Raw genomic sequence first — 57,671 nt, 5'->3', positions numbered from 1 at the left:
AGGTGGTTGTAGATCATCCAGTCAACACCCGCCTTTTCGCACTCATTAAGTAACTCAGTCGCCCGGTCCAGATTCTTAGCCATCATGGTATTCTCTACCCCGATCAGCCACTGTTTACCCTCTTTTTTACCGTCAGCCAGCAATTTAATACCGGCCATGGTTTTGTTGTAGGTGCCTTTACCCCGGATCGAGTCATGGATGTCTTTTGGGCCATCGATGGAAATCAAAAAGGCCAGCTGATCGTGATACTTACTCAATACCTCAAAGTGGCGCTTAATCATCAGGCCATTGGTACAGATATAAATAAAGCATCCGGCTTCAGCCAGACGGCTGAGAAACTTTGGAAAGTCAGGGTGTAAAGTGGGCTCTCCCCCGGTCAGTATGATGTCGCAGCGCTGACGCTCGACAAAATCAAATAAATGACCACTTTGCTCATAAGGGATGGCCGTGGGATCCAGGCCATGGTGAAAGCCTGTTTCACGCCACTGAAAACACTGCTCACAGCGCAAATTACAGCTGCTGGTCATTTTAATGACCAGCTTACAGATATTATCTGCTTCGATTTTTCCGCTCGCGGCATAGCGTCTGAGGGCGTTAGCCACTCGCTCGGTGCTGGCCTGATGATGGGCGGTAAACCCTGGGTTTCTGGCCATAAAATTCTGATGTGCCTGCGGTAATTCGCTGACCGCCAGTTGCGTGGCTTTCTTAGTCCACATAATCGACTCCTACAATATTATTTGCTACTTGCGAGTAAATGATGACAAATCTGGTTTGATGCATTGGCGTTCACTAAAGTGGCAGCCTTCATGATGGTTTGGCTGCGCAGTGATGCCGATGTCTGTATTTGGTTGAGCAAGTCACTGAGCTGCTGATCATTGCGCGCGTTCAGTGCTGCGCCCTGAGCGACAAACACCGCTCGATTGTGTTGCTCTTGCCCGGGTAAAGCGCCATGAATGATCAGACAAGTATTGGCCAGGGCCGCTTCGGTCAGAGTCAGGCCGCCTGCTTTCGTAATTATGATGTCCGCCTGGGCATAGTAGGGCTGCATATCCGACACGAACCCGGCCAGTTGCAACTGATGTTGGGCAACTTCTTGTCTAAAACGTGCTCCTAGCAGCTGGTGTAAAGCCTCATTCTGGCCGCAAATGACCGTCACCGAACCAGAGGGGTTCTGAGCCAATAACAAAGCCACTGTTGAAGCCGAAATGCCCAACCCCCAGCCACCGCCGCAGAGTAAAATGTTCAGAGCAGCCTCTTTCTTCTTCGCGGTGTTTTGGTCTGTCACCGTTAAGTCTGAGGCTACCTCAGTCGGGATACCCAGGGGCAATATGTCGGTCCCTCTGGCGCGATGCCAGTCCAACACAGGATGACTGTACTGATGAGAAACAAACAACTGAGTTAACGGCGTCCGCCAGCCATTAGAGATTTGATAATCACCCAGCACGCCACTGACTTCGACCTTGTGCCCAGCCAGTCTGGCAAAATAACGGGCGAAAAATGCACCGTAATAACTACAGGCAACCACCTGGTTATGGCGACGGATCACCGCTTTCGCTTCTTCCAGCTTTTCATTGCCTTTAAGCGCCAGCCACAGCGGTAATAGTCGGTAGAGAAACGGATAAAACCAGCGGCTTGCATATAACTTACTGTGATGTTGTTTGCCCGACATGCACCACTGATAATACTGACCAAACAGCAAGTCGGAGAGCCACTGTGGCAACAGATCAGACACTGACAACAGCTCAACGGTTTTGCCTTGTTTGCGAAAACCGCTCGCCAGAGCCTCTGCCAGTGCTCGTGACCCCGCGCCAGACTCCACATATAACAGGAGCATGCTACTGAACCCGCTCAAGTGGACGCGTGGTGTTGAGCCATAAGGCTCTTACTTCAGCCAACTCCAGTTTCATCACCACCATATCCTGTTGCGGACCATAGAAGCTTTCGAAACGACCCAAAGAGGTAAACTGCAAAGAATGATAGATATTGAGAATATTGGACTGCGTGGTGTCGGCAAACACCTCAATGTACAGCTCCTCATAGTTGGTTTCTTCCAACAAGACCTTTAGGGTATCCAGCAACATTGCCATTTTGACCAGAGGTGAGACATGCTGATCGGCTACAAACCAGCCTCCCCAGACAATGCTTTTTGGGTCCCATAAGCGATAATGATAACCGGACATGCCAACCAGCTGTTCGCCTTGTTTAAAGCACCAGTAGTGACGACCATTGTCTATCCCCGCCGCCAGACAACTGCGATGAAATTCAATGGTGCGTATGGTGTCTTCGTTCAGTCCATCTACCATTGCATGCTCGATAAACTCAAGCTGCTCACCACCAAATGACACCGCTGTCTTTTCGAGCTGCTGATGGCGCATAAAGCGCTCGGTACGGCGCATTTTTTGTACCAAAAGTTCTGCTCTGCGATCTTTAAATTGCTGTTCCATATCCGGCCACCCATTTTGTTGCTTTGCTTTGATGGGCTGCAAGTTATTATAAGTATTGGATAAAATCGCTTATGGAAAAGTGATGAATGGTTACGAGAGCCCAATGAAGGCTGAGCAATGGTTATTCTAACTGATGATAAAACAGCCCATTTCAAAGCCATTAACATGGTCTTTTTTGCTTAACAACAGTCTCTAAATCCCACCTTATTTCCGAGCTGGAAAAGCACGTTTTTCTGTGTCATCTTAACCGGAACTTGTGCAACAAAAGAGGCCAATCATGCCGATAATCAAGCCACGATTTTACCTGCTGATACCACTCATTTTGTCTTTAATGGCATGTGTATCCCCCCCGTCAAAGGTCGTTGAATGGCCAGGAGGCAGATTGACGTTATCAGAAGAGGCGACCACATTCAGTGGCGAAGTTGGACAGAGAACATTTCAGGCGACTATCTCTGCACTGTGGCACGAAGGCGCACACTGGTATGTCATTTATGCCTGCAGCGCTTATGAACAAAACACGGACGCAGAGCGTTTTTCTGTCGGCGAGATAACATCTGAATCAGCGCCCATCGACACACCTATCACGCTTGATTGTGGCTTAGGGGTTACTTTGACTGTGCGACCGTGACTTTTTGGGACAACTATCGTGCAATAGTGGAGGGAGGAAGGGCGAAGGTGAGACCACGCAATACATCATCAACGGAGTCGCCTGAAACAAGATCCCGTATCGAGCACGGGATAACGGATGAAAAGGGTTGGAGTTGTATTCGATAGTAAGACATTTTAAAAGGCTGAGAGCGTACACACTGCGGTCATACCTGCTCTGAGCCGAAACCTGCTTAACACAACCACACTGTGCCTTTTATTTTTTTCTGTGCGAATCACCTTTTTTACCGCGTTTAATCTCTTGCTCGATCTGCGCTTTAATGTCTTTAGCTTGTTGGCTTCCCGGATCCAGCTCCAGTGCTCTCTCTATCGTGTTTAGCGCATCTTGGTATTTTTCTTGTGCAAACAATAACTCTGACTTCGTCTCAACGAATACAGGGTCCTCAGGCGATAAATCCAATGCTCTGTGTAGAAGTAACTCAGCCTCTTCAAGCCGCTTCTGATTAAGCAACAAACAAATATAATTATTCATTGCCTTAGAATACTCGGGGTCAAACTCCAGTGCTTTTTTGTAGTACACTTCTGCAGTTGCAGCGTCATCTAAATCCTCCAACAGCAAAGCGTAATTATTCAAAGCAAATGTATAGACTGAATTTAACTTTAATGCCTGTTTATAGTGTAATTCTGCTTCTTCTTTTTCCCCTAAAGACTCCAATACCAAAGCACAGTTGTTATATATCTCATAATCTTCAGGATCTAGAATAATTGCTTCCTTATAGTGTCTTACTGCCTCTTCCTTTTGTTTAGTCTCTGACAACCAGTTGGCATAGTTGAAATGCAATTCAGGTGATTCAGGTAGAGCCTCAACAGCCCGCTGATAGTGCTCAAGCTTTTCTTCCAAGGTCGACTTATTCTCAGCCTCTAGCGTCCAATCCAACCAGCTTTTATCCTGCTCTTGCTTAGGCTTAGGCAGTAGTTTTGCTTTGATGTCTTCTCCGCCCTCACGAGAGGTATTCAGTACCTGCTCCTGAAGCGTTTGCTTCATATCTTTGGTGTAACGCTCCAGGTCTTTTAACTGATCATCATGCTTATAACCCCAGAGGTTGCCGATATCCAGCATCAGCTGATCCCAGTCTGGCGTTGGCACCAGCACGCCGTTGTGCTTTTGCATCAGCGCAGCGATGTCGCCGTTTGGTTGTCCACCAGGTTCGTAATAGCACCAAAACGGTCTGCCACTGATGTCCCTTGGTGATAAATCAGATAGAAAGTTCATCAGACTGCCGTCGTTACCGCCATAGCCAATAAAAATGGGGGTATAGAATTTGAAGATATTCTTCAGGGCATCTTCCCAGGGCTTTTTCAGCTGCCCGGTGCCATCTGGATCATTGATGGGGTCGGTAAACAAGTCACGGTGAATTTTGGCCACCATAGGGCGTCGTGCCAGTGGCTTCAGATACCCAGCTAGGGTTTCGTGACCAATCACATGAGGAGAGCGACGACCGTAAATATACAAAGAGTCGGCGACCAGATTATCGAAATTGGTGGTGATCACCATGTTGTGGCTGGTTTTGGTCATTATCCAGGCCAGTACGGCATAACCAAAGCTCGGACTACCAGCTTCAATGGCCTTTTCCAGTTCTGCGAAGCCGGCCTCATGATCGCCAGAAAAACAACGAGCAAATATCTCGGGATAATGACCAGCCAGGTTATCAGGCTGCCAGTTATCGATTTCCAGCGGGTTCAGCTTAAGCCAGCTGTCAAAGTCAGTCTCGGGCGATACCACCCGATGAAACAGCATTTGCATCCACTCCCTTGCCAGGGGGGCTGCGCCTTTAACACCAGACTGGATCGACGCACCAGCGCCCAGTATAAACACAAAACGCCGATCTTCCATGGTGTCGTTAATACGCTTTAATTCGTCAAGGAAGCCTTTTAAGGCCCATACTTGCACTGTTGATGTTTCTCTGTCCATGTTAATTTTTATAAATATTTTTATAACTGGACAAATTGTAACGCGAAAGTGCGACCCCTGAAAGTGATCTGGATCAGTCTCATAGAGGCATTGTCTAATCAGATGCGAGACAAAAACAAACTTCTTCTCAGATAAACAAGATTCAGTCAGTATCTGACAACACTATCGCTTAGGACACACTACCTTTTCAGCTTTCAGGTGATACATTTCAATGTCCGGATGACTGAAAAACCCCACTTCCCAGGGGTTTTTAGAGATAAACAATTCTCTCACCTCATTGAACAAGGCGCTGTCACTTGCTATCTGATGCACCTTTCCTGCGATTATGGAGTAATTCCACTCTACATAGTTTTCAAAGGTAAAACTGGCACGATTGTCGATGGCAAAATAGCACTGATTATCACGCTTCATCAGGCTGGATTTAAAGGTTTGTGGCAAAGTGATAAAAAAGACATCATCATCGGTGCTGGATAAAAACGCCATCACTGTGGTGTGTGGTTGTGATTGCGCCTTAGTGATCAACACCCCGACTTTGTTGTCGTGTTCCTCATCATCCATTACAGGCGTTGCCGTTAACGGCGTGCATGGCAATGGCGTTTGCACACGCGGATCGTCAGGGAATTCATACTCCGGCGCTCGATATTCCAGTTCCACCGAAATCCCATAATAAACCTGATACTCAATTGGAGAAACGGTTATCTCTGTCTCATTGAGTGCAGTTACCCGGCCTTTATAAGATAAACGATAAACACTCAACTCAGCGTCATATTCGCTAACACCGGTGCGATTATCCAGATGTACCGTGACCAAATCTCCAACCTGCAATGCATGAGTTTCCCTGAGCTGGAGCAGGAGTTGATTGTCATCGTCTATTTGCGCAAAACAGATAAATACATCAATATCGCCAAGGTGTGTTTGGTAGGCCGACGCAACGGCAATCACAGGCGATGGAATAAACTGATTTAATGACGACATAACACTTCCTGAAAATGGGTTAACAGATTGCATTTGGCTGTATAACTCTAGCATATGGGCTTAAAAGCGCGCGCTTTGCAATACTACGCAACCATTCTTTTTTACAGAATGGTAGGTGCGATATTCGCACATTTTGTTCTCCATGATAGAGCAGTAAAGTAGGGATATCACAGTTTAGGAGCATCACTGCTATGCCATTAATTCGTCGCGGCTCAGAGCGGGGCCTGGTTAATCTGGGCTGGTTGCAAAGCCAGCATACCTTTTCATTTGGTCATTACTACGACCCTAAACATATGGGATTTTCCGTACTACGCGTTATCAATGACGATACAGTGGCGCCGGGTAAGGGATTCGATACCCATGGGCACCGGGATATGGAGATCATTTCTTACGTTATTCAAGGTGCGCTGGAACACAAAGACAGTAAAGGCAATCATCACATTATTCCAGCCGGAGATATTCAGCTGATGAGCGCTGGTACCGGGATCACACATTCCGAGTACAACTATTTTGCGACTGAGCCAACCCGCTTTTTACAGATCTGGATCAGGCCTAACAAAAAGGGGCTCAATCCCAGTTATACACAAGCTACGATTCACCAAAAAGGTCCTCTTACGCCACTTGTGACCCAGGATGGACAGCGCGACTCATTGGTCATCCATCAGGATGCCAGGCTTTATCGTTTGCAGTTATCTTCTGGCGAGACTGTGACCCTGAACGCACCAGGAAGCTGGGGTTATCTGCACCTCATAAAGGGCGCAGCTCAATCCACGCAAACGCACCTTAATGCAGGCGATGCAGTAGGCCTCACAGAAGAAGAGTCTATTGAGCTAACCGCAACGACCCTACTCGAAGCACTGTGGTTTGAATTACCACCAGATTGAGTTGCGCTCTTGGGCATGATCCCTTAGGGTAGGAAGCCTGCACCTAAAGTACCAACAAGATAATGTGAGTACTTACTGACAGCATTGTGCTTTTATCTTGAGGGAATATGGCATGCCATTACATGTGCAATACAATCAATCACAACAACTACAGCATCTGAGTCATTCTTTTAGAGACTACACCGGGCCCGCTCGTTTGCTGCACAGCCAGCTCACCGACAACACAACCTTTGCCGCACTGGGTGGCCATGCCATTGCAAGTAGCGCACTGACTGCAACGCTACTGGATCACCCGGTGCATTATCGTACATCAATGAGTCAGTCGCTCCCTAAAAATACGCAACCTTCGACCCAAACCGGCGCTGAGCCCCGGACCTGCTGGCTCCATTATGAAATATCAGCATCACTTGGCGGCACCACAACGCAGCTCCGCCAGCAAGCAAATCACATATCGGCCAATACGCAGATACAGCTGGCAGCTTGCCTGAGCGCCCGCTCCGGCGACATCATCGCAGATACCCTCGCTGCGCAATTGACCGCTATACCCTGCATTTATTCCCACGAGGACGTCAAATCGCTCAACCCCGGTGAGTCTCTCGCGCTTGATACTCAGGGTACATTAACAGTCCACACTTCAATAAAATGGAGTGAGTTGCTGTGTCGAAACTTTCATCTGTTCAGCCGCTGGCTAGCACAAGGAGAGCTGCTGGATCTGTCGTTCAATGCCAGTCTGAACGCCAACCTTGAGGTCTCCATCGAGGGAGGTTATCAGGTGATATTTGTCCGACCTGTCGACACACCTCATATACTGCGCCTTAGCTATGTCAAATCGACCGCAAACAATACACAAAATACTGTCAATGCCTGTATCACTGCAAAACTGAGTAACCCAAAAGCGTTTCAGGTCGCATACACGGCTATGGTGCAGGCTATCTTTCAACGCTCTACGGAAGAGGTTGATGCACTGACAGCACACTTACCTCCAAATACATTACCAAATCAACTGCTCCCCGTTGCGACAGCGCTCTTGAAACGACTGGGGCTGGACAAACTCGAAGAACTAAAACCGCGTATCAAAGAAATTCAGCAGAGCCTGGAAACCTCTATCTGCACAGCCGCTCAATCAGGTGTTGAGCTAAGCTTCTACTACCATTACCATCGCGTGCAGGCGCATCAGGCACTTTTACAACTGACAGTGCGCGACGACGCACTCACACCGGCACTGCATGAAGCAGCAGTCACCGGCAGACTGATGGGTCAGCTGAACAAGCACCTGAAGCGAGTTAATGTAGAGCAATTTTTCAATCAGCGCGTAACACAGCAACATTACACTTGGGGTTTCCACTTCAACGTCTTTTCCTGGCACGCGATGAGCCGCGAAGATGCCAAGTTTCATGTTGTCACTCAAGAAAATGTTTATGGTGATGTCAAGCTGGCTGGTCAAGGCCAGCGATGTTATCAGGACCAGGTGGGCGAAGAGAAACGCCAGTTTTATCTCGACTTTGAAGCGGCTATGCCGACCTTTAAAGCCCCGGCTCTGGTGTCAATGCAAGACTTTGATCTAACGCTGACCCTGGCACATAGCACACATCAGGACAGCCTGAGTGAACAAGCTGCTTGTCAGCTTGCTGATGAGTTAGCGGTCTGGGGACTTATTCCACCCGGTGAAGTCGATACCCTTGCCGGGCAACTCTATCGCAAGCTCAAAGCGCAGCAAGACATTCAGATCACACTAACACTCACCCTACCTTGTGATGCGTTTCGTGACTTACTGCCAACACTGGCAGACGCGAACCCAGCCCGGTTGTCAGAAGCACTGGCAGCGGCTTTGCCCCGTCATCTTCAGATGCCTAACTGCCGGGCCAACCCATTATTAAGGAGCGCTTTTTATGCACCAGCCTTTGCGCACTATCTCAGTGCCGACGAGTCAGACGCCGATACCCTGATTGAGCTTGCAGTCACACGTTTGAGACAACTCAGACAATATGAAAGCGCACATAAAGAACGAAACTGGCGCAGAAAACCGGGCCCGACACTTGCCAGAGTGATACACATGCACCCGGATTTAAAGGCAGACCTGGACAATCTGATAACAGGTATGCACAAGCTCAGTGGGCACGACAAGCTCAACGGTGACCCTGATGTACTAACAGCCATTTACCATTTATTCGATGATATGGGGGCACAACACTTTTATATGCGCTTTTTCGCATACTATCTGCAGCTAAGCGTGACTGAGCTGGGTTACCAGCACACTGCGCTGCAAGCCACGGGGTTGATTGAATTTGGCCCATCAACCACAAGACAAGCCTGGTTGCTGTCAGGTGTTGCGCCAATGCCTCATTCTCTGTGACCGGCACATTGACGAAATCAGCAATGTATCTCAACCAAGCATACGATTATTTTGTAGGCAGTGCCCGGTATCCGGGTAATTGCTCAAAGCGCGCCAACCAGTCAAGTACGCGCGGAAAATCACGCAGGCTTGGCTCAAGTCTGGCAATCAGCGCAGTATAACTGTACAAGGCAATGTCAGCCAAAGTCGGGGTTCCCCCGGCAAGCCAGGGGCTTTGCTCAAGCTGGGTGCTTAAAAGTGAAAATAACCTTAACGTCTGCTGCATCGCGTGCGCCTCATTGCCGGGCTTCCCAAGCACCCGGATCCCACGCAGCGCCACGGGACCGGTACACAACTCACCGGCAGACAGGGCAAACCATCGCTGGATCTCAACCTGAGTAGTCAGGTCAGTTGGATACCAGACTCTTGCAGGATCATATTGCCGGGCAAGATAAAACAAAATGGCATGAGAGTCGGTGATAACCGTGTCCCCATCCACCAACACAGGTATCTTGGCAGCCGGGTTGAATTGTACAAACGACTCAGACAGGTGTTCACCGGATTTTATATCAACGGTCACAGTCTCTATGCTCAGACCCAGCATTGACGCAAGTGTGAGCACTTTATGGCTGTGCCCGGACAGTGGAAAATAGTAAAGCTGAAGATGACTCATAATAGCAACCAAATGCTCCTTATCGTGGTATTGGTCAATCATTAAACACCAAATGTCCAACAGAATAAAATGAAGAATATTGCTGACTGACTGTGGGAGGTTGCTTCAATGGCTGTTTGTTCGCTCAGCGTTTAAAGGGCACGCTTACAATGCTCACTCATCAAATCAATAAAACATCGGATCTTAGCCGGGACATATCCACCGGGCCGATAAACAGCATGCACAGGAAACCCCTCCAGCTGATAATCCGGTAACAAGGCCACCAACTTGCCACTGTTCAGCGCCTCTTTGAATGCCCATCTTGGCCCCAGGTGCACCCCTTTACCAGCAAGTACCAGCTGCCTGACAGCAGATACACTGTTCACTGTAAACCCCCCTGACACTTTGACTTGGATGGCTTTTGTGCCTTTTAGCACTCTCACCTGCGCGTTACCCTGAGCGCGGGAATAAAACACAAACTGACACCGCTCAAGCATCGACGGCTCATTAATTTCTCCCACCCGCACAAGATAATCCGGACTGGCAACCAACACCCGCTCGGCCATGCCCAGACCTCGGCAGATCAGGGCCGAATCCGACAACACACCAATACGGACCGCCACGTCGATGCCATTTGCAGTCAGGTCTTCAAAATGGCTCCCTAGCAGTAACTCGACCTTAAGATTGTCGTAAGTCGTCTGCATCTGACTGAGTACAGGCACGACAAATTGATGACCAAAATCGACCGGTGCAGCAATAGTCAGAGTCCCACTGGGCTGATCCTGCAACCCCCGCAGACGATTTTCTAATTCTATCTGCTGCTCCGAAATATGTTTTAGCCCCTGAAAATACACTAATCCGGCTTCAGTCGGCTGGGATCGCACCGTAGAGCGGTTAATCAGTTTAATACCCAAGTGCTGCTCTAATGCCGCCACCTTGCGACTCACCGAAGAAGGATCTGTGTTGAGTTGCTCGGCAGCACCTTTCAAACTGCCAGCTTCTATGACCTTGAGGAATGTCAGCTCATTTGTGTTCATTACTTTTTGCATTTTTCGCAATTAATAAATGAAAATTTATGGGATACCTGAGATAAACGCAAGCGACTAAGCTTACTTTCGTCAACTAATCCAACAGGAGTAAGCATTATGTCCACCTCAAGCACACTTTTAGATTTGACCGACAAAGTCGCTATTGTCACTGGCTCAGCGCGTAATATGGGCCGAGCCTTTGCCATTTCACTGGCCGAACGAGGCGCGAATGTTGTGGTGCATTATCATAGTGATGCATCGCTGAGTGACGCACAGCAGACCGCAGCCGAGATCACTCAGATTGGCAGGCAGGCACTTGTGGTTCAGGGCGATCTGAGCCAGGAAAGCCAGGTTCTTGCGCTCTACAGCCAAACATTGGAAACCTTCGGCCGAGTAGACATTGTGATCAACAACGCCGGTAAAGTGCTGAAAAAAGCCATCGCGGATATCTCAGAGCAAGATTACGACCAGCTGTTTGCCATTAACACCAAGGCCCCATTCCTCATGATGAAGCACGCAGCCCGACATATTCAGGATCAGGGTCGTATTATCAATATGGGCACCTCTTTACTCGGCGCGTTTACCGGCCTGTACGGCGCTTATGCCGGTGCCAAAGCGCCGTTGGAAGACTTTACCCGGGCACTGGCAAAGGAAATTGGTAGCCGCGGCGTCACTGTCAACGTCGTAGCACCAGGCCCAATAGATACCGCATTTTTTCATGGCGAGGAAAATGCGCAATCAGTGGCCTATCTAAGCGCAGCCAGTGTCCTGAATCGCCTGGGTAACGTCGACGATGTAGTGCCCATGATTGACTTTCTGGTCAGTGAAGAAGCACGCTGGATAACTGGCCAGACTTTATTTGTCAACGGGGGGTTCGTTACCCGCTAAAATCGATATGACCAGCTCAGGCGCAGATTGCGCGGCGCCTGAATATACTTTACAGGAGACACGCCCCGGGCATTGCCATGGTAATAGGTCTTGTCGAATAAATTTTCGACATACAACCCCAGGGTGCTCTCCCCTTGTGTATAAGTCAGGTTCATATTGAGAGTTGTCCAGGCTGGTATTGTAACGACTTCAGTGCCGCTTTGTTGAAAACGGTTGGCTTCGGTCAGGACTTTATCCCAGTGATCAACAAAAGCTGAGACCTGCCAGTGCTGATCCAGGGTGTAACCCAGCCCCAGCTTGACCTTATAGCTAGGTACATCCAATCTGACCGATTGCGTCGCCGCCTGGGTTTTATCCGGCGAAATATAACGCAGCGCCAGTTGTCCGTGCCAGCGCGATGCCTGCCAACGCAATTGGTTTTCCCAACCTGAGACTCTGTGTTCTCCTGCCACTATAGTGCGCCAAATCTGGGTATTGGGGTCCTGTACTTTTTGATAAAAATTCTTCGCCTGCATACTATACAGAGCTGAAATATTGGCGAATTCAATCTCACGCCAGCGAAATTTTTGGCTCCAGTTAAGCTCGTACATCTGCATACTTTGAGACTCAATTTCATCATCAACCACCAGGTCAAATTCAAAAATCGTTGGTGGTCGAAACGCTTTACCGTAAGTCAATTTGATTGCCTGATCGACATTGGGCTGATAAACCATGCTGATCCGGGGTAGCCAGCTGGCATTGGTGTAATCCTGGCGATGGTATCTGAGCCCGGCATTGACCTTAAGTGTGCGTTCGCCAAAGTGCCATAGCCTGGAATATTGCCCAAACACAGCATGCTTATCCGAGCGTTCCTTGTCCGTTGGCCAGGAGTCTGGGGTGACCAATTTAACGCCGTCTTCAGTTTGCCTGTATTTGATTTTACGGCCAATTTTGGTGCGCCAGCCATCATACCCCAGTATCCAGTCCTGATCAGAGCTTGCCTGATAGGCCCATTGGGTATTGAGCCGAATTCTGTCCGACGGGCCGATATCTTCGCGCTCTGTATATAACACCAACGCTTCGTAGCGGCTTGCCTGAGCAGCGTTATCAACGCTCAAGCGGTATTTCTCTTTGTATTCCCGAAAATAGCTTAGCTCCACATTACCCGACCAGTTTGCCGACGGTTGCATGTGCTTACCCAGATAGTAGCTACTATAACCGCGATAAGTATCATCGCCGGTAATATAATCGAAAGCCACCGCTTCTATACCACTTACGTTGGTTGTGCGGGTGAGGTTATTGCCAAAGTAAAACCAGGGAGTGCTGAGTCGGCTGTCCAGCGTGATATTTTTCTCACGATTGCGAAAATCATTCGGGTCATGGTTTCTTAACCCATCTTTGCTGTTTCGACTAAACGCTTCATCATCGACGATAAATTCTCGTATTTCACGATAATCCAGATCGCTTTCAAAATAACTGGCCGATACCGCCAGCTCGATCTCGCCTTGTTGAAAATGAAGCAAGCCGTGTCCGTGGCGTGTACCCACCTCACCAACCACTAGAGAGACTTCATTGACCTCACTTTCCAAACGAGTGATCACATTAATCACCCCTTGAGTTGCATTACCGCCGTACAAGGTGGAGTTTGGCCCTTGCAAAATTTCAACACGCTCAATTCTGGCGCTGGGAAAGTTATTCATAATAAAGGCTTCGTTAGCCAGCAGATTTTGTACTTCCCGCCCATCAATAAGCATCAAAGTCCCCGACATATTGCCGGTAAAACCTCTCTGCCCGCCTGGCAACCAGGCCCATTGATAGAAATAATCCATATTGGGTACTGAGGTGAGGATCTCTTTTAAGTCGCGCCAGCCATAACGTTCTATATCCGAACGACTGATCACATACACTGTGCCGGAAGACGCCAGCCAGGTTTCGCTTTTACGTGCCGCAACGGTCACATCCTGACTGAGCAGCTCTTCAAACGACATTGCAAATACCGATCCCTCTTGCTCCTGTCCTACAGCCAGCGAACAGGGCAATATCGTGAAGAAAAACAAAGAAATAACTAATCGAGTCATATACTACTTACTGAACAAAGCGCCTTTGCCAAGTATAGCTAAGCATTTTGACTTTTGAGTGAAACCTAACAGAGCACAATGAACCTTATATAAATCATATTTTACGTATGACTTTTGCAACCGACGCAACACAAGTTATATCGATTTCAGAAATCCAGCTCGTTATTTAAACCATCAACGTTGGATTTCCGAGCAAGATAAAAGCAATTTAGGAGCAAGTTCAACTTATACCGAGAAATCAATATTCCAATAAATTTCATAGACATAAAACCGATTCAATGACAAAACCAATACCATTTACAAAATGTCAACCTTGATATTAATCTTTGTTCACCTTAAAATTTATTTTTATTGAACGATCAATTAATAAAAATATGCCCAAAGTCGGAATGGAACCTGTGCGTCGCCAGCAGCTGATTGAGGCGACTTTGCAGTCAGTAGCAGAGCTTGGATTACAGGCCACCACAATCAACAGTATCAGTAAGAAGGCAGGCATGTCTTCGGGGATCATTAGCCACTATTTTGGTGGTAAACAAGGTCTCATAGAAGCCACAGTGCGCTATCTGCTGAGCAGTCTGCAACGCAGCTTATTGCAACGCACAGCTCAGGGATGCAAGCCTGAGCAACGCCTGATGTTTATTGTCGAAGCCAACTTTGCCGTGGTGCAACAACAGCGAGACACCACCCGCACCTGGTTGAGCTTTTGGGCGCATTCCATGCACGATGCTGAATTACATCGCTTACAACGCGTCAATGCTCGCCGACTTTACAGCAATTTGTTGTACTCGTTTAAACAGTTAATGGCCCCAGCCAAAGCGCGCGAAGCCGCAGAGCTGAGTGCCGCCATGATCGACGGCCTGTGGCTCAGAGCCGTTCTCAATAAAGCCGATGATGCGCAGTTTGATAGCGCGCAGGATCTGGCCAAGCGTTATATCCAATCCCTCATCCAACAATTTGGAGTCTAATATGTCCACACCTGTCTACCAGAACTTTATTCACGGCCGCTATCTTGCCAACCAGACCGGCGAGCGGTTTGCGGTAAAAAACCCCGCGACCAACGAAGTCATTTATCACGTTGAAGTGGCCGATGCGCACATTCAAAAAGCGGCCATCGACAGTGCCAAAGCCGGGTTTGCGCAGTGGTCTGCCATGGCACCCATTGAGCGCAGCAGAATTCTGAATAAAGCAGTGGCACTATTACGTGAACGTAATGATGAACTGGCTAAAATTGAGGTGCTGGATACAGGTAAACCCTGGCAAGAAGCCGAGTGCGTTGACATTCAAACCGGTGCTGACGTAATCGAGTATTTTGCTGGGCTGGCGCCTGCGCAGGTTGGCCAGCAACAGATGGTCGGCAATGATTTTTACTACACCCGCAAAGAGCCGTTAGGAATTTGCGCGGGTATCGGTGCCTGGAACTACCCACTGCAAATTGCTTGCTGGAAATCCGGCCCAGCACTGGCGGCAGGTAATGCCTTGATCTTTAAACCGTCTGAAGAAACCCCGCTGGGTGCACTGAAGCTGGCCGAGATTTTTATCGAGGCCGGTATGCCAGCAGGTGTCTTTAACGTTGTACAAGGCGCTGCTGAAGTTGGGCAATGGCTCACGCTGCATCCGGAAATTGAAAAAGTGTCATTCACCGGTGAAGTGGGCACAGGTAAAAAAGTCATGCAAAGTGCGGCTTCTAACCTTAAAAACGTGACTATGGAACTGGGCGGTAAGTCGCCGTTACTGGTGTTTGATGATGCCGATATCGAGCAGGCAGTCAGTGCCGCTATGCTAGGCAACTTCTACACTCAGGGCGAGATCTGCACCAACTGCACCCGTGTTTATGTACAGCGCGGGGTGTATGCGCAGTTCCTTGAGCAACTAAAAACCCGTACAGAGCAAAATATCATCGCCGGCGATCCACTTAATCCCGAAGTAAACCTGGGCGCTTTGATCTCGAAAAAACATCAGCAGCTGGTGCTGGATTACATTGAGCAGGGCAAACAGGAAGGCGCAACTGTGCTGACCGGTGGCCATGCTCTGAGCCCGGCTTCGGCGCCTAACGGCTACTTTGTTGCTCCCACTATATTCATCGACTGTCACGAAGACATGACCATAGTCCGTGAAGAAATATTTGGTCCGGTCATGTGCGTCATGGTGTTCGATGACGAACAAGAAGCGATTGAACGCGCTAACAACACCCATTTAGGCCTCGCTGCTGGCGTGTTTAGCCGTGATATTCAACGTGCACACCGGGTTATCCACCAACTGCAAGCCGGTATTACCTGGATCAATGCCTATGGTAATTCTCCTGCCGAAATGCCAGTTGGGGGATATAAACAATCCGGTATTGGCCGCGAAAATGGTATCGAAACACTGGATCACTACACCCAGACCAAGTCTGTTTACGTCGGTATGAGCCAAATCGAAAGCCCATTTTAAGCAAAGGAGCCAGACTATGAAAAAAGTATTCGACTACATCATTGTCGGAGCTGGCTCAGCAGGCTGTGTACTGGCAAATAGACTGTCTGCCAATCCACAACACCGGGTTTTACTACTAGAAACCGGTGGCAGTGACAAAAGCATCTTTATTCAGATGCCCACGGCATTGTCAATTCCGATGAACACCGACAAATACGCCTGGCAGTTTCATACTGAGCCCGAGCCTTATCTGGACAACCGGGTAATGCATTGCCCACGCGGCAAGGTACTGGGCGGCTCATCATCAATTAACGGCATGGTGTATGTGCGTGGCCACGCCAAAGATTTTGATGAATGGCAGCAACATGGTGCGCAGGGGTGGGATTATCAGGCCTGCCTGCCATACTTTAAGCGTGCCGAAAGCTGGTATCTGGGCGACGACCCGTACCGGGGCAGTGAGGGTCCGCTTGGCACCAACAATGGTAATGAGATGGCCAACCCGCTGTACCGCGCGTTTATTGAAGCCGGTGCACAAGCTGGATATGCCACCACACAAGATTACAATGGCGAGCAGCAAGAAGGCTTTGGCCCGATGCACATGACAGTGAAAGATGGCCGCCGATGCTCCGCCAGCCGTGCCTACCTTGACCCTGTAAAGGGGCGTGACAATCTGACAATCGTAACTGGCGCTCTGGTACATAAAGTACTGCTGGCAGGTAAACGCGCAGTCGGTGTTGAGTACCAATGTAAAGGTAAAATCCACAGCGCCAGCGCCGAGCGTCGCGTCATCTTAAGTGCCGGCCCAATTGGCTCGCCTCACTTGCTGCAGTTGTCGGGCATCGGCGATCAGGCAACTTTGCAGGCAGCCGGTGTTGAAGTTCAGCACCACCTGCCAGGTGTCGGTAAGAACTTGCAGGATCATCTGGAGTTTTATTTCCAGTATAAATGTAAGCAGCCGATCACACTGAATGGCAAACTGGACTGGTTTTCCAAAGGCTTAATCGGCGCTCGCTGGCTCCTTAATAAATCAGGTCTTGGCGCCACCAATCATTTTGAGTCCTGTGCTTTTATCCGCTCTAAAGCAGGCGTAGAGTGGCCGGATATGCAGTATCACTTTTTACCCGCTGCCATTCGTTATGACGGCAAAAGTGCATTTGACGGACACGGTTTTCAGGTGCATATCGGCCATAACAAACCAAAAAGCCGCGGTGAAGTCACCCTTAAATCAGCCGACCCCACACAGGCGCCTAAGATCCAATTTAACTACCTGGCCCATCAGGATGATATTGAAGGCTTCCGGGCGTGTGTCCGACTCACTCGTGAGATCATTGAACAACCTGCGTTTGATGCTTATCGCGATGGTGAAATTCAGCCAGGAAAAGGCGTGCAGAGCGACGCAGAAATCGATGCCTTTGTACGCCAGGCAGTCGAAAGCGCCTATCACCCGTCCTGCTCATGCAAAATGGGTGAAGATGACATGGCCGTGGTGGATTCAAACACCCAGGTACATGGTATTGATGGCCTGAATGTGGTGGATTCATCTATCTTCCCGACAATCCCGAACGGCAACCTCAACGCGCCAACCATTATGGTCGCAGAGAAAGCCGCAGACATTATTCTGGGCCAGCCAGCCCTTAAAGCAAACAACGCTCAGGTTGCCATTGCGAGACAATGGCAGACAGTACAACGCAGCACGGAGATTTAACAAAGCCACCTGTGGCCCAACCGGGCCGCGGGATCTGCAGTGGTGCGCGATACAAATTGGTTGTATCGGGTTAATGCGGAAACATAAAAAAACGGAGAGACAATGAGTTATTTTTACTTATTTTGGGAGGGTGACAATGACAGTATGGCTTAGTGCAGGCATTGTGTTTACCCTGGTTGCTATCGCTTTTATTCTATTAAAATGGGGGAACCTACGCTGTGTCGGTGTGACACCGGTTAAAACCTTTACCTTTATTGCTATTTTATTTACGTCCGGCCTGGATGTTGGACTTATCATGTTTCCGCTGACGGAGTTTGCGGGTTACGCAGACATAAAAGCAAGCCCAGAATATGCGTTTGCCAATCCACTCGCCATTGAATTTGGCTTTTGGGGCTTCCTGATCTGGGGATTTTATTTTCTGACGTGTTTTTATTTCTGCGTAATAGAACCTAAGGTGAAGTTCTTCGAAATTCCCTGGGTTAAATTTATCAATAATGTTGTTATTATTGGTACTTGCGCCTTTACGGCCTATCTGTTGCTGACTAACCTTCCTTGGTATATGCCAAGTGTGGGCGATGGCGAGTCCATTATTCCAACCTTTTATCTCATCGTGTTCGCCGCCATTTGTTTTGCGGTGTATTCAAGCACCAGCCTGAAGTATGTACGCATTCTGAGTATCTCTACGACCTGGATGTTTATCGCCCTGATCGCCTTTATGTGGGCCTCTGCGTTCGTATTTGGTGACAGTGAAATGAGCACCTTTACGAATAACATTGCACTACTGGGTGACTACTTTAGCAATATCAACGAGTTTGTGTTGCCGCTCAATGATTACCACGAATTTTATCTGTTCTGGTGGTTTGCGTGGAGCATCATGATAGGTCAGTTTACTTCACGTTTTGTCGGTGGTCTGAAAACCTATCAGGTGCTAGCTGCGATGCTGGTGTTCCCGTCTATTCCCATCGCTGTCTGGTTTAGTGTCTTGTATCACTATCATGAAGCGGGGATCGACACTGCGGGTATCAAGAACCTTGCCATGGTGGTTGTTGGCGTGATCTTTGTGATCAACTCTCTGGACTCATTAGTTCGACTGTATACCGACAACCTGGGGTTGACGGTTAAAAAACTCGGGAAACGCAACTATATTTTGTTTAATATTGCCGCCCTGTCATTGCTGACGCTGCTATTTAAACTAAACTTTTTGCAGATACAATGGGTTGGTGCACTGGTTATTGCGCTCTTTTTTGGCTGTTTTGGCTATATTTGCTACAGCAAATTCAAAACAGTCGCCAACATTACCCGTTCACCGAAAGAGAATACCATCGACTTCAGCCGTATCGAGACCGTAAACTAAGGTTCAAAAGAAATGAAAATAAATTTAAAAACAACACTCTGCGCACTCCCTTTGGCTATGCTATCTAATCTCGCTGTGGCAGGTTTGTCGACCACCATTACTGCTACGTCTGATTATACCTTTAATGGTGTTTCACAAACGCAAGGCGATGCGACTATCCAGGGCAGCCTGGACTATGCCGATGATGCAGGTTGGTATGTGGGTACTTGGGGATCAGGGGTAGATTTTGGTGACGACACCAGCCATGAGCTCGACTTTTACATTGGTAACACCACTGACCTTTCAAGTGCCTGGTCACTGGACTATGGTATAGCTTATTACAGCTACCATGGCTTCACCGACGCCAGTAGCTTTAACTACCCTGAAATCTATTCCAAGTTTGCCTATGCCAGCAGCCTCGGGACAACGGATATTAACCTATGGTACAGCTGGGATTACGCCGGTAAAGATGTAGGCCATACCATTGTGATGCTGTCGCATACCTTTGATATTGCTGACAACCACTCTATTACCCTGAGCGGTGATGTATCTAACTCATTCGATGCTGATAAACATGCCTGGGATGAACTCGGACTCGACAGCTCCTATACGCACTATTATATCTCTTATTCCACTACCCAGTTTGATTTCGACCTTACCTTTACACTGGAAGACACCACGATTGATGGCGAACATTCCGACGACCGGTTTGTATTCGCGATTTCAAGAACATTTGACTTGTAATCTCTCAAACAACCAGGCACTTAGCACATAAGTGCCTGGTGTCATGTTTTATCACCAGTGACGACCCTAACACCTCAAGAGCCACAGCGAAAGGCACTTGGTACAGCCCCTGTCCAACGTTTAAATGCGCGGCGAAAGCTATGCACATCGGCAAACGCCATGGTGCTGGCAAGCTGACTGTTATTCCATTGATTGAGATCCATCAGGTGCAACGCTTCCTGTCCCCTCACTTCGTCAACCAACAATTTGAAATTGGTGCCGTCCTGTTTGAGACGACGCTTGAGTGTGGCCGGGCTCATGCCCAGATAATTAGCGGTATATTCCAGCGACCAGGCCTGTCCAAGGTTCTTTCGAAACAAGCGACGTAAATGTGCCTGAAGTAATTGCGGTGGGTGCGATACCTGACTAGCACTGCGTTTTGCCTGAGCAAAGCGCAGTGCACTGGCCTCTTTGAAAGGCTGATACATCACCTCGTCAGACAGCACAATCGCGCAACGCGGTGCATTAAACCGCACATGCTCACCCAGATAGACCGGATAATGAAAATCCTGCCCGGGTTGCGACCAGGGCAGCTCTATCTGTATCCAGGTCTGTGCACCTAGCTGCTCTTTCAGCAACAAGCGACAAGCCGACAGGACAATCTCAAACACCATTCGCTGTTGAGTGCTCAACGACGCTGATTCAGTCAGCCTGATATACAGCTTGCCCTGATGTCGCTCAACATTAAACTGGATCAACGTCTCAAACCCTTTTTGTACTCTTGCCCAGGCCGTCAGTGCGCTGTGCAGGTCAGGGGCATACCGCCACAAGTCAAACAAAACATGACCATGTCCGGTCGCGATTCTTTGTCCCAGCTCCATCGCCAATTGCGGCTGCTCAGCAAGCTCTCGTTTGAGCTTTTTCAGAATAATAAGTACGTTGATTGGGGCAACCTGAGCCCCCGGATAGGCCAAATCTTCAAGAAACAACTGAGACCCACGGATCAGGTGCTGTGGTTTTATCTGATAGTGTTCAGCCAGCTCTAATATGGTAATCAGGAAGTGTGCCGGCATGCGCTTATCATGCAAATAGGCAAATTTCAAAGACATCACACATCCTCCCCGTCCATGGCCACGGAGCTCGTGCGTTTCGCTCCCGCCAGCTGCTGATTCAGTCGTTCGAACAGCGCCTGCTCTGATTCCCCGGCAATTCGGGTGGCCTGTACTGTGGTCACCGTCAACGTCCCCTTTAGCGCTGAGTTACAACACGCCTGGATCAACTGAGAGAATACTCTGGCCTCATCCGGTGGTGTTTCGGGCAGTAAAATCGCAAACCGATCACTGGTATAACGGCACGCCAGATCCGTTTCTCGCAGCGCAATTTCCAGCGCAGAGGCTACCTCATTGAGAGACTCGTCGCCTTTTTGCACACCATGTACCCGGTTGTATTGAGCAAAACCCTTTATATCAACCATCACCAACGAAAGTGGCTGGTTGCGTTTATCGTGCAATACCGCTTCACGGTTAAGCTGGATCAACAAATAGCGCAGGCTGTAAAGCTGAGTCACAGGGTCGATCAGGCTATGTTCACGATGAAAATGCTCTCTTTGTTTCAGCTGACGATTGACCGCTTGCTGTTCGCGATACCAGGTGACTAGCCCCCAGGTTAGCAAGGTCATACTGACTGGGGCAGGCAGCGACTCAAGCCAGGTAAACAGGTGGCTCTGTAGCGGGTAAGCAATGAACTCATCCAATAGATCCAGCCAGGTTGTGAGCCAGTAAGTTGCGGAACCTAGCAGCAATACCGTGGTAACCCGGCCTCTTGGACGACACAACATCAGGAGAATAAACCAAATAGCTGCCATCATCGACGTAGTGGCCTCGCCCGCGGCGTCAACCCAATCGATGTCATTCACTGATTTCAGGTCACCGATGAAAAGCGCCAACACTGTCAGCAAGATACTGACACAGAGAGTTAAACATAAGCTACTGACATTATTCATCTTTTTAGCCAATTACGCATTCATCCGGGTATCCTAGCTCGGATATATGACACTTTTAAGGCAAGCTCAATAATGGTCTGAGCTAATTGGACCCGGCCAGAATAGCTCACTTAACTTGTCCCGGTTTATACAGCCCACTGAATCAAACCGAATATCACCATGATTTTATTGCGTTTTATATCAAATAAAGACGATACGATTAAGACAAAGCAGCTCACCATGACAACTATATTGTTCTATCTGCATCGTTTTAGGTCCATCGACTGCTAAGCCCAGCTCAGGGTGAAACAGAACTGTCACATTACCTGCTTAAGGTAGCGCTCACTTTACACCCGTTGATGGTTTGGCGGCCTGAACACAACACCGGTTATAGGCTCGCTTCTGTCAGTTCTCTGTGATGTCGGAGCAAAAATATGAACATACAAACCTTATCTAAAACCATGCTTACCTTAGGTCTACTGGGCGCATTAAGCGCCTGCCAAAGCCAGCAGCCACAACAAGTAGTTACGCAAACACTACCAACCAAAATACAAGGCTCTGTCGAGGCGATTGTTGACAGCTGGCACTTACCCGGAACAGATCAGGTATTAACGGCATCAGAACACCATGGACTCAGTCTACTTCAGGGGAATGTACACAAAGCGCAACTCCCGGGCACATTCAAACAACTCCGCCTCAGTGCGATAAGCGACAACCAGTGGCTATATGCCGCGCTTGAAGGCAGCAAAGACAGTGTATTTGTGGGCACGCTGGATGCTACTGATGCACAACTGCAACCACGCTTTGAACTCACGCAAACCGGACTCCTGGTTGACAACTTCTGCTTATTTGCAGATCCGGCAGATCAGACTCTGTCTATCTTTGTTTCCGATGGTCGTGGCAGGGCGGAACAATGGCTGCTTCGCCAGCAACAACGTTGGCTGCAGGCCCCTTTGCTACTGCGTTCATTATCTTTGCCCTACGATGCCGATTCCTGTGCCGTGGACCCTGGCAATGGCTACCTCTACATCAGTGAACCACTGGGGATCTGGCGCTATTCAGCACGCATTGAAGACAATCCACAGTATTATCCGGTCTCTCTGGTTACCCCTTACGGCGAGCAACAAGCACCCGCAATAAGCCTGGCAACCAGTCACTCTGGCGAACTCTTTGCGTTACTGGAAAATGGCCAGGAGATCCTGTACTGGGATACACCAGACGCCGCAGACAGCTGGATACCCGCTGACACGTTAGTGCTCAAAAATTACGAAGCCACAATGATGAACCTCAGCCAGTCATCGGGGCAACAAACTGCCGAGCTGAGCTTTGCCAATGAACAACAAGGCAGTTACGCCAGTGTGAATATTGCACTTAAACCAGCCCCAACGGCGAAGACGCTGCCAATAGTTCGGCCTAAGTCACAGAGCCAACCTGCTGAGCAGTTTGGCGATGCGATGGATGACCCGGCCATCTGGGTGCACCCGAGTAATCCCGCAGCTTCTCTGGTACTGGGTACACACAAAAAGCAAGGTCTGGAAGTCTATGACCTCAAGGGTAACCTGTTACAACAGTTCAAAGATGGTCGACTCAATAATGTCGACCTGCGCGATGGTTTCAGCTGGCAGGGTCGCACCATCAGTATTGTAGCAGCAAGTAAACGCAATGATGATAGCCTGGCATTTTATGGTATTGAAGCTGACGGCACAGTGTTTAGGCTGGGAACAGTACCTGCCGGGCTCAATGAAATTTATGGTCTCTGTATGGCCGCTTTTGAGGGCAACCATTATGTATTTGCCAATAACAAAGCTGGTCTGACAATTCAGTACACACTGGAGGCTGACAAAGGCAAAATTGCCGCCTTGAAGGCGCGCGAAATAGCATTGCGCTCGCAACCGGAAGGCTGTGTGGCAGATGATGAGCGCGGCCGCTTGTTTATTGGCGAAGAAGATGTTGGGATCTGGGCCACTAGCCTGAACCCAACGGATAACAGCCAGCCTGTGTCAGTGGCAAAAGTGGGTGAGCACCTGGTTGATGACGTCGAAGGCCTTGCCTTATCGTTTGGCAAGTCACCTGTTCTGGTCGTTTCCAGCCAGGGCAACAACAGCTATCAACTATATGAAGCAACGCCCCCATACCGACACCTGGCAGGGTTCCGCGTTGGAGTGGATGGCTTTAGAGGCATCGATGGTACATCAGAAACAGATGGCCTTGCCCTGTCGACTCGCCTGCGCACTCCAGACTACCCAGAAGGCTTACTGGTGATTCAGGACGGTCGTAACCGCTTCCCCGATCAACCTCAGAACTTTAAATATGTAAGTTGGCAGGATGTATTAACAGCTACAGGGCTGAACAAACTTTCTCACTAATCTGCGAAAATTTATACTGAGGCCTTATAGGCCTCCTACAATGGGTTAATAAAATTGCTTTTCCACAATACAAACATATAACGGCATGACTCATATTCAATAAAAATCGTATTTATTTGCAAATACGGTCTCCACACATCAAGTTAACATTAAAAAAACAACCTTACCCAACCAGTTAATTTAACTTAATAAAAACCGATATTGATATATTATAACATATTAAAAATATGATTTTATATCTGGATTTAAAATCACAAACAAAATGATTAAATAACACACACAATCAAATAAAAGACCAACAATCAAATGAAAATCCACCACAACATTTAACATTATTTGACATAAAACCTTTGTACCCGAAAAGATATAGTATAGAATCCGCCCCTTTTATAATATGGATATACTAGGATGAAAAAATCCCTTATCTTGGCACTGTTATTCAGTGCCAATGCTGCCGCATTTAAAATAGATACCCATGTCTGGGTTGGCCAACAAGTAATAGAAGATTTACAAGATGGTAAACTCGACTTTAAGGTCGACGGTAAAACTATTTCGGTACCAGTCAATAACAACACCAAAGACCTGATACTGAATAACCAAAGCTATTATCGTTCGGGTAATATAGGTCCTGATATGTCACCTGACGTGATTGTTGGGCAATCTCAGATCCATACCGAAGATCAATTCGACAGCTCAATGTGGAATACCAATCAGTGGTTGAACTTTCTGGACTCGGTTGCAGAGCGAGATTCGGAGCGAGCCTTTGTACTCGGCTTCAAAGCGCATGCTGCGGCTGATATTTTCGCCCATACGTATGTCAACCGCTATGCGGGCGGTGCGTTTGACCTGGCAGACGGAGAGATAGATGTTGAACTGCGCCATATTCTGATCGAATCCCTGATTTCAAAACACACACCTAAAGGCGCCTACAGCAGTCAACTTAGTGTGCCCGTTGGATTTATTCGCGATAAAATCGTCTACAACCCAGACACCCAGTCGCAATGGAACTCCCCTTCTGGTAGCCATCTCTACGCCATCAACACACTCAGAAAAAACGTTGAAGACCTTGCCCACTCAAATATTTTTAAAGAATTAAAGGTTGCAGCGGTCAAGGCAGTAGCCAAAGCACAAGCAGGCATCCAGCTCAACGATCAAACAGCCGAAAAAATCGTTGAGCTTGGAGAGGACATAAACAAAGTCAGTAACTGGAACATAGACAAAGCACAACAAATTCGCGATGCCACGGCTCGTTTCAAAAAAGACCTGACCAATGGTCATCAAAAGCTCATCAGTGCACAACTTGATACGATTAACAATGCTGCAAATGCTGTGGTTAAAGCACACGGCGAGCTATCGAATGCCCGGCTCAAATTGGCAAAGCTCGCCAATGAGTTGAACTCAATCCCGATGAACCTCACCAAGAAAGTGACGGAAAAAGTATGTAAAAACGTCAAGTATGGTGGCATATTTGGCGGTTGGGCAACCAAAAAGGTCTGTGAATCCAAAATTGTTGATAAAATAATTGGCCTGAACCCGGCGTACAAACTGCAACAAGAGCTAATCGAGGCAGAAAAGCGCCTGGTTGAAAAACTGGGCTCATCTATCAATAAGGAAGTGAGTAAGTTAAAGAAAGCGTCTAAAGAGGCGCATGAGATCCTAAAATCAACCATTGATCTGGAAAACCAGCTGGCACAAAACCTGATTGACACACTGCAACAGTTCAACTCAGCCTCAATCAGTCCGGTTGAAGCATTCCTGAAGGCTTGGCTACAAAACATTGACCTTGCAACCACTCAGTACATTCACAATATCAACCATGCGGTGATTTACTCGGTAACCGATAAAGATCGCTCACAAAAAATGATTAATGACTGGGTAACCTGCTATTCATCTGGATTAATGGGTATGCCTGTCACCCTGACTTCATCAAGATGTACTGTCGAGGATTATTTACAGGAAACCCTGGATAAACTCTCAGAAATTATGCACGTTGTCAGCCCTGCTTATAAAGTCTATGAAGAGATCCAGAGAATTAAATCCAAGGTTGCAAATAAAGCAGTCGAAAAACTGATTAAAGAACTTACCAGTGATGAACTTTATCAGTTATTAAAACACCTCAGATCTGACATGAGTGAAGTGGCTTTGCAGCGCCAGTTTAGCAAAGATAACTCAGGTAAAGGGCTACTTGTCACCAATGACATCGTTACCCGTATCAAAGCGGATATGCATGTCACCGGCAATAGTCAATTTAATCCAAGTAAGTTTGCAGCCGCCCACAATGCCGTTGTTCTGGCAAAGCTGAGCATTCTAAACTACCGTGAGCTTAACCATCTGATTGCACAGTTCGGACTATCCAGTAGCCAGCATTATGGCAGTAGCTTTTACTATGCTGGTGAGAACATTCTATCTTCTGCAGTTCGATCATTGGATGGTAATCACCAATGGCAGGAAGTGGCTCCGCAGTATGTCAGACGCACAGGATTCAGTGGTGTGAGCACGCAACAGCGTAAATTTGGCTATGCACATAATAACGGCACACAGGGATTCAAGCTATGGCAAGATCCTAATGCACAAAGTAGAATCTTCAAGCAGTTGTTCATAGGCCCACTGGTACCTGGTATCGATGCTCCATCGGAAGTAGGTTTATCCCCACTTTCGGGTATTCAGTACACTCTGGACAGTTGTAGCTTTGCGCCATTCCCTCAGGATGAGCAAGACCGCACCTGTACCGTGATTAAAATGCTCCCTGCACTAACCATGTTAAATTAATACCAATTTGCTTAATATTTGCTCCTTCAGATTGAACAGATATTAAGTGAAATTGGTATGAGACATAAAAAAGCCGAGCTCACTAGCTCGGCTTTCTTCATCCTGCGCCCGATAAAGGCGCATTAAATCATCTACTCAGACAATTAGTTTTTCACAATGGCGTTGTGATACACGTTTTGTACGTCGTCACAGTCTTCCAGCATATTGATAAACTTCTCAAAGTTTGCCAGATCGTCTTCACCTGTGATCTCAACGTGTGTTTGTGGTACCCAGGTAATTTCATCTACTTCGAAAGTGATGCCATCAAATGCTTCAATCAGCGCTGTTTTCGCTTTGAAGTACTCAGTGTGTGGTGCAAACACAGAAACCTGACCGTCTTCGACCTCAACGTCAGTCACGTCTACATCCGCCATCATCAGCGCTTCCAGTACGGCTTCATCATCATCACCGGCGAAGCCAAGGATTGCAAAGTGATCAAACATGTGTGCAACACAGCCCGGACTACCAATTTTTGAGTCTGTCTTAGTGAACGGCAGACGTACATCCTTGATAGTACGGTTTGGGTTGTCTGTCAGACAGTCCACAATCACCATACAGTTACCAGGGCCGTAACCTTCATAACGTGCTGGTGAGTAATCTTCACCTGCACCACCGGCTGCTTTTTCAATCGCTTTTTCAATAACGTGCGCCGGAACCTGGTCTTTCTTAGCTTTATCGATCAAACGACGAAGGGAGAGGTTGGTGTCGGGATCAGCGCCACCATTCTTTGCGACTACATAGATCTCTTTACCATATTTTGAGTTTACTTTGGTCTTTGCCGCTGCCGTTTTTGCCATGGCGTTTTTGCGGACTTCAAATGCTCTACCCATCTTAATTCTCGTTTGTGCAAATTAAATTGGACAAGATTCTAACAAGACATTGCATTTTGGGCTATACCCAGACGAGAATTGCCCGGTATTGCGGCATTTCCTCCGGTTTTTTAAGCAAACTGATCGGTTCGAGCCCGGTGATGCAGGCCAAGTGCCGCAGGTAGGTCAATAAACCGCTCTATGATAATATCAGCTTGCGGAGCGTATTCTGGCAGACCAACGGGCGCAAACAAACAGGCATGCATACTGGCACGCTGTGCCGCCTCAATATCGTATTTGTAATCTCCCACATAGACACAGTGTTGATAAGGTAAAGACCAGCTATCAGCGACCATATGCAGTGCCTGAGGATCGGGTTTAGGTAACGCATCTTCACGTGTCAGCATATAGTCCAGGCCCAGACGGCACCGCTCAAGTTTTAGCTGCGCAGCCTTAGAGTAGTTACGTGTGACGATGGCCATAGGTATACCGATGGATTTTAAAAACGACACAGTGTCTAACACTCCGGGGATCGGCTCCGCATGCTGTGCATCCTGCATCTCATGTTGATGGATGAGCGACATGGCTTCTTCACGCATGTAAGGAGAAGGCAAAGACTCTACAAAATCAAGCAAGTCTGCATCACGATCACAGCCTATCTGTGCTTTGATTAACGCAAAATCGAGTGAGGAGGTTACCAGGGTACCATCCAGATCAAAAATCACACCTTTTACCATTAATTCAGCCATTCATATTTCCTTATCACCAAGGCTTCAACCAAACTAAACATAGGGTAAGCCGAAACACCTTGCAAAGATATTAAAAATAAAATTATCGAGGCCCTACCTGCTGGTCACATCGCAGCAATGGGACCTGTAAAGCATACGCACATAACCATTGTACGGATCATTTGAAACCGAAGTAGGAACATGCCAAGGTAAAGATAAACAACTCAACAAGGAGTCGTGATGGATAACCCTATCGAACAGTTCTTATCCTGGTGGCAACAAGCCAAAGCTCAGCCTAATCTCAAGCAATGCAGCGCCGTCTGCATTTCTACCATAGATGAACAGGGCTTCCCGAGTGGTCGTTTTGTCGATCTTAAAGCGGTGAGTGATGCCGGCTTTACTTTTTGCACTCACCTGGGTTCGCAAAAAGGACAGGACCTGCGACGTGACCCCAAAGTGGCTATGACAGCCTGGTGGGACGCCCTGGGCTATCAGGTTCGTGTTAAAGGACTGGCAACCGAGATCAGCCGTGCCGATGCACTGCGTTACTGGCAAAGCCGCAGCCACGACGCTCAGCTCACCACCTTAGCCTGTCAACAGAGCCAACCTATGTCGTCCTTGAGCGATGTTACTAACGAACTCTGTACGCTAAGCGCAGAGTATCAGTCGAAAGCTGTGCCACTCCCCGACGATTGGGGAGGCTTTGTTGTACACCCGCTCAGTATCGAGTTTCTCACCTTCAAAGAGAGCAGGCTCCATATGCGCGAACTCTACCAGCATGAAAATAATGCCTGGTCCAAAACCTTGTTGCAGCCTTAACGCATGTAAAGGCCCTTGCCAAATACCTCAACTTGCCCAATTCAGTTGTGCAGCCAAAATGAGTCTGTTAATGGAGCACGAATGACATCTGTCATGCCAATGTCATGACAGATCACACACGCCATCACACCCGCCATTTCGTAAAGTTATCCCAACAACAAAATAACTCATCAAAGGATAACTCACATGACTAAACATCTGACTCGCACCACCGCCCTTGCTTGCATGCTTGCCGCACTTTCAACCAGCGCAATGGCACAAGATCTGACGATCACATTCAGTGGTTTGGCATACCAATCTGGAACACTCAAGCTCGTCGCCTATGATTCCCCGGCCGCATTTACACAACAACAAGCATGGCGGGTTGCACAACAACACGTATCAGGCACCCAGCCTGAGCTCATATTACGCGACGTAGAACCCGGACAATACAGCTTTATGGTTTATCAGGACCTCAACAACGACGGCAGGCTGAATCGCAATCGCTTTGGTATGCCAACTGAACCTTATGGTTTTAGCAATAATGCAATGCTCACTGGCGCACCCCAGTTTCCGCAACTGGCGGTACAAATTACGCAACAAAGTCAAAATTTAAAAATACGACTTCGTTGACTAAAAAAGTGTCACAGCAAGCCTTTTGTCTGTGGCACTTATCCCTCAAACCATCCATAAAACCCACTTCATTAACATACCTGTAAGAGAAACAGCGTGTACCCACAACAGAATCATAGTATTTTTTTCTTATTAAATGTTATGAAGTTACTGGATCAATAACGAAACTTTATGCAATAGTGTGTTCGCAAAGTGATCCAAAATTGTCACTTCGCACTATATTTAAACAGCTATTTACGCTTAAAACCCAAGAAGTGAGTCGTGCATGCTCAAAACAATAGCTAAAACCATATCCAGCCATCTTACCCTTGTTGTTTTGCTTCCGTGTTTATTGTTGGGCGGCGTCATTTTTTATGATGTGTCGGTTTCAGCAAAACGCATGAATGACGCCTATGACGCCGAATATAACGCCTTTTTGAGCCATGCAGTGCTCGCTCTGGTACACGAAACGCAAAAAGAGCGGGGGGCTTCTGCAGGTTTCATCGGTTCACAAGGCCAAAAATTTCAAAGCAACCTGACACAGCAACGTCGTCTTACCGAAAGCCAGCTCGCTAAGCTTAAAAGTGAAGTGATACACTGGGATTTGTCGGAAGAGATGACGCGCGAGCTCAACATATTGCTGCAAAAGTTCGACCAGCTCGACAGTGTAAGGCGCAAAGTCAGCTCGCTCTCTATGAGCCTGCCTGAAGCATTAAAATACTACACCGACATTAACAACCAGGGCCTGCATATTGTTATCACAGCAGCGCGCCTGAGCCGGGATTACATCGTTGCCACTGAGTTGATGGCGATATACAACTTCTCCAGCGCCAAGGAGTCTGCAGGCATAGAGCGTGCGGTGCTGAGCAATGTGTTTGCACAAGATAAATTTACCCCGGCACTTCGCACCCGCTATACCCAGCTTCACACCAAACAACAAGTCTATCTGGCTGAAGCACTCGAAGCATCTCCCCCAGAGATGAAAGCCATGTTTACTGAGGCATTAAATAGCAGAGCCATGAAAAACGTTGACGCCTTCAGAGCCACCGTCGCAGATCGGGATTCGGGGTTTGGACAAGATCCCGAAGCCTGGTTCTCAGCGGCCACTCAACGGATTAATGCGCTCAAAGAGGCTGAAGAAAAAGCGCTGGCACTGGTCGACAAAACGGCCATCAAAATTCAGGAATCAGCGGTTACGGTTCTGGTCGTTGAATTGATTATTCTGGTAATAGGCTTATTGATAACAGCAGCGCTGTTTATCTCAATCCGCCTTCGTCATCAGCAGTCTGCCAAGATTGCAGAAGGCATCATCATCGCGATGAATCAACGCAACCTGGCGCATGAAATCGGCATTCTTAGCTCTGATGAGCTTGGTAAATCGGCAACCGACATTAACAGCCTGACTCGACAATTCGCTGAAGATCTGATCGAGTTTGGTCGAGCGTCGCAAAAGATCACCACATCGACTCACGAAACCGCCTGTGCCATCAGCCAGAGCCAGACTAATTTGGTTGAGCAGCAATCCGGTGTGCAAACCATTGCCTCCGCAGCTGAGCAAATGAGTGCCAATATTCAGGTCATCGCCAACTCTATGATAGAAAACGCGGCTGCAGCAAAGTCCGTGTCGCAGGAATCAGTCAATGGTCAAAAGGTAGTGACAGACGCAGTGCAAGTGATCCAGCAGGCCTCCTTTGATATGGAAAAGTCTGCTACTTCTGTCGATGCGCTGAACGAGCGCGTGGGCAGCATTTCGGGCATGGTTGATATGATCCAGAGCATTGCCGAGCAAACCAACCTGCTGGCACTGAACGCAGCAATTGAGGCCGCCCGGGCTGGCGAGCAGGGCCGAGGCTTTGCCGTGGTTGCCGACGAAGTCCGCAGTCTGGCCAGTCGCACTCAGCAGTCTACAGAAGAAATTTCTGCACTGGTGAACGAACTACAAACCAGCGCAAAATCTGCCTCGGACGTTATCACCCAGGGCAAAGAAAATGCCATGCAGGCCGCCGAGCGTGCCGAGCTCATTAAAGAAGCGCTGGGCAAAATAGTCGAACAGGCGAAGCAGGTGGAATCTGTGACAGATTCGGTGTCAGTGAATACCCAGCAGCAAAGCAATGCCATTGACGAAGTCAGCCGGCATATAGTAGAAATATTTGCTAAAGCCACCGAAACAGTAACCGGGGCCGAGCAAATTGCCGTGGCGGCCTCTAATATCGCAGAGGCCGCAATGGATATGGATGAATTAATTGACCGGTATAAAGTACAGGAACAGACAGACTAAATGACCTCACACCCTTTCGATACGCTGCGCCTTGGTAATGGCGCAGCTTTGTTATTTACCCCTTGCCCGGGCACTAAAGGCACCACATTGGATGACTCAGTACGACAATTGCGTGACGCCGGAGCACAGGCGATTGTAACACTCATGTACCCTTCGGAGTTAGAAAGTAATGAGGCAACCGCATTACCTCAGGTGTGCGAAGACCTTGGCATGTCTTGGTTTCAGTTACCCATTGCAGATGATGCCCCGCCCAATGAAGACTTTGCGCAGGCATTTGTGAAGAGCTGGCCGCAGCTCAAGGCCATCCTGTCTGAACAGGGGACCGTTGCAGTGCACTGTAAAGGCGGCTCTGGACGCACAGGGCTGGCCATTGGTTTGATCATGCATCAATTAGGGCTGGATAAAGCGGACATCATCCCTCAGGTGCAGGCACTGCGTCCAAAAGCGTTAAACCACCCGGCTCAGCTTGGGTTTTTCAATCAATTTTCCCGCTTCGAGTAATCATATGCGATTAATTGCCACTGTCATCGCACAGTGGCAATTGTATTACGCAAACCCGTATTGCTGACGAAAATGCTCTAAGACTTTGAGTAGCTCTGTTACTTTTTGCTCATCATATGCGTCATCATGTGCCCGCGCAAAGCGGCCATGGTCGTTATCAAAATATTGGCCAGACGCCCCGGTGAATTCCTCGGACAACGCCGCCCGCACCAATATATCCGCGCCTTCCTGAACGCTGCCCCCGGCGACCCCATAGGCCTGCTCAACCATTTTTGAACCCAGAAAAGACTTCGGATTCACCGCGACAATCGTCGAGTGTGAATCATCAGAAGCGGCACCCAATTGCATCGACCACATGGTCAGGGCCAGTTTGCTTTTGGCATATGCCGCATTATCCGACAAATTGCTGGATGCAATTATCTCTTGTGGCATCAGGGATGCTTGCGCAGCCGATGATAAGTTGATCACTCTGGCACCTTGCCTCATATCAGGCAGCAAAGCTCTCGTCAGCAGATAAGGGGCAATAGTATTCACCATAAAGCGTACATCAATGCCCTCTGGCGTGGTTCGCTCTGGTATTACAAACACGCCAGCATTGTTGATCAGCACATCCAGCTCAGTGCCTGCTCGTTTTAGCTCATTGATCAGCCGTTTAATATCACTGATCACACTCAGATCTGCGGTGTAAGTCGCAACACGCTCCGGCTCGATATGCGCCGAAAGTTCAGCTTTGAGCGTCGATAGCTTTTCTGCATTTCTGCCGTGTAAGATCACGCGGTGGCCCAGTGCAAGGAGTGTTCTCGCCGTAGCCAGACCGATCCCATCGGTCGCACCGGTAATTAATATGGTTTTTGTCATTACTGTATCGCTCACTGAAGTTAATTGGGTCGAGTGAAAAGAACCGGAGCACACTCACGGTACAGATACAGCTTAGATTATTTAATAAAAGTTTATTATCTCACTTATTAAACAATCAGTATTCTTATTATATTGATAATAAGATTCGATGTTCAGTGGTCAGCGTCAGAAAAACAGCTGCTCTGCGCAGATAAAACAAAGCAGCCATAACCACGAATTACCCTTGCTTTCTGGCGGCCTGATAAGCCTCGCGACTTTGTACCTGGTTGAGATAGCGCTGTATCTGTGGTTTATCGTCCAGCAGTTTGAGATTAGCGGCAAACTCCAGCGTGATGGTCATCATAATGTCTGCTGCACTAAATTGTGGACCGGCAAAAAACGTTTGTTTCGACAACGTTGCTTCAATATAGCCCAGATCCAGTGCCAGCTCTTTGGCAATGTATCCATCCATTGGCGCACTTCCCTCTCGCTGCTCCATACCCAGCAACAAAGTCGTGATCACTGGCAGTGCCAGCGACCCTTCGGCGAAATGTAACCATTCAAGATACTGATAATAATGGGTATCGCTTTTTGCAGGGCGCAGCGCTGTCGGCTCAGCCTGATCAAGTAAATACTCCATGATGGCCCCCGACTCACACAGCACCAGCCCGTTGTGTTCTATGGCCGGCGCTTTATTTAGCGGATGAACCTCGCCCAGACTTGCTGGTGCCAGGCGGGTATGCGGATCGCGCTCGTGGTGTACCACTTCGTAAGGCAGCTTAAGCTCTTCAAGCAGCCACAGTACGCGAGTTGAACGTGACTGATTAAGATGGTGTACTTTAATCATGAATACATGGATCCCTTGTCTGAGAAAAGTCGGCCGTACACTTATCAAAAACGACCGACGAGAATAACGATGATTACTGTGTAAGATGTCTAGCCAGTGCTACACCCACAGCATGTGCGCTGGCCGGATTCTGACCCGTTATCAGGCGTTCATCTTCGACCACCAGCTCCTGCCAGGGCTGCGCTTTTCGGTATTGCGCCGCTTTACGGGCAATGGCTTCTTCAAGCAAGAACGGAATATCGCTGATGGTGCCAAAATCAATTTCCTCTTCGCGGGTAAAGCAAGTGACTGACTTATTCGCAATGAGCGGCTCCCCGTTGCTCAGGGTGATCGGTAATAAGGCCGCAGGTCCATGGCACACTGCCGCTATCACCCCACCCGCTTCATAATGACTTGCCGCCAAAGCAGCAAACTGGTCGTCGCTTGCCAGATCGCTGAGCAGACCAAAGCCACCCGGGTAAAAAATCGCATCATAATCGCTCACATTAAGCTCTGAGACTTTCAACGTATTAGCGATTTTTTCTTGCAGTTCAGGATCTTCAAGCATCTGACGGTTCACATCATCGTCTTCTATTTCCGTGCCATATAACGGCACCTGACCACCCGCAATAGATGCAAGTTCAAAGGCAATTCCCTGTGCTTTTAATACATGAACGACATGTGTCAGCTCAGGAGCATAGGTACCATTTGCCTGATCTGTTTCGCCTAAGGTTGCGTGGTTAGTGACCGGAATTAGAACTTTTCTCATCCTACTTTATCCTCCTGAGTTACGTAATATTTGCGCAGTACTGGCGCATTTCGTGGCCAACGCGTTGTGTGTATTCACTGTAGATTATTTCTCAAAAAATGATAATGGATATAACTGGCAAACACTTTTGCCACACTGCAAAGATAAAATACGAGATAAAAACCGGGAATTCGTGCGTTTCACTCTGCGCCAATAGCCTAAAAACCACTGTGCAGGAGCCTGGTTGCTTTACTTTACCTTCCCACACAGCTATTTTTGTAGAGCTCTGTGATCAGAACCGGGCAATTTAAAATTATCTCCCAAAACAAAGGGTAAAACGCGTCCCCTCATTTGGTTTAGAGTCCACTTGTAGAGTTCCTCCCAACCCCGATACTGTCAGGTTATACACAATATTTAAACCAAGCCCAATACGTTCAGTACCGCGTTTCGTTGTAAAGAAAGGAACAAAGATCAATTCCTTTGTTTCCTCATCCATGCCAATACCATTGTCAGCAAAGCACACTTCTATCGTTCTGTCTTTTGTTGCCACATGAATATCGAGGCATTTTGAGATGCTCTCTTGCTGTTGCCAGAGCTCACCATCAAAGGCGTGGTTGATGGCATTTTTTATTAGATTACTCATAATTTGGCTCAAGATCCCCGGATCAATAGAGACATCTGGGTTATCTCCCGTGATGTTGTACACAACCTCACTTTCCGCCATGAAACCCGAAAAAGCACTAAGTACGTCTTCAAGATAGGTTTTTAGCTGCACCTCACGCTTGCCAGAATCAAACTGATCTGCAGAGATATTTTTAAAATCCTGTACCAGCTTGGCACAACGGTTCAACGAACTTTGCATGAGTTTGTCAGCTTCAATACTGAACTCAACAAACGACTCTATGTCAGACTTACGGACTTGGTTATCTGCCAGTTTTTGTTTTAGTTGTTCAGCCTGACCGCCCAGGCTACTGATGGTTGTTAAGGCAATACCCACGGGCGTATTGATCTCATGAGCGACACCTGAAACCAGATACCCCAGCGAAGCCTGTTTACCTGATTCGATTAACATTTCCTGCGCATTAATCAAATAGGTATGAGCACGAGCATTTTCCAGCGCAATAGCCGCATAGGCGCTAATAGTTCTAAGCATATTGATGGTGTTTTCAGGATAAGCATACTGCTGTGTGCTTTGCACACTCAGGCAACCTATGACTTCATCATTGATAACCAGTGGCAAATAAATAATCGACTCCGTTTTAACGCCAACAACGGGTTCTACTAATTCACCTAAGCACTCCGATAAATGCGCTTGCGTGTGTGCAATGATTTCCTTACGATTTGCTACACACCAGGGGCCAGGGCGATTTAGTTCGTTGAGCTTAAAATAGGCATTTTCTATACACTCGTCACCTTCATACCAGGCTACCATATCCAGCGTCTGCGCTTTGGTGTTTACAACCCCAACCATAAATACGAAGCTATCCAGTAACGCTGTAATTCGGGAATGAATGATTTTAAGCACCAGCTCTAAATCAAGTGACGAGGTAATGTTCTGTCCCATTTCACCCAATTCAATTAAGTACCGAGTACGTTCATCCACCAAACTTTGTAACCTGGCTTTTTGTTGCTCGAGGGCGGCTGTCCTTAGTTTCAATGCGCCATACATCAACATCAGCAACAGCGCCATACATAGCGCATAGAACCAATAAGTTTGATACCAGGCAGGTAGTTGAATGATGGGCAATAATGTCACTTTCTCTGACCATCGACCATCACTGTTCGTGCTTTTTAACTTCAGCTGATAACGGCCCGGCGACAAGTTAGTATAGGTAATGTGTGATTCTCTGGTGTAGTGCCACTGCTCATCATATCCAGACAGTTGATAGGCATATTGAATTTTTTCCGGGGCAAGGTAATCCGTCGCAGCATAGTCCACTCGAATACTTTTAGTATTGGCTGACAAGTGAAGCGAACCTACCCCTTTATTATACTGCATATTATTCACCTCCAGACGCGTTATAATCACGCGAGGGTCATAGTCCCAAGGCTGCCACCGATTTGTGTCGATCGTCACCACCCCTTGTGGCCCAGCCGCCACAATCAGCCCTTCACGAGTCATGATCTGGCTATTCTGCCAAATCGTCATATCCGGAACATGAAGTTTGTACGCAAGTTGCAAATCCGACTCAATGACCAAACCACTGGCCCACATACGCCCCTGAGCGTCCTCCTCTAATATACTGTAGATCTTAAATCCTTCTTTTAAATAACTTTGCTGTTTAAATAGAGACCGTGTAACGTCGTTGATAGTAAGCTCAGATGAACTACCATTCACCGTTAACAAAGCCCCGGTCGAGTAATTTGCAACCCATAGTCTTTCTTTTGAGTCTTGATAAACACCGGCGATAATGCCCACTAGTTCAGGGTACAGCACACCTAATGCAACGAGTTGCCGGCTTTGTGCTTCGACCAAGTAAACCCCGTTACCGGAGCCTATCCACAAGCGGTTTTGATTATCCAGTTGCATGTCTTCTACGAAGTACTGAAAGTCAGCTTGCTCATTAGATACTGTTTTTAGTTGCTCAAAGCGCTGAGTTTGTTTACTGAACCGCCATAACGAGCGCTCCATACCCACCCATATAGTGTCCGACTCATCCACAAGCACACTGCGAATAGTATCTGAAGTGGGAATTTTATAAGTACTTATCGTGTTTGTATCTGGCTGGTAAGAAAGTAGCTCGGATAAACCAGCCAACCACACATCTCCGTTACGTAATGCCTGCATATGAACCAGCTTTTGCTGAACACTTTCGGCGGGCTCGGTCAAAGGCGTGATATGACCTGTTTGGGCAGAATAGACATCAACACCACCACCGCTAAGTGCAACCCATAAATCTCCATTATTCAATTGCATAACGCGATAAACATCTGTGGCACTCAAAGTATTTTTAAAATCAGGTACTTTGGCTACTAATGTGCTGACGTCACTCACTGCATTAAGTTTATACAAACCTGTGCCCCACGTGCCGACCCACAGTAACCCGGAGCTATCTGCCAAAAATGCACTGGCATTATTCCCTCCGATTGAGAATGCGTTATTATCCTGATGAGAAATAACTTTCACCACCTTTGCTGTATCTCGGTCAATGACCAGAATACCGCCAAGATATGTGCCCGCCCAGAGTGTATTATCGTCGACCTTGAGCAGTTCAAAAGTCAGTAATTTACTGATGTCTACATCAAAACTCTCAGAAGCAGTGACTGACATCATAATATTGTCCCGTATGTTGTATTTGTGTATTCCTCCTGAGCGTCCAGCCAGCCAAATGATATCTCCCTCTAACAGTGCAGTAGCCAATTCGCCTTGCTCAAACACTTTGATTTGTGTACCAGTGAGTGCGCGTTGCTCGATATCTACGGCTACTTTACACAGCTGCTTACTGCCAATAAGCCAAAATGTTGCAGTATCTTGCCAAACAAAAAAGCGGGGTCGGCTTTGCTCATACAAACAACCAGAAATATTAGGAAAAAGCCCCTTGTAACCTTGTGTCGGGTCTTGCCAGACGACACCTGCGGTGGTGGCAATCATCACCTGCCCGGTGTCACTTCCTTTAATATCGAAAATTTGATTGCTTGAGGGTTCGCCTTCAATCACGGGAGACTGGTTAGTAAAAGTCCCACTCACAGGGTCAAAAACTGACAAGCCTTTCGCCCTCGAACCAATCCATATATGCCCATTGGGTGCTTCCCATAAACGATATACATAATTAGCTACCAGACTATTGGGCTCATTTTTTTGATGTACAAAACGCACAAAACCGGTCCCATCGTAACGAAACAACCCCTCTTGCGTAGTCAGCCAAAATACACCTTGTTTGTCCTGGATCAGATCCGTGATCACTGGCATTTTTCCTTTATCACCGACAGGCGCAAAAAACCGGGAACCAAGGTGGTCAATGCTATTTGCAACACTCAGCATTGGTAAAAGGAGGGCAGATAAGATAAGCACACAGGTAAGCATGATACGGGTAGCCATATATGTAACCATCCAGAAAGGTTTTTCTTAGCTTAGTACAACCAAAAAACAACGCCACTAAGCTGAACAATGCAGCACCAAGAAATGGTGCTACTGCGTGTCACAAATCCAATCTGTATGGCCGCTGAAGTCCTACAGCTAATTACAACTTTCCACAGAGCTTTACACCCTCAGAGCAGGTCATTCTATATGGTAGGAGTCTGTTGATTATTGGACGTATCAGTTAAAGGAGAAATCATAATGTCCAGATGGAATCCAACTTTTTTCACTGCCTTCTTACTTATACTGCTTTGCTTACTCAGCGGTTGTCATAACAGTAACCAAGAGCTGGTTGAAGACCGTGTCATCACCTTCAGCTCAGGCGAAAACACATTACATGCCAGACTGGTGGTACCTAAAGTACATCAAAGCAACGATGCTATCGTCTTACTTATACATGGGGATGGTGCAATGGATCACAGCGCCAATGGCTACTTTGAGCCAATTATCACCACTTTAAACGAGCAACGATACGCGACTCTGTCCTGGAGTAAACCTGGTATTGGCAATTCTGACGGCGACTGGTTGGCCCAAACTATGTCACAACGTGCAGAAGAAGTCCGCAGTGCCATTCGCTATCTGAGACAAAATGGCTATCCAGATAACCCTATTGGCGTGGTTGGCTTCAGCCAGGCAAGCTGGGTGCTGGCCGATTTAGGCAACGAGCCCGAAATCATGTTTGCCGCCCTGATAGGTGGCGCTGCAAACTGGCGAGAACAAAGTAAGTATACAATGTGGCTGCGCCTGATAGAGGAAGAGCAAATTCACCCTGACGACACCGCCGTCTGGCAAGAGATTGAAGAGCTCAACGAGCTGGAGTATCAGCTTATTAAAGCCGGATTTAACGACTACCTGGGCAGTGACCTACATTTACATCCATTTATGGCACAACCATTGGAAGATGAAGCACGCTTTCGCTTCGTACGTGCGAATATCGACTCCGACGTCAGTCTTGGATTTGCTCAGATCCGCTTTCCTATGCTGGCGCTATTCGGTGATTCAGATATCCGAGTTGATATTGAACATAGCCAGCAGGTATTTACTAATACCGTAGGAGCACCAGACAAACTGACTCAAAAGGTGATCAGCAATGCCTCCCACAGCCTGCTTAAAACCGAGCTGCCGATGCGAGCAGCACTGTATTTAACTGAAGATGATTTTGCACCTGGTGCACTGGACACACTGGTCGAGTGGCTGAATACACACGCTCACAAGGCACAACCACAGCGCTTATAGGCTTAAACCTGGGTGAAGCTGCAAGCAAACTTCACCCTCTTTTCGCTTTTTAGTTGCATGATAGCTATAAAATCAATACCTTAGTTATATAACAATAAAAAATACCCAATCATGTTGTACATCATACTGACCATTGCACTGCTGGCGCTCAGCGCTTTACTGTTTACCCCGTCTTTCAAGGCCTTCACACACCGTTACGAGGTAGCCTGTAATTTTATTCTGACCCTGGTTGCTACCTTAGTCGGTGTGCTGCTGGCAATTGCGATCAGCAACTACGACGCAGATCGAAAAGAAGTCAAAGATTTGATTAAGGTGCTCCATGCTGCAGAAGCCGTCGTTGAGGAAAGTTTGGAATACAGTATCAGCCTTCATGAGGCCTATCAGCAGAACATCGATAAATATGGCGAAAAACAAGCGTTTTTTACCCGCAATCCACTCGTTTACCCCCAATACCTGGATAATATGCTCACCCAGAATCTGGTAAGCAAAAACCTTTCCATGGAAGGGTTAAGCGAACTCAATGAGCACCTGATCATCTTGCAGCGCTCCCAAAAGGTTGCACCTGAAACTTTTATTGCCAGCATGCGCTATATCAAGCAAATACTGATCCTGGAGCGTCGATTTCAAAACGCTGAGCTGTCAGAGCAAGATTACATGCAAATGCAGGACGAACACGAAGAGCAACTGGTACGCCCCAACCATAACACCAACAATAATTAAGGATAGCCATGCGTTTACTACTCGTCGCAACACTTCTGGCAGCCAGTGGCATGAGTCACGCCACTGCCAAAATAGATGACAAGCAAAATCTCCTGACGCCAAATCAAATACAACAGGATCTACAAAGCTTTATTGATTATGTCCGGCTAGGCTACGCTTACCGCGATGAGAAGCAGACTGACTTTGCTACCTTTGAGCAATGTGTTCGCCAGCAAAGTACTGAACTCAAAGACAAGATGCAGCTCTCGAGACGACTTAATCACTGCCTGGAGCACTGGTATGATCATCATGCCGATGTAACGCCCAGACCCAAAGACTATTACTTACCTATGCCCACTGCCAGCGGTCTGTGGGCACAATGGCAAGACGGAAAAGCCATAGTGACAGATGTGCCATTTATGGGACCTGCCTACCAGCAAGGCTTTCGGGCAGGCATGCAGGTGCTGCGTCTGAATGGGGTGCCTGTTGAGCAAGCCATAGAGCAAGCCAACGTTTCTGGTTTTGATGAGGCAAGGAGTTGGACACTTAACCGATTACTCACAGGTAAGCGTCAGCAACGGCTCTCCCTGGAAGTCCACTGGCGTGGTAAGACCGAGATAAAACTGCTGGATATTGAAGCTATTGTACAGGAGGTGATAGCAGAAAAGCCGTTACTCACGCAAAAGCGATTTGGAGCCGTTGGCTATATCCGCCCGGAAAATAGCCTGGGCAATAACGCGCTGATCCAGGCTTTTGATGACGCCATGCATCAGTTGCAAGATACTCAGGCGATGATCCTCGATTTACGTCACACACCCAGCGGCGGCAACACAGAGGTAGCAAGAGGCATTATGAGCCGCTTTATAAATGTTCGTCAGCCCTATCAAACCCATGAGCTGGTATCCATCGAGCGCGAGTTTGGCGTGAAACGCGCCTGGCAGGAATTTGTGTTTCCACGGGGAGACTTTCAGTACGACAAACCCTTAATTGTACTTTGTAATAAGTGGACTGGCAGCATGGGAGAGGGCCTGACCATAGGCTTGCATGGCATGGGCCGGGCGACGGTTATTGGCACTCAGATGTCTCAGCTACTGGGTGCCATATACAGTGAAACTCTGCCACATAGCCAGCTTAACTACCTGTTACCCAGAGAAAAGCTTTTTCACATCAACGGGACGCCACGAGAAGCCTTTATGCCTGATCAGGTCGTAGAGCAACAAAACCATGACCAGAGTAAAGACGTTATTCTCGACATCGCCTTAAAGCAACTACAAAGTCTGTGAGCAAGCTTACAGCAGGCCTTGCCATACAAGGCCTTTCAGCGATTACATTGCGCTATTTGCATATCTCAGGAGCCTGGTAATCCAGCTTCATTAAATCAAAGTAGTTTTGCCCCAGCGCGATATATCGAAAGGCTTCATCATCCAGGTACTGATTAATGCGGCTATTGATCTCAACTTCACGCTGGTAATCCCTTTGCTGATAGCCTTTTGCTGCCACAATATCACTGCCAGTCAAAATACGTTTTGGATAACGATTGAAAAACGCCACATACTGCTCACGTATTGCCGCATGACGAAAATATGCCTCATATAAAACTCGCCATGAAATATCCAGCATCAGATTAGGGTAGGTATCCAACAACCGGGATAAAATCGCAATATGTAACTGCGGATCCAACCTGGTTTGCTCCCGAGACAACCCCATATGAACCCAGACGATCGGATTTTCCGGGTAACGGGCCAGCACACTCTCCATCAGATGCAAATACTTGGTTGGCGCCTGATCTGAGCCGATATCAGCATGAATTGACAAAGGCATAGGTGCCCTGCCCCCTCCTGGCCCTCTGAGTCTGGCCATAAAGGGCGCCCAGTCATCAATTCGCTGTGGCGGCGTTGCCCGGTGCGAATGAGCGAACAAGGCTTGTTTTACCAGATTCACCTCCCCCATCCAGGTAAAAGCAGGCCCAAACTCCTCGTCCAGCAGTGCCATTTGTTGCGCTATATGCTGAGGCTCACTAAGGTCAGCAAAGCTCATCGACAGAGTCAGGTGGACTTCCTCATTAGGATACAATAACGCGTTGGATGCATTGATCACATCATTTCTTATGGTCGGCTTAATTTCACCCGCCGGACACACCGAAAAGCGCTGACAACCACTTTGTGCGCTAAACATTTGCCCAATCCCAAAGGCATTCACAAATAACACGCCAGCTGGCTGAAAATAGCTGATCAATTCAGGATAAGGAACGGCCTCTCCACCGAAAGGGCGGAAGTGGGCATGGGCATCCACCACGAAAGTATAAGGTTGGGTGTCCCTGTCATAACAAGCCTGCTCTGCGCTACGCTTAAACTGTGTCAGATGACGTTCGCTCTGCGTATTTTGACAAGCCGCGGTCAAGGCCATTACCATCGGCAGCAATACGGCACGTATTTTAGGTATTTTCACGATTTTCTCCCAGCCAGATTGAACAATGGCAACACGACAATTCCGGACTTTGGGTCCGCTTTTGCGATTGATAGCAGCATGAAATATATAACCAATTGTTATCATTATACAATTTTTCTGGTTCATTCTTTGCTGTAGACTCAACCCTCATCACGGATCATTAAAAGGATGTTGACCATGTCACAGCGTTATCGCGACTTTATCTGGTTCACCTGTTTTCAGCCAGCGCTTATGCAACTGCGCAAGCAACCACGCTGGGCATTGAGCATGTTTGTCCTGCTGACACTAACTCTCAGTGCCGTGCTCTGTGTTGCTGCTGTGCTCTACCACATTTGGTTTAAGCCGCTCCCCTACCCCCAGCCACAGCAGGTACATCTGCTGGGTCATCACCGTCAGGCCAGTGCCGCTGGACTGAATGATCAGGGCTGGCCTTATCCCGCACTCACGCAGCTGTTAGATGCGATAAGTCAGCCTTCTTCGGCATCAGACAATGAAGCATTACTAGCCCTTTACTATGCCGAAGAGGTGCCCCTAAACACCACCTATCAGGAGAAAATTAAAACCGCTTACGTCAGTGGCGACTGGCAAGCGATGCTGGGAGCTGAACTCATTCATGGTCACAGCAATGCGTTGTTAGCTGCGCCAGACACTCAGCCACAGGGTGCTGTGATCAGCCATGCCCTGTGGCAAACCGCTTTCGGTGGTACATCAGATATCTTAAAACACCATCTCAATATCAATGGGGTACGTCACCCTATACAGGGCGTTGTTGACTCAAAATATCATCCGCCCGAACTATTAAAACCTGGCTGGCAGCCAGAGCTCTGGCTGCCCTGGCGTTTCAACAACTCTGAATATAAAGAGTACTGGCAAAGCCCTGATCCGAACATTCGAGTCCTGTTGCGTACACCGGCACCTCAAACGCAAATTGTTGGCTTACAAGCCAAAGTAAATGGATCAGCAGCCTTGCATGCACCTGCACAACTCAGGGACTGGCAAACCCGTCTAACCGGATCCCCCCTGAAAGCTGCATTGCGTGGTGACCATCCGGTTATTTTTATTGTCTTTACCTGTACGCTGGCGTTATTGTTTCTGGCAAGCCTGAATCTGGCGCAACTATTTTTGCTCCAGTTGCTGCAAAGCCGGCATCAGCTGGCTGTGCGTTCTGTGGTTGGCGCAAAATACACAACGTTGCGTAATACCTTATTGTGCCAGCTGACTTTATTAATAGTCCCTTCACTGGTGCTCGCCGTGGGACTAACGCATCAGGCACTAACCTATAGCAATAAATGGTTATCACAGTTCATTTATCAAGGTGAACAGCTGACCGTTAACTGGCAGATCGTATCGCTGGCATGCCTGCTGGGAAGTGTAATCCTGGCTTTGTTCATGACCTTAAGCCACAAACATTGCCAGCCAGAAAAGTTACTGAACAGCCTCAAACGCAGCGGCAAAGGCCAGGCTGCACAACTATCGCAAACAACAATCAGGCGCTTTGTTGCGTCTCAGGTATTGTTAGTTTCCCTGGCAGTTTTGGCGTGTACTCAGCTCGTTAGGGACAACCTGAAGCAGCTAACTCACCCGCTGGGATTCGACACCCAACAGATCTATGAACTGGAGTTCAATGTTGCCACTCTTGACTGGCAGGGCTGGTCAGCTTATGCACCAATGGCAAAAGCGTTTAAACACTCTTTGCTGCAAGAGCCTGGTGTAATAGCAGCCAGTTTCGCCCGCACCCCACTTAAAGATGACTTCCAGTTTAATGTCACTGCATCCTGGAACGATACCCGTTATCTGCCATTTCACCGTAATGTGGATCAGGATTACTTTAGAGTACTGGCACAAAAGCTTATTGGAGGGCGGACCTTCACCGCACAAGACATCGAGGAGCAACGCCCCGTAGTAATAGTCAATCGCACATTCGCCCGTCAATTGGGTGGTGAAGTGCTGAATAAGACGCTGAAAATTGATGGTGTACAAGCACAACGCATTATCGCTGTCATCGAAGACCTGCAACTGCCCGGAAAGCCCATTTCACCGGCACGCATTTACCTACCTAACTTTGGCTCTGCGACTTACCTGCTGGTTAAACTTGCACCAGGGATGACCTTGAGCAAAACACAACTCAGTGCGCGGTTAAAACAACAGCATCCGCAATTTGTGCTAACCCAGTGGCGCGCATTGGAAGAAGAAGTTGCACACGCCCATCAATATCGGCGTATTACAACCTGGCTGCTGGTCTTTATCAATCTGCTGATCCTAATCATTACTGCTTATGGCGTATACAGCCTGCAAAGCTACGCAGCTTATCTTCAGCAAGGGGTAGTCAAAGTTCATTTAATGCTGGGAGCAAAACGTCGTCAGGTATTGTTGGCAAGGATCCGTGCATTTTTGCAGCCCGCATTGCTCAGCCTTACACTTGCAGTGATCGCGATAAGCTTGAGCTGGCCGTGGCTCGACACATTAATGGTATTTTCTCCCAGCCTGACACTCATTGCAGCAAGCTTAGCCGGTGTGATTGTGACCCTGGTGGTTATCAGTCTAATCACAGCCCGCCAATATATTCCAACCAAGCGGTTGTTATGATGTGTAAAGGGGGTTTCCATCCCCCCTTTTTATATACTAACCGCGGACCTCTGTGACCTGTTTTAATCGCGATAAATCCCGCCACAACACAGGTGCCACAATCAAGGTTAGCACCAAGTTTGACACTGGCACTGATAACCATACTCCATCTACGCCAAACTGATGTGGCAGCATATATAAAAATGGTACCTGAATGGCCATGTTCCCCAGTGAGATCAGAAGAGATTTCCCCCCCTGATCCAGTGCTACATAATACATGGCAGCAAGAAAAATAAACCCATCCAGAAACACCATAGACAAATGCAAACGTGCACCACGTTGCGCCTCATTGAGTAGTGCTTGCTCCTGAGTAAAGAAGGACACGATCGCTTCGGGAAACACGTTCAGGCACAGCACAATAACGAGACCAACCGACAAACTCACCTGGCATGCCAGCTTAAGGGTTGCGCGGATCTTTTGTATTTGTCCTGCACCATAATAATAGCTCACCGGTGGTTGCATACCACTGGCAACCCCTTCAGCAAAGAAGTAATAGATCACCCCAATATAACCAATGAGCGCAAAAGCAGCGACGTGTAGCGGCTCACCATAAGTCAGTAACTGTTTGTTGTGCAGCGCAGTAATAAAAGCAAAATACAAAAACATCACCAACCCGGATGCCCCTTGGATCAGAGCGCGCCTCGCCAGTTTCAAAGAAAAAGTTAGCCTGCTTAAGCGCAGTCCGATACCCGCTTTTGATGAGCAAAAATAACTGAGTGCCAGTATGCCGACCAGAGATTGCGAAACCACACTGGCCCAGGCTGCGCCAGCAAGCTGCCATTGCAATAACACGATAAACACATAATCCAGTACAATATTGGTCAGTGCACCGAGGATTAATAACCACGTAGCCACGCCCGGACTGCCATCATTGCGGATCAACATGGGCAAGGCGCCTGCAGCCATGGTCGCTAACGCCCCCCAGCCAAATACCGACAAATAGCTGTAACCGAACTTAAGTACCTCTCCACTGGCGCCCTGCAAATCAAGCAACAAACTGCCACTGGCATACAAACCTAAACTGGTTATCGCTGCCAGTATCAGCAGTAACCAGATACTGGTTGCCAGCACAGCATGCGCCTGAACGCTGTTTTTGGCACCTCGAAACAAGGACAAAAGGCTCCCCGCACCTATGCCTACCAGTGCACCCAGGCCCGCTATCAGGCCCACTACAGGCCAGGCGATATTCACCGCAGCCAAACCATCGGCCCCAATAAAATGGCCAACGAATACCCCATCAACAACCTGATACAGCCCGTTCACCATCATAGCTGCGATAGCCGGTATGGTGTAACGCCAAAATGTTCGGATCACCGAATCTTTGTGCTTGTTCGCCGGACCTTTGTGATTTTGACTGAGCTCTGTCAGCTCAACATCGTGCGTTTGCATAAAACTCCCCGCTCATTGCGAATACCCGCTATTATGCTTAACTATCGGATGAAAGAAAGTTAGTTACTATCCGCTTTTCGGATACTTTGGAGCCTTTATGCACTGGACACTCGATCAACTGGAAGCCTTTGTGACTGCCGCAAGAACGGGGTCATTTTCTGCAGCCGCCCGAAAACTGGGTAAAGCCCAGTCCCGGATCAGCACAGCTATAGCCAACTTGGAAACCGATCTGGGTTTTGAGTTATTTGACCGCTCAGCTCGATTGCCGGTGTTAAATGCCGCGGGGCATGACCTGTTCGCGGAGGCAGAAGCGGTGCTTATGCAATGCCAGCGGTTACAGTCCAGGGCGCTCTCTATGAGCTGCGGAGAGGAAGTATCTCTGACCGTCGCCATGGATGAGGCTGTTCCCATCAATGCCTTTGAAACCCTGTTTGAACAACTGTCACATCAGTTTCCTCTCCTGAAACTATCTATATTAAACGGTTCACAGGATGATATTGCGGGCTGGGTTGATGAACAAAAAGCCGATCTGGGCATTTTATTTCATCAAAAGCCTCTTTCACAAAGTCTCGATTTTACGCCGCTTGGCAGCTTTGAGCAGCGCCTGATAGTCGCCCCTCATCACCCGCTGGCATCACACTCTCAGCCAACCGTAGAACAATTAAATCAGCATCGGCAGCTAGTGATCCGAGACCGCATAGGCCACAGCCAGTCTCAGGCTATTTCTTCTTTTCACTGGCATGTAGACAGCTATTACTATATTGCAGGCCTGGTTTTAAGAGGTGTTGGCTGGGCACTGGTGCCTGAGCATGTCGTAAAGTCTCACTGGTTTAACGAAGCGGTTGTCACGCTTTCCACCCGACATATTCCTGGCTCTCTGACCGTAGACATGGGTCTGGTCAGGCGCAGAGACAAAGCAACAGGGCCCGTCATTCACTGGATTTACGACACCGCTTTATCAATGGCACTTTAGAGCCAGTTATAGTCCATTTGGCGGGCCGTTTTAATCGCCAATGATTTGCCAAAATGCAGCTTTACCAGCTCAAGGCTCATGTCGATACCTGCTGACACCCCCGCAGAGCTGGTAAAATTCTGATCCATGACAAACCGTTTATCCTCACACACTTTCAGGTGCGGATAACTGGTTTGCAACCGTGCCAAATCATCCCAATGCGTGGTCACTGATTTACCGTCAATTAGCCCAGCTTCGGCAAACAAAAAGACCCCAGTGCACACTGATGCACAGCGACGGGTATGCGTCGCTGTTTCAGCCAGCCAGGCCAACACAGAGGTATTGCTGAGTACATGCTGATGCTGCCCACCTGCAACAATCAGTAAATCAAATCTGGGATGACCGTGAATGCTGTAATGCGGGTTTACAGACAAACCACCACGGCAACTGACGGGTGCATGACTGGGTGCAATCAGGCTGACGTTTACGGGCTCGTCTACAAAACGAGCAGCCGTGCTGAACACTTCAAATGGGCCGCTAAAGTCCAAGACTTCAACGCCATCGTAAATAAAAATACCGATTTCCATTGAATGATCCAGAATAAGGAAGTTTTTGAGCTCCCTTAGTGTAGCGCAGATCTTAGCCATTCATATCTATTTACACTTTGATTTTGGCGATTAATCGAGATCTGATTGCACTTTCATGAATTTGTCTTTTAGTATGCTTGGCAATAAAATGCCAACAAGCGAAAACCAACTATGTTGAAAATCAAACTAACACTACTTAGCGCCGCCGTCGTGATCGGTCTGGCAGGTTGTAGCAGCACGCAGCAAAGCAGCACAGCCACGCCAACAATTGCAGAAAAGCAATATCAAAACCCGCTTTTACAGCCTTTTACCGGTCCTTATCAGGGCGTTCCTCAATTCGATAAAGTAAAACTGACAGATCTTGAGCCTGCGCTGGACATCGCGCTGGCTGATCACTTAAGCGAAATTGACCTGATTGCCAACAACACCGCACCAGCGACGTTCGACAATACTATCGTTGCAATGGAGCGTTCAGGTCAGGCATTGGATCGCCTTTTTACCTACTTTGGTATCTGGAGCGCCAACAATTCCTCTCCTGAATTTCGCCAAATGCAGGGCGGCCTGATGGCTAAGTACGCTCAATACCGTTCTAAAATCACCCAAAACAAGGCGTTATTTGAGCGTGTTAAAACAGTGTATGAGAGCCAAGAGTTTAAGCAACTGAGTGCTGAAGAACAGCGTATCACCTGGCTACAGTACAACAGCTTTGCCCGTAACGGTGCCACATTGAAAGGTGAAGCCGCTGATCGCTACGCCGAAATTAACCTCGCTTTATCAAAGCTACACGCAGACTTTGCCAATAATGTACTTGCCGATGAAGAAGGCTATGTCGTTTATCTGACGAAAGATCAACTTTCTGGCCTGCCTCAGTCCTACATTACCTCTGCGGCTGCAGCGGCTGAAGAACGCGGTAAAACAGGTATGTATGCGGTTACCAATACCCGCTCTTCCATGGACCCATTCCTGATGTACTCCACGGAACGTGAGCTACGTAAGCAGGTGTGGCAGAACTACTACAGCCGTGGCAATAATGCCGGTGAACACAATAACAAAGCCATCATTAATGAAATCCTGACATTACGTCACGAGCGAGTGCAGCTCCTCGGTTATGAAAACTACGCACAATGGCGTCTTGAAGACCGCATGGCTAAAGATCCGAAAAACGCGATGGAGCTGATGGACAAAGTCTGGCCAGCCGCAATTGCCCGTGTAAAAGAAGAAGTGGCAGACATGCAAGCGCTGGCAGATAAGGAAGGCGCCAACATTAAGATTGAACCTTGGGATTACCGCTTTTACTCTGAAAAAGTGCGCAAAGCCAAGTACGACCTGGACTCTAACGAAGTTAAACAATACCTTCAGCTGGACAAACTACGTGACGCTATGTTCTACGTCGCGGGCCGCCTGTTTAACTTCGAATTTACCGAAGTGCCAGAAGGGTCAGTACCTGTCTTCCACGAAGACGTACGTGTATGGGAAGTCACCGATAAAACCAGCGGTGAGCATATTGGCTTATGGTACTTAGACCCATTCGCTCGTCAGGGCAAGCGCTCAGGTGCATGGGCAACCTCATACCGCGGCCACACCACCTTTGATGGCAAAACCAACGTACTGAGCTCGAACAACTCAAACTTCGTCAAAGCACCAGCAGGGCAGGCTAGCCTGATCTCCTGGAACGATGCTGTGACCTATTTCCATGAGTTCGGACATGCGCTGCATTCTCTGTCTTCTAAAGTAAAATACCCTGGCTCTAACTCGGGCGTACGTGACTACACTGAATTCCAGTCGCAGCTACTGGAACGTTGGCTGGTCACCGATGAAGTCATTGATCGTTTCCTGGTTCACCATGAAACGGGTAAGCCAATGCCGAAAACACTGGTGAATAAAATCAAGCAAGCAGCCAACTTCAATCAGGGCTTCGCCACCACTGAATACCTGGCATCAGCCATTATGGATATGAAGTTCCACACCACAGATCCAGCTCAGATTGGCGATCCGGTTGAATTTGAAAAATCTCAACTGGCTGCCATTGGTATGCCATCAGAGATTGTCATGCGTCACCGCACCACACACTTTGGTCATGTTTTCTCAGGTGAAGGCTATTCAGCTGGCTACTACGGCTACCTGTGGGCCGAAGTGCTGACATCAGATGCAGCACAGGCATTTGCTAGCGCACCAGGTGGCTTTTATGACGAAGAAGTCGCTGATCGTCTGGTGAACTACCTGTTCTCTGTACGTAACGCAATGGACCCGGCAGAGGCGTACCGCAAGTTCCGTGGTCGTGATGCGGCGGTAGAAGCCCTAATGTTAGATCGCGGCTTCCCGGTTAATGCAGACAAGTAACCGTAAAACCAAAAAAGCCCTGTTATAACAGGGCTTTTTCTTTACAAACGGCGTTTTTAAAGCGCTACTCAATGATCTCAAGTAAGTGCAGCTTTTTAAATTGCTTTTCCAATGTTGCCATACTGAATGGCTTAATAATAAACCCATCCACTTTTTCTAGTAACACCTGCTGTACCCGCTCTCGACCGTTTTCACAGGTCACCATCACAAGTTTGAGATTTTTTAGTGCTGGTCTGGTACGAATTTCGTGAAGTAAGGCCAGTCCATCTATGTGTGGCATATTCAGGTCGGAAATCACTAACTGGTAGGGTTTTGCCTCGAGCAACTCCAGTGCTCGTTTGCCATCTGTCGCTTCATCTATGTCTGTAAAACCAAGCCGACGGAGCATACCTATCATCACATGCCGCATTGACGCCATATCATCAACAACCAGTATTTTCACCTGTCTCTCCTTAATATTAATACCAATTTCACTTAATACGAGTTCATTTTGACGGAGCAAATATGACGCTAACGGCGTTAAAAATTTCTCATTTAGAACCTTATTCCTTAGACATAGGTTCACAAATTTTTGCCTGGTTATCGACCCTATTTTCTCGCCTCAAAATAGAACGCTTAATTAAGCAAATTGGTATAACTTCACCGATAATAAGAATAAAAATTAGACCAAGATATCAGCAAAGTCGACTTTACTCGTAAGGATCAGGAAAATTCCTAGTTTGACTCTTTATTTAGTGACAAAGACATAAACACACTGAGCGGATTATCGCGGTACAGACCGAAGCGTTCACAACGGTCAAAACCAAGGCTTTCATACAGGTTAATTGCCTGTTCCTGCTTCACACCAGTTTCAAGGCGGATCAGTGGAATTTGTGCATCGCCTGCGTAATGCAATAAGATTTGCATGATACGCTTAGACAACCCTTTGCCCCGGTACTGAGGTTTAACATACAAACGTTTTATTTCACCGTATAAGGTTTTATCGAATTGTTTAACGATGGCGCCACATGCCACTATGCCTTCTTCGTTTCGTAGCCCCACAGCACGTACATTGGGTTGATTGAGCTCTTCCAGTGCCAAAGACTGATCACTGGCAATGGGGTAGAGGGTATTCATCAGGCGGTCAATTTCTGCAAATAGTTCTCTAACACTTGGATCATCTGGTTTTAAATCAACTAGTTGCATAATTTTCCTTTCAAATGACAGTTACTTTCCGGGCCCAGCCAGACCTCATTTACACGACACGTAATCAGGTTAAGCGTAATGACTGGTGCGACAAAATAAAAGGGTATTTTAACGTACTTTGCGGGAAATATAACTAAATATATTCAGATTATATGGTAAGGAAACATGTTGCAGCATGTGATTAACGTGGGATGCGGGACCTTGTCACATCTGTCGGATCAATAGCCATTCATACCCTCCATGGCATCTTACCATTCAGGCTAGCCAAAGTGTGATAGCAAGCAACAATATGGTGGCAATCGTTGTGAAAAGCAGTGAGCACTGATTCTGGCCAGTACGGTCTGATTGTGAAAACAACATAAACAACTCTCCTATGCTTCTTCCCAACCTAAAAACCACAAAAGTATTAATAAAGGAAGATGCACTACAACCAAAAGTAGTAACATTGATAGCAAAAAATTACCCAAAACACCAGAAAATAGTGCAAATATTATCCTAAAAACTAGGCCAATTGTCCGACACATATATACAATTCCTTATAATGCAAGGACTTAAACCAACCCACTCACTTGTATAAAAAAAACACAAAAAGGTTGGGTTTACGCCAATTCGGACCTATATAAGGAAAAAAGGAGATGCCATGATCACATTAAAAGCAACCAGTAAAGACAATTACAGTGATGTATTTACGCTACAACTATTGCCTGAAGACCTGAGTTTTATCGCATCGCCAGCCGAAGCCCTGGCCGAATCAGCGTTTTTTCCATACTACCGAAACCTGCTGATCTACCATCATCAAACACTGGTCGGGTTTATACAGTATCACCCTATGGAACCAGAGGGTACAAAACATGAATATACCATCACACAGCTGGCAATAGACAAGCGCTTCCGTCGTCAGGGATTTGCCAGGCAAGCCCTGAAAAAGTTACTCACACAGCTCAGAGCCAAGTCTGATTGTCAGATAATTTCTGCCGTCTATGTGGAAGGCAATGAACGCATGCGCAGTTTGCTCAGTGACATGTCTTTTGAATTTAAAGGCCGCTGGAACGACACCGCTTATCTGATGGAGTGGCATCGTGAAGCGCCTCTCCCGAAGGTATACCTAAGCACTGTGTGGCAAGAAAATTTCGAACAATTGGGTGACCTTGCGCTACATGAACCACAACAGCCGTTGGTGGCCCCCAACGAATGGACTTTACTGGAAGCTGCCCATAATCCGGGGTATGAAGTACGTGCAATCAACTATCAGGATAAACAAGTCGGGCTACTGATGTGGGTTCCTGAAAAACCGCACCGCATTTCAATTTGGCGTCTGATGATTGATAAAGCTTATCAACAGCAGGGCATAGGCAGACAAGCGCTAAAAGCGGCGCTGGAGGAGATCCGGAGCCAGCCAGAGGTGACAGAAATCGCCATCTGTTATGTACCGGACAATCCGGTCGCCAAAGATTTTTATGGCAGTTTTGGCTTTGTAGAAACGGGCTTCGATGAAGAGGAAGAAGAGATGCTCGCCGAGATCAGATTATACTAAGTTGCTTAATTAAGTGTTCTATTTTGAGGCGAGAAAAGAGTGTCGATAACCAGGCTAAAATATATGAACCTATGGCTAAGGTATAAGGTTCTAAATGAGAAATTTTTAACGCCGTTAGCGTCAATGCGCTCCTTCAAATTGAACTGGTAATATGTGAAACTGGTAATATCATCACAACACTGTAAAGGGGCTTAACACAAGGGAATGGGTTGCTGTGGTTTAGCGTAACGAATGCCGGCATCATCAAACGCCTGCACATCCTCTTGTGAATGATAATGGTATACACACAATCTGTTCAAAATAGCTGGGGGATACTCTCGTAACAAATCGTCCAACCCGGCATGACTGGGATTACCAGACGCCACACAATCATGAAAAATGATTTCTCCCTGAGTCACCTGATGGATCAGTAGCTCGGGAATTGGGCGGGTATCGCCACTATAAAAAAACCGCCCAGGAAGATGCAAAGAGAACGCACTGCCAGGCGCCTGATGGCGAACCGGATAGCAGTTCAGCCGAAGCTGTTGATGGAAAAAGTGTTCACCAACCGGGTGCAGCTCAAACGTATGCCAGATATCTTCGCGTAGCTCAGCCAATCCAGTGTAGGCCAACATCGCACACAAAGATTGAATAAGCTGAACTGGTACATATAAACGTACTTTTTGCCCGCCCAATGCCGCCTTAAAATACAGCTGTTCCAGGCCGCCAATATGATCGTAGTGCAGATGAGTGATAAATACGGCCTGAGGTAAAGAGTGGCAGCCAAACGCGCGTTTGAATCGCGCCAGCGTGTCGTGGCCACAATCAATGAGTAACCAGGGGGTGTCTTCACAACAAATCACACATGCAGCATTACCAAGCTCTGCCGCACTGGCCGCACCAACACCCAAAAAGAGCGCACAATCTGGCACTGACACCTGTGAGTGTGTGCGATGCGGTTTATCTTGTGTTGGCCGGGCCACTATCGAATCTAACATCAGTCTGCTCGTCAATATTCGCCACTCGGTACACACCCAATGCTAGATGCAATAATTGACATTCCCGTGACAAGGCCATGCTTAGCAAATAGATAGATACACCAACATTTGGTTAATTTCACTAAATCAAGCCACTATATGTCCAACCAAATGAACGTCAAAAACACATAAAACATTGATATATAATAACTAACATTCTTGGCATCTGTTTTGCTTTGTTCATGGCATATGAAAAAAATAACAAATTGGAATTGCGCCATGATCAAAAAACTTTCTCCCTTATTCGCAGCACTCGCACTCAGTGGTTGTGTGATTCATATTGATGGCCACAGTAAAACAGTGGCAGACGTGGAGCTGCACAAAACCCTGACGCTGGACGCCACAAATTTGAACAGCCTGATGGCAGATACCAGTTCAGGCTCACTGGATATCATCGGTGACGACACCCTCTCACAAATAGAAGTTGATGCAAAAATACTGACAGACAAAGATCACAGTTATCAGCTTACGCTTGAGCAGGACGGCAACAACGCACGACTGATCGCAAAACAAAATGCCCGGGTTGGTATCGTCTGGTACAGCGGTAATAGCCCCAGAATTGATCTGACTGTCCGCGTACCTAATAGCCTTGCATTGGACATTGACGATAGCTCAGGCGACATTGCTATCTCAGGCATGACCGGAGACATCGAACTGGAAGACGGCTCAGGCGACATCAGCATCAATGGCGCAGCAAATGTTAAAATTGATGACGGCTCAGGGCAAATGCTTATCCGTGGCGTCAGTGGCATGCTGGATATCGAAGATGGCTCAGGCGACATTACCATTCAGGGCGGCAGCCAGCTGAAACTCGATGACGCGTCGGGCCAGGTATACATTACCGACGTGCGTGGTGATCTGGATATTGAGGACGGCTCCGGCGATATCCAAATCATTGGCGGACGTTCGCTTACCCTGGACGATGAATCAGGCAACATCAGTCTGACCGATATGAGCGGTGACCTGACCATTGTAGATGGCTCCGGAAACCTTGAGATCCGCGGCGGTAATTCGCTTGATTTACGCGACGACTCAGGATTTGTGCGGGTTCAGGACTTACAGGGCAATGCCAAGGTCAATGATGGCAGTGGCAATCTGGTGCTACAAAACATCAAAGGCCATGTCACCATCGACGATGATTCCGGTGACATTGAAGTCATTCAGGCAGGTGGCCTTACCATCACAGGTGATTCCTCCGGCGGTCAGCGCATCGAAAAGGTCCGTGGCGAAGTCAATATTCGAGATTAACCCCCTATAACGACACCTTTTGCAAGCAAAGTGTCACCTTTTGCCAGTGTATTATGTGAGTTCAACTTCTACAATGAGCGCATAACTTCTGGTAATAAGGTGACATCATGACTTACGCAAACACAGCCCTGATCACAGGCGCATCTTCTGGTATTGGTTTAGAACTAGCGCGCTTACACGCCCAGCAGGGCGGTGACCTAGTTCTGGTCGCCCGCTCTGAAAACAAGCTCAATGCCCTGAAAAAAGAGCTGGAACAAACCCATGGTGTCAACGCTTGCGTGATCACGGCTGATCTCACCGACCCGACGTCAGCGCAAGCAATCTACAACGAAACAAAACGCCAGGATATCGAAATTGATATCCTGATCAACAACGCCGGATTTGGGGGCCATGGCTTTTTTCATGAACGCGATTTACAGGCTGATCTGGACATGATCCAAGTCAATATCAGTAGCCTGACCGCACTCACACATCTCTTCGTACAGGATATGACAGCCCGCAAACATGGTAAAATCCTGAACGTCTCGTCCACCGTCTCCTTGCTTCCGGGGCCATTGCAGGCAACTTACTACGCAACCAAAGCGTTTGTGACTTCTTTTTCTCAGGCACTGGCAGAAGAACTAGGCGATCATGGGATCAGTGTGACGGCGCTATGCCCGGGTCCGGTTGCCACCGAGTTTGCCAAAACCGGTAATCTGGAAGAGCTTGCGGTCTTTAAACAAGGAAAAAGTCCACAATCAGTCGCCAAATGTGGTTATCAGGCCATGCAAAAAGGTAAACTCTTGGCCTTTAATGACCCTATGTTAAACTTTATGCTCAACTGGATAGTGCCTCTGCTACCTCGCCGACTGGTACTTGCATTGTCACGCCGCACAATGGAAAAATAATGAAGCGAACAGCAAAATTTACCCTGTCACCACATTGCCTGATCTTATTTAAAGATCTCAACCTGGATCAGGCGCTGCTGTTAAAACAGGCAAAGCTACCAGCCGACCTGTGGCACAGCTTGCCTACCTCAGTGACGGCAGCCCAGT

Annotated in this window: 47 protein-coding genes (2 of these 47 cut by a window edge); 25 read left to right on the top strand and 22 right to left on the bottom strand. The window is 47.8% G+C overall.

What is annotated here, in order from left to right:
• The 3 genes in view from IY568_RS12930 to IY568_RS12920 are tightly spaced (at most 17 nt apart) and all read right to left on the bottom strand, a layout consistent with a single transcriptional unit that may run on beyond the window.
• A protein-coding gene (locus IY568_RS12930; RefSeq protein ID WP_194867775.1) for a radical SAM protein crosses the window boundary here: on the bottom strand, positions 1-716 show its 5' portion. 457 nt of this gene lie to the left of the window's left edge; only the first 716 of its 1,173 coding nucleotides appear in the window; its start codon is at positions 714-716; its stop codon lies off the left edge, out of view.
• 17 nt (positions 717-733) lie between these two features.
• Complete coding sequence (locus IY568_RS12925; protein WP_194867774.1) at positions 734-1,834, bottom strand: glycosyltransferase; 1,101 nt, start codon at positions 1,832-1,834, stop codon at positions 734-736.
• Position 1,835: 1 nt separating this feature from the next.
• Complete coding sequence (locus tag IY568_RS12920; RefSeq protein WP_194867773.1) at positions 1,836-2,444, bottom strand: hypothetical protein; 609 nt, start codon at positions 2,442-2,444, stop codon at positions 1,836-1,838.
• A 382-nt stretch (positions 2,445-2,826) separates the two neighbouring features.
• Between IY568_RS12920 and IY568_RS12915 the strand changes: the two genes are divergently transcribed.
• Entirely contained in the window at positions 2,827-3,072 is a 246-nt protein-coding gene (locus IY568_RS12915; protein ID WP_194867772.1) for a hypothetical protein, read from the top strand.
• 234 nt (positions 3,073-3,306) lie between these two features.
• On the opposite strand, the gene IY568_RS12910 is transcribed toward IY568_RS12915, so the two are convergent.
• Both IY568_RS12910 and IY568_RS12905 read right to left on the bottom strand, forming a co-directional pair.
• Positions 3,307-5,022: a tetratricopeptide repeat protein gene (locus tag IY568_RS12910; protein WP_194867771.1), complete on the bottom strand. Its 1,716-nt coding sequence runs from the start codon at positions 5,020-5,022 to the stop codon at positions 3,307-3,309.
• A 162-nt stretch (positions 5,023-5,184) separates the two neighbouring features.
• Positions 5,185-5,997, bottom strand: coding sequence for a hypothetical protein (locus IY568_RS12905; RefSeq protein WP_125560451.1), 813 nt, complete (start codon positions 5,995-5,997; stop codon positions 5,185-5,187).
• A gap of 191 nt (positions 5,998-6,188) precedes the next feature.
• Here IY568_RS12905 and IY568_RS12900 point away from each other — a divergent pair, with 191 nt between their 5' ends.
• Positions 6,189-6,881 carry a pirin family protein gene (locus tag IY568_RS12900; protein WP_194867770.1) on the top strand — a complete coding sequence of 231 codons (693 nt, stop codon included), beginning with the start codon at positions 6,189-6,191 and terminating at the stop codon, positions 6,879-6,881.
• 112 nt (positions 6,882-6,993) lie between these two features.
• On the top strand, positions 6,994-9,234 hold the full coding sequence (locus IY568_RS12895) for a hypothetical protein (RefSeq protein WP_194867769.1): 2,241 nt from the start codon (positions 6,994-6,996) through the stop codon (positions 9,232-9,234).
• Positions 9,235-9,280: 46 nt separating this feature from the next.
• Here IY568_RS12895 and IY568_RS12890 read toward each other — a convergent pair whose 3' ends face one another.
• Complete coding sequence (locus IY568_RS12890; RefSeq protein ID WP_194867768.1) at positions 9,281-9,928, bottom strand: glutathione S-transferase family protein; 648 nt, start codon at positions 9,926-9,928, stop codon at positions 9,281-9,283.
• 89 nt (positions 9,929-10,017) lie between these two features.
• Positions 10,018-10,902 (bottom strand): LysR family transcriptional regulator, encoded by an 885-nt coding sequence (locus IY568_RS12885; protein WP_194867767.1) that lies wholly within the window; start codon positions 10,900-10,902, stop codon positions 10,018-10,020.
• A gap of 108 nt (positions 10,903-11,010) precedes the next feature.
• On the opposite strand from IY568_RS12885, the gene IY568_RS12880 reads away from it, so the two are divergent.
• Complete coding sequence (locus IY568_RS12880; protein ID WP_194867766.1) at positions 11,011-11,781, top strand: SDR family oxidoreductase; 771 nt, start codon at positions 11,011-11,013, stop codon at positions 11,779-11,781.
• Here IY568_RS12880 and IY568_RS12875 read toward each other — a convergent pair.
• Positions 11,778-13,838, bottom strand: a complete 2,061-nt coding sequence (locus IY568_RS12875; protein ID WP_194867765.1) for a TonB-dependent receptor plug domain-containing protein — start codon at positions 13,836-13,838, stop codon at positions 11,778-11,780. The genes IY568_RS12880 and IY568_RS12875 overlap by 4 nt on opposite strands.
• Before the next feature lie 374 nt (positions 13,839-14,212).
• On the opposite strand from IY568_RS12875, the gene betI reads away from it, so the two are divergent.
• From betI to IY568_RS12850, 5 genes are all read left to right on the top strand, one after another.
• Positions 14,213-14,803: a transcriptional regulator BetI gene (betI, locus tag IY568_RS12870; protein WP_125560437.1), complete on the top strand. Its 591-nt coding sequence runs from the start codon at positions 14,213-14,215 to the stop codon at positions 14,801-14,803.
• Position 14,804: 1 nt separating this feature from the next.
• The gene (betB, locus tag IY568_RS12865) at positions 14,805-16,268 is read left to right on the top strand and encodes a betaine-aldehyde dehydrogenase (RefSeq protein WP_194867764.1); all 1,464 of its coding nucleotides are present in this window, start codon (positions 14,805-14,807) and stop codon (positions 16,266-16,268) included.
• A gap of 16 nt (positions 16,269-16,284) precedes the next feature.
• A complete protein-coding gene (betA, locus tag IY568_RS12860) occupies positions 16,285-17,952 on the top strand; it encodes a choline dehydrogenase (protein WP_194867763.1) in 1,668 nt (555 codons plus the stop codon).
• 136 nt (positions 17,953-18,088) lie between these two features.
• Complete coding sequence (locus IY568_RS12855; protein WP_138537056.1) at positions 18,089-19,306, top strand: BCCT family transporter; 1,218 nt, start codon at positions 18,089-18,091, stop codon at positions 19,304-19,306.
• A gap of 12 nt (positions 19,307-19,318) precedes the next feature.
• Positions 19,319-20,029 (top strand): TorF family putative porin, encoded by a 711-nt coding sequence (locus tag IY568_RS12850; RefSeq protein WP_125560429.1) that lies wholly within the window; start codon positions 19,319-19,321, stop codon positions 20,027-20,029.
• Positions 20,030-20,103: 74 nt separating this feature from the next.
• Here IY568_RS12850 and IY568_RS12845 read toward each other — a convergent pair whose 3' ends face one another.
• Both IY568_RS12845 and IY568_RS12840 read right to left on the bottom strand, forming a co-directional pair.
• Positions 20,104-21,117: an AraC family transcriptional regulator gene (locus IY568_RS12845; protein WP_125560427.1), complete on the bottom strand. Its 1,014-nt coding sequence runs from the start codon at positions 21,115-21,117 to the stop codon at positions 20,104-20,106.
• On the bottom strand, positions 21,117-22,010 hold the full coding sequence (locus tag IY568_RS12840) for a GGDEF domain-containing protein (protein WP_194867762.1): 894 nt from the start codon (positions 22,008-22,010) through the stop codon (positions 21,117-21,119). The genes IY568_RS12845 and IY568_RS12840 overlap by 1 nt, the downstream gene beginning before the upstream one ends.
• 413 nt (positions 22,011-22,423) lie before the next feature.
• On the opposite strand from IY568_RS12840, the gene IY568_RS12835 reads away from it, so the two are divergent.
• Positions 22,424-24,355, top strand: coding sequence for a phytase (locus IY568_RS12835; protein WP_194867761.1), 1,932 nt, complete (start codon positions 22,424-22,426; stop codon positions 24,353-24,355).
• Positions 24,356-24,763: 408 nt separating this feature from the next.
• Entirely contained in the window at positions 24,764-27,124 is a 2,361-nt protein-coding gene (locus IY568_RS12830) for a zinc dependent phospholipase C family protein (protein ID WP_194867760.1), read from the top strand.
• Between the two features lie 143 nt (positions 27,125-27,267).
• On the opposite strand, the gene IY568_RS12825 is transcribed toward IY568_RS12830, so the two are convergent.
• Entirely contained in the window at positions 27,268-27,993 is a 726-nt protein-coding gene (locus IY568_RS12825; protein WP_010384392.1) for a YebC/PmpR family DNA-binding transcriptional regulator, read from the bottom strand.
• A gap of 110 nt (positions 27,994-28,103) precedes the next feature.
• Positions 28,104-28,721, bottom strand: coding sequence for an HAD family hydrolase (locus IY568_RS12820; RefSeq protein ID WP_125560419.1), 618 nt, complete (start codon positions 28,719-28,721; stop codon positions 28,104-28,106).
• 219 nt (positions 28,722-28,940) lie between these two features.
• Between IY568_RS12820 and IY568_RS12815 the strand changes: the two genes are divergently transcribed.
• The 4 genes from IY568_RS12815 to IY568_RS12800 all read left to right on the top strand — a co-directional run bounded on the left by IY568_RS12815 (position 28,941) and on the right by IY568_RS12800 (position 32,889).
• Positions 28,941-29,519: a pyridoxine/pyridoxamine 5'-phosphate oxidase gene (locus IY568_RS12815; RefSeq protein WP_194867759.1), complete on the top strand. Its 579-nt coding sequence runs from the start codon at positions 28,941-28,943 to the stop codon at positions 29,517-29,519.
• Between the two features lie 186 nt (positions 29,520-29,705).
• Entirely contained in the window at positions 29,706-30,131 is a 426-nt protein-coding gene (locus tag IY568_RS12810) for a DUF2141 domain-containing protein (protein ID WP_194867758.1), read from the top strand.
• Between the two features lie 265 nt (positions 30,132-30,396).
• A complete protein-coding gene (locus IY568_RS12805; protein ID WP_194867757.1) occupies positions 30,397-32,388 on the top strand; it encodes a methyl-accepting chemotaxis protein in 1,992 nt (663 codons plus the stop codon).
• Complete coding sequence (locus IY568_RS12800; RefSeq protein ID WP_194867756.1) at positions 32,389-32,889, top strand: tyrosine-protein phosphatase; 501 nt, start codon at positions 32,389-32,391, stop codon at positions 32,887-32,889.
• A 45-nt stretch (positions 32,890-32,934) separates the two neighbouring features.
• Here the strand turns inward: IY568_RS12800 and IY568_RS12795 are convergent, their stop codons facing one another.
• The 4 genes from IY568_RS12795 to IY568_RS12780 all read right to left on the bottom strand — a co-directional run bounded on the left by IY568_RS12795 (position 32,935) and on the right by IY568_RS12780 (position 39,339).
• Positions 32,935-33,747: an SDR family NAD(P)-dependent oxidoreductase gene (locus IY568_RS12795; protein ID WP_194867755.1), complete on the bottom strand. Its 813-nt coding sequence runs from the start codon at positions 33,745-33,747 to the stop codon at positions 32,935-32,937.
• 217 nt (positions 33,748-33,964) lie between these two features.
• On the bottom strand, positions 33,965-34,573 hold the full coding sequence (locus tag IY568_RS12790; RefSeq protein WP_194867754.1) for a glutathione S-transferase family protein: 609 nt from the start codon (positions 34,571-34,573) through the stop codon (positions 33,965-33,967).
• Positions 34,574-34,646: 73 nt separating this feature from the next.
• Positions 34,647-35,321 carry a type 1 glutamine amidotransferase domain-containing protein gene (locus IY568_RS12785; protein WP_194867753.1) on the bottom strand — a complete coding sequence of 225 codons (675 nt, stop codon included), beginning with the start codon at positions 35,319-35,321 and terminating at the stop codon, positions 34,647-34,649.
• Positions 35,322-35,613: 292 nt separating this feature from the next.
• The gene (locus tag IY568_RS12780; protein WP_194867752.1) at positions 35,614-39,339 is read right to left on the bottom strand and encodes an ATP-binding protein; all 3,726 of its coding nucleotides are present in this window, start codon (positions 39,337-39,339) and stop codon (positions 35,614-35,616) included.
• A gap of 240 nt (positions 39,340-39,579) precedes the next feature.
• On the opposite strand from IY568_RS12780, the gene IY568_RS12775 reads away from it, so the two are divergent.
• The 3 genes from IY568_RS12775 to IY568_RS12765 all read left to right on the top strand — a co-directional run bounded on the left by IY568_RS12775 (position 39,580) and on the right by IY568_RS12765 (position 42,596).
• Positions 39,580-40,614 carry an alpha/beta hydrolase family protein gene (locus IY568_RS12775; protein WP_194867751.1) on the top strand — a complete coding sequence of 345 codons (1,035 nt, stop codon included), beginning with the start codon at positions 39,580-39,582 and terminating at the stop codon, positions 40,612-40,614.
• A gap of 111 nt (positions 40,615-40,725) precedes the next feature.
• Positions 40,726-41,334 (top strand): hypothetical protein, encoded by a 609-nt coding sequence (locus tag IY568_RS12770; RefSeq protein ID WP_194867750.1) that lies wholly within the window; start codon positions 40,726-40,728, stop codon positions 41,332-41,334.
• Positions 41,335-41,342: 8 nt separating this feature from the next.
• Positions 41,343-42,596: a S41 family peptidase gene (locus tag IY568_RS12765; protein WP_194867749.1), complete on the top strand. Its 1,254-nt coding sequence runs from the start codon at positions 41,343-41,345 to the stop codon at positions 42,594-42,596.
• Positions 42,597-42,648: 52 nt separating this feature from the next.
• Here the strand turns inward: IY568_RS12765 and IY568_RS12760 are convergent, their stop codons facing one another.
• Positions 42,649-43,761: an amidohydrolase family protein gene (locus tag IY568_RS12760; protein WP_194867748.1), complete on the bottom strand. Its 1,113-nt coding sequence runs from the start codon at positions 43,759-43,761 to the stop codon at positions 42,649-42,651.
• Positions 43,762-43,938: 177 nt separating this feature from the next.
• Here IY568_RS12760 and IY568_RS12755 point away from each other — a divergent pair, with 177 nt between their 5' ends.
• A complete protein-coding gene (locus IY568_RS12755; RefSeq protein WP_194867747.1) occupies positions 43,939-46,347 on the top strand; it encodes an ABC transporter permease in 2,409 nt (802 codons plus the stop codon).
• A gap of 36 nt (positions 46,348-46,383) precedes the next feature.
• On the opposite strand, the gene IY568_RS12750 is transcribed toward IY568_RS12755, so the two are convergent.
• Positions 46,384-47,775, bottom strand: coding sequence for an MATE family efflux transporter (locus IY568_RS12750; RefSeq protein ID WP_194867746.1), 1,392 nt, complete (start codon positions 47,773-47,775; stop codon positions 46,384-46,386).
• Between the two features lie 97 nt (positions 47,776-47,872).
• Here IY568_RS12750 and IY568_RS12745 point away from each other — a divergent pair, with 97 nt between their 5' ends.
• The gene (locus tag IY568_RS12745) at positions 47,873-48,748 is read left to right on the top strand and encodes a LysR family transcriptional regulator (protein ID WP_125560393.1); all 876 of its coding nucleotides are present in this window, start codon (positions 47,873-47,875) and stop codon (positions 48,746-48,748) included.
• Here the strand turns inward: IY568_RS12745 and IY568_RS12740 are convergent.
• The gene (locus IY568_RS12740) at positions 48,745-49,314 is read right to left on the bottom strand and encodes a DJ-1/PfpI family protein (RefSeq protein WP_125560391.1); all 570 of its coding nucleotides are present in this window, start codon (positions 49,312-49,314) and stop codon (positions 48,745-48,747) included. The genes IY568_RS12745 and IY568_RS12740 overlap by 4 nt on opposite strands.
• Positions 49,315-49,485: 171 nt before the next feature.
• Between IY568_RS12740 and IY568_RS12735 the strand changes: the two genes are divergently transcribed.
• Entirely contained in the window at positions 49,486-51,654 is a 2,169-nt protein-coding gene (locus IY568_RS12735; RefSeq protein ID WP_194867745.1) for a M3 family metallopeptidase, read from the top strand.
• 64 nt (positions 51,655-51,718) lie between these two features.
• Here IY568_RS12735 and IY568_RS12730 read toward each other — a convergent pair whose 3' ends face one another.
• Positions 51,719-52,096, bottom strand: a complete 378-nt coding sequence (locus IY568_RS12730; RefSeq protein ID WP_010384412.1) for a response regulator — start codon at positions 52,094-52,096, stop codon at positions 51,719-51,721.
• A 272-nt stretch (positions 52,097-52,368) separates the two neighbouring features.
• Positions 52,369-52,839 (bottom strand): GNAT family N-acetyltransferase, encoded by a 471-nt coding sequence (locus IY568_RS12725; RefSeq protein ID WP_125560387.1) that lies wholly within the window; start codon positions 52,837-52,839, stop codon positions 52,369-52,371.
• A gap of 640 nt (positions 52,840-53,479) precedes the next feature.
• Between IY568_RS12725 and IY568_RS25305 the strand changes: the two genes are divergently transcribed.
• Positions 53,480-54,373, top strand: coding sequence for a GNAT family N-acetyltransferase (locus IY568_RS25305; protein WP_125560385.1), 894 nt, complete (start codon positions 53,480-53,482; stop codon positions 54,371-54,373).
• Between the two features lie 191 nt (positions 54,374-54,564).
• On the opposite strand, the gene IY568_RS12715 is transcribed toward IY568_RS25305, so the two are convergent.
• Positions 54,565-55,350, bottom strand: a complete 786-nt coding sequence (locus tag IY568_RS12715; RefSeq protein WP_138537018.1) for an MBL fold metallo-hydrolase — start codon at positions 55,348-55,350, stop codon at positions 54,565-54,567.
• 258 nt (positions 55,351-55,608) lie between these two features.
• Here IY568_RS12715 and IY568_RS12710 point away from each other — a divergent pair, with 258 nt between their 5' ends.
• From IY568_RS12710 to IY568_RS12700, 3 genes are all read left to right on the top strand, one after another.
• Positions 55,609-56,637 carry a DUF4097 family beta strand repeat-containing protein gene (locus IY568_RS12710; protein WP_125560381.1) on the top strand — a complete coding sequence of 343 codons (1,029 nt, stop codon included), beginning with the start codon at positions 55,609-55,611 and terminating at the stop codon, positions 56,635-56,637.
• Between the two features lie 107 nt (positions 56,638-56,744).
• On the top strand, positions 56,745-57,524 hold the full coding sequence (locus tag IY568_RS12705) for an SDR family NAD(P)-dependent oxidoreductase (RefSeq protein ID WP_125560379.1): 780 nt from the start codon (positions 56,745-56,747) through the stop codon (positions 57,522-57,524).
• A protein-coding gene (locus tag IY568_RS12700) for an AraC family transcriptional regulator (protein WP_194867744.1) crosses the window boundary here: on the top strand, positions 57,524-57,671 show its 5' end (the start). 872 nt of this gene lie beyond the right edge of the window; 148 of the gene's 1,020 nt are visible here — the first part of the coding sequence; the start codon lies at positions 57,524-57,526; its stop codon lies off the right edge, out of view. The genes IY568_RS12705 and IY568_RS12700 overlap by 1 nt, the downstream gene beginning before the upstream one ends.

The organism is Pseudoalteromonas sp. PPB1 (assembly GCF_015356275.1).
Taxonomy (GTDB): domain Bacteria; phylum Pseudomonadota; class Gammaproteobacteria; order Enterobacterales; family Alteromonadaceae; genus Pseudoalteromonas; species Pseudoalteromonas rubra_D.
This window is presented reverse-complemented; position numbering and strand designations above follow the sequence as displayed.

Bases quoted from the DNA above. Each gene is read 5' to 3' on its own strand.
- IY568_RS12795 (WP_194867755.1), bottom strand. From the start codon at position 33,747: ATGACAAAAACCATATTAATTACCGGTGCGACCGATGGGATCGGTCTG.
- IY568_RS12710 (WP_125560381.1), top strand. From the start codon at position 55,609: ATGATCAAAAAACTTTCTCCCTTATTCGCAGCACTCGCACTCAGTGGT.
- IY568_RS12835 (WP_194867761.1), top strand. From the start codon at position 22,424: ATGAACATACAAACCTTATCTAAAACCATGCTTACCTTAGGTCTACTG.
- IY568_RS12825 (WP_010384392.1), bottom strand. From the start codon at position 27,993: ATGGGTAGAGCATTTGAAGTCCGCAAAAACGCCATGGCAAAAACGGCA.
- betI (WP_125560437.1), top strand. From the start codon at position 14,213: ATGCCCAAAGTCGGAATGGAACCTGTGCGTCGCCAGCAGCTGATTGAG.
- IY568_RS12820 (WP_125560419.1), bottom strand. From the start codon at position 28,721: ATGGCTGAATTAATGGTAAAAGGTGTGATTTTTGATCTGGATGGTACC.
- IY568_RS12755 (WP_194867747.1), top strand. From the start codon at position 43,939: ATGTCACAGCGTTATCGCGACTTTATCTGGTTCACCTGTTTTCAGCCA.
- IY568_RS12750 (WP_194867746.1), bottom strand. From the start codon at position 47,775: ATGCAAACGCACGATGTTGAGCTGACAGAGCTCAGTCAAAATCACAAA.
- IY568_RS12850 (WP_125560429.1), top strand. From the start codon at position 19,319: ATGAAAATAAATTTAAAAACAACACTCTGCGCACTCCCTTTGGCTATG.
- IY568_RS12875 (WP_194867765.1), bottom strand. From the start codon at position 13,838: ATGACTCGATTAGTTATTTCTTTGTTTTTCTTCACGATATTGCCCTGT.
- IY568_RS12920 (WP_194867773.1), bottom strand. From the start codon at position 2,444: ATGGAACAGCAATTTAAAGATCGCAGAGCAGAACTTTTGGTACAAAAA.
- IY568_RS12925 (WP_194867774.1), bottom strand. From the start codon at position 1,834: ATGCTCCTGTTATATGTGGAGTCTGGCGCGGGGTCACGAGCACTGGCA.
- IY568_RS12885 (WP_194867767.1), bottom strand. From the start codon at position 10,902: ATGAACACAAATGAGCTGACATTCCTCAAGGTCATAGAAGCTGGCAGT.
- IY568_RS12880 (WP_194867766.1), top strand. From the start codon at position 11,011: ATGTCCACCTCAAGCACACTTTTAGATTTGACCGACAAAGTCGCTATT.
- IY568_RS25305 (WP_125560385.1), top strand. From the start codon at position 53,480: ATGATCACATTAAAAGCAACCAGTAAAGACAATTACAGTGATGTATTT.
- IY568_RS12790 (WP_194867754.1), bottom strand. From the start codon at position 34,573: ATGATTAAAGTACACCATCTTAATCAGTCACGTTCAACTCGCGTACTG.
- IY568_RS12780 (WP_194867752.1), bottom strand. From the start codon at position 39,339: ATGGCTACCCGTATCATGCTTACCTGTGTGCTTATCTTATCTGCCCTC.
- IY568_RS12800 (WP_194867756.1), top strand. From the start codon at position 32,389: ATGACCTCACACCCTTTCGATACGCTGCGCCTTGGTAATGGCGCAGCT.
- IY568_RS12715 (WP_138537018.1), bottom strand. From the start codon at position 55,350: ATGTTAGATTCGATAGTGGCCCGGCCAACACAAGATAAACCGCATCGC.
- IY568_RS12895 (WP_194867769.1), top strand. From the start codon at position 6,994: ATGCCATTACATGTGCAATACAATCAATCACAACAACTACAGCATCTG.
- IY568_RS12905 (WP_125560451.1), bottom strand. From the start codon at position 5,997: ATGTCGTCATTAAATCAGTTTATTCCATCGCCTGTGATTGCCGTTGCG.
- IY568_RS12785 (WP_194867753.1), bottom strand. From the start codon at position 35,321: ATGAGAAAAGTTCTAATTCCGGTCACTAACCACGCAACCTTAGGCGAA.
- IY568_RS12770 (WP_194867750.1), top strand. From the start codon at position 40,726: ATGTTGTACATCATACTGACCATTGCACTGCTGGCGCTCAGCGCTTTA.
- IY568_RS12910 (WP_194867771.1), bottom strand. From the start codon at position 5,022: ATGGACAGAGAAACATCAACAGTGCAAGTATGGGCCTTAAAAGGCTTC.
- IY568_RS12890 (WP_194867768.1), bottom strand. From the start codon at position 9,928: ATGATTGACCAATACCACGATAAGGAGCATTTGGTTGCTATTATGAGT.
- betA (WP_194867763.1), top strand. From the start codon at position 16,285: ATGAAAAAAGTATTCGACTACATCATTGTCGGAGCTGGCTCAGCAGGC.
- IY568_RS12840 (WP_194867762.1), bottom strand. From the start codon at position 22,010: ATGAATAATGTCAGTAGCTTATGTTTAACTCTCTGTGTCAGTATCTTG.
- IY568_RS12845 (WP_125560427.1), bottom strand. From the start codon at position 21,117: ATGTCTTTGAAATTTGCCTATTTGCATGATAAGCGCATGCCGGCACAC.
- IY568_RS12855 (WP_138537056.1), top strand. From the start codon at position 18,089: ATGACAGTATGGCTTAGTGCAGGCATTGTGTTTACCCTGGTTGCTATC.
- IY568_RS12705 (WP_125560379.1), top strand. From the start codon at position 56,745: ATGACTTACGCAAACACAGCCCTGATCACAGGCGCATCTTCTGGTATT.
- betB (WP_194867764.1), top strand. From the start codon at position 14,805: ATGTCCACACCTGTCTACCAGAACTTTATTCACGGCCGCTATCTTGCC.
- IY568_RS12815 (WP_194867759.1), top strand. From the start codon at position 28,941: ATGGATAACCCTATCGAACAGTTCTTATCCTGGTGGCAACAAGCCAAA.
- IY568_RS12725 (WP_125560387.1), bottom strand. From the start codon at position 52,839: ATGCAACTAGTTGATTTAAAACCAGATGATCCAAGTGTTAGAGAACTA.
- IY568_RS12735 (WP_194867745.1), top strand. From the start codon at position 49,486: ATGTTGAAAATCAAACTAACACTACTTAGCGCCGCCGTCGTGATCGGT.
- IY568_RS12810 (WP_194867758.1), top strand. From the start codon at position 29,706: ATGACTAAACATCTGACTCGCACCACCGCCCTTGCTTGCATGCTTGCC.
- IY568_RS12765 (WP_194867749.1), top strand. From the start codon at position 41,343: ATGCGTTTACTACTCGTCGCAACACTTCTGGCAGCCAGTGGCATGAGT.
- IY568_RS12830 (WP_194867760.1), top strand. From the start codon at position 24,764: ATGAAAAAATCCCTTATCTTGGCACTGTTATTCAGTGCCAATGCTGCC.
- IY568_RS12745 (WP_125560393.1), top strand. From the start codon at position 47,873: ATGCACTGGACACTCGATCAACTGGAAGCCTTTGTGACTGCCGCAAGA.
- IY568_RS12775 (WP_194867751.1), top strand. From the start codon at position 39,580: ATGTCCAGATGGAATCCAACTTTTTTCACTGCCTTCTTACTTATACTG.
- IY568_RS12805 (WP_194867757.1), top strand. From the start codon at position 30,397: ATGCTCAAAACAATAGCTAAAACCATATCCAGCCATCTTACCCTTGTT.
- IY568_RS12900 (WP_194867770.1), top strand. From the start codon at position 6,189: ATGCCATTAATTCGTCGCGGCTCAGAGCGGGGCCTGGTTAATCTGGGC.
- IY568_RS12740 (WP_125560391.1), bottom strand. From the start codon at position 49,314: ATGGAAATCGGTATTTTTATTTACGATGGCGTTGAAGTCTTGGACTTT.